The sequence below is a fragment of the Actinoplanes utahensis genome (assembly GCF_016862455.1).
Classification (GTDB): domain Bacteria; phylum Actinomycetota; class Actinomycetes; order Mycobacteriales; family Micromonosporaceae; genus Actinoplanes; species Actinoplanes utahensis.
The window spans coordinates 1-57671 of record NZ_BOMZ01000089.1; the positions used below are offsets into that span (position 1 = coordinate 1).

Annotated in this window: 32 protein-coding genes (1 of these 32 running past the window's edge); 10 read left to right on the top strand and 22 right to left on the bottom strand. The window is 71.0% G+C overall.

Features of this window, described 5'->3' with window-relative positions:
• Positions 1–182 precede the first annotated feature (182 nt).
• Positions 183–893 carry a hypothetical protein gene (locus Aut01nite_RS31390; protein ID WP_152628690.1) on the top strand — a complete coding sequence of 237 codons (711 nt, stop codon included), beginning with the start codon at positions 183–185 and terminating at the stop codon, positions 891–893.
• A 481-nt stretch (positions 894–1374) separates the two neighbouring features.
• Here the strand turns inward: Aut01nite_RS31390 and Aut01nite_RS31395 are convergent, their stop codons facing one another.
• The gene (locus Aut01nite_RS31395) at positions 1375–2157 is read right to left on the bottom strand and encodes an IS5/IS1182 family transposase (protein WP_043525026.1); all 783 of its coding nucleotides are present in this window, start codon (positions 2155–2157) and stop codon (positions 1375–1377) included.
• Positions 2158–3610: 1453 nt separating this feature from the next.
• On the opposite strand from Aut01nite_RS31395, the gene Aut01nite_RS31400 reads away from it, so the two are divergent.
• Positions 3611–3928: a hypothetical protein gene (locus Aut01nite_RS31400; protein ID WP_043525027.1), complete on the top strand. Its 318-nt coding sequence runs from the start codon at positions 3611–3613 to the stop codon at positions 3926–3928.
• A 126-nt stretch (positions 3929–4054) separates the two neighbouring features.
• On the opposite strand, the gene Aut01nite_RS31405 is transcribed toward Aut01nite_RS31400, so the two are convergent.
• The 4 genes from Aut01nite_RS31405 to Aut01nite_RS31420 form a co-directional block, all read right to left on the bottom strand.
• Positions 4055–4858, bottom strand: coding sequence for a HEAT repeat domain-containing protein (locus Aut01nite_RS31405; RefSeq protein ID WP_161790635.1), 804 nt, complete (start codon positions 4856–4858; stop codon positions 4055–4057).
• Between the two features lie 1108 nt (positions 4859–5966).
• The gene (locus Aut01nite_RS31410; protein ID WP_043525028.1) at positions 5967–6938 is read right to left on the bottom strand and encodes an NAD-dependent epimerase/dehydratase family protein; all 972 of its coding nucleotides are present in this window, start codon (positions 6936–6938) and stop codon (positions 5967–5969) included.
• Entirely contained in the window at positions 6939–8651 is a 1713-nt protein-coding gene (pelF, locus tag Aut01nite_RS31415; RefSeq protein WP_063958768.1) for a GT4 family glycosyltransferase PelF, read from the bottom strand.
• Positions 8652–8682: 31 nt separating this feature from the next.
• Positions 8683–10074 carry a hypothetical protein gene (locus tag Aut01nite_RS31420; RefSeq protein ID WP_043525029.1) on the bottom strand — a complete coding sequence of 464 codons (1392 nt, stop codon included), beginning with the start codon at positions 10072–10074 and terminating at the stop codon, positions 8683–8685.
• Positions 10075–10313: 239 nt separating this feature from the next.
• On the opposite strand from Aut01nite_RS31420, the gene Aut01nite_RS31425 reads away from it, so the two are divergent.
• The 3 genes from Aut01nite_RS31425 to Aut01nite_RS31435 all read left to right on the top strand — a co-directional run bounded on the left by Aut01nite_RS31425 (position 10314) and on the right by Aut01nite_RS31435 (position 13650).
• Positions 10314–11432 (top strand): putative glycoside hydrolase, encoded by a 1119-nt coding sequence (locus Aut01nite_RS31425; protein WP_052163702.1) that lies wholly within the window; start codon positions 10314–10316, stop codon positions 11430–11432.
• A gap of 72 nt (positions 11433–11504) precedes the next feature.
• Positions 11505–12905, top strand: coding sequence for a DUF4832 domain-containing protein (locus Aut01nite_RS31430; RefSeq protein ID WP_052163703.1), 1401 nt, complete (start codon positions 11505–11507; stop codon positions 12903–12905).
• A 166-nt stretch (positions 12906–13071) separates the two neighbouring features.
• Complete coding sequence (locus tag Aut01nite_RS31435; protein WP_043525030.1) at positions 13072–13650, top strand: hypothetical protein; 579 nt, start codon at positions 13072–13074, stop codon at positions 13648–13650.
• 155 nt (positions 13651–13805) lie between these two features.
• Here the strand turns inward: Aut01nite_RS31435 and Aut01nite_RS31440 are convergent, their stop codons facing one another.
• Entirely contained in the window at positions 13806–15653 is a 1848-nt protein-coding gene (locus Aut01nite_RS31440; RefSeq protein WP_236642693.1) for a substrate-binding domain-containing protein, read from the bottom strand.
• A 320-nt stretch (positions 15654–15973) separates the two neighbouring features.
• On the opposite strand from Aut01nite_RS31440, the gene Aut01nite_RS31445 reads away from it, so the two are divergent.
• Positions 15974–17239, top strand: a complete 1266-nt coding sequence (locus Aut01nite_RS31445; RefSeq protein WP_152628691.1) for a hypothetical protein — start codon at positions 15974–15976, stop codon at positions 17237–17239.
• Complete coding sequence (locus Aut01nite_RS31450) at positions 17236–21681, top strand: FtsK/SpoIIIE domain-containing protein (RefSeq protein WP_204037743.1); 4446 nt, start codon at positions 17236–17238, stop codon at positions 21679–21681. Before Aut01nite_RS31445 ends, Aut01nite_RS31450 begins: the two co-directional genes overlap by 4 nt.
• Positions 21682–21741: 60 nt before the next feature.
• Here Aut01nite_RS31450 and Aut01nite_RS31455 read toward each other — a convergent pair whose 3' ends face one another.
• The 3 genes from Aut01nite_RS31455 to Aut01nite_RS31465 are packed head-to-tail and all read right to left on the bottom strand — an operon-like array spanning position 21742 to position 23409.
• Positions 21742–22041, bottom strand: a complete 300-nt coding sequence (locus Aut01nite_RS31455; protein ID WP_043525034.1) for a WXG100 family type VII secretion target — start codon at positions 22039–22041, stop codon at positions 21742–21744.
• A gap of 30 nt (positions 22042–22071) precedes the next feature.
• The gene (locus Aut01nite_RS31460) at positions 22072–22377 is read right to left on the bottom strand and encodes a hypothetical protein (RefSeq protein WP_043525036.1); all 306 of its coding nucleotides are present in this window, start codon (positions 22375–22377) and stop codon (positions 22072–22074) included.
• A gap of 15 nt (positions 22378–22392) precedes the next feature.
• Complete coding sequence (locus Aut01nite_RS31465; RefSeq protein ID WP_043525037.1) at positions 22393–23409, bottom strand: hypothetical protein; 1017 nt, start codon at positions 23407–23409, stop codon at positions 22393–22395.
• Positions 23410–23539: 130 nt separating this feature from the next.
• On the opposite strand from Aut01nite_RS31465, the gene Aut01nite_RS31470 reads away from it, so the two are divergent.
• Positions 23540–35419, top strand: coding sequence for a hypothetical protein (locus Aut01nite_RS31470; RefSeq protein ID WP_152628692.1), 11880 nt, complete (start codon positions 23540–23542; stop codon positions 35417–35419).
• On the opposite strand, the gene Aut01nite_RS31475 is transcribed toward Aut01nite_RS31470, so the two are convergent.
• The 5 genes from Aut01nite_RS31475 to Aut01nite_RS31495 all read right to left on the bottom strand — a co-directional run bounded on the left by Aut01nite_RS31475 (position 35400) and on the right by Aut01nite_RS31495 (position 43659).
• Positions 35400–35939, bottom strand: coding sequence for a sigma-70 family RNA polymerase sigma factor (locus tag Aut01nite_RS31475; RefSeq protein WP_083998956.1), 540 nt, complete (start codon positions 35937–35939; stop codon positions 35400–35402). The two genes, Aut01nite_RS31470 and Aut01nite_RS31475, sit on opposite strands and share 20 nt — an antisense overlap.
• Before the next feature lie 140 nt (positions 35940–36079).
• Positions 36080–38656 (bottom strand): right-handed parallel beta-helix repeat-containing protein, encoded by a 2577-nt coding sequence (locus Aut01nite_RS31480; protein WP_052163704.1) that lies wholly within the window; start codon positions 38654–38656, stop codon positions 36080–36082.
• 250 nt (positions 38657–38906) lie between these two features.
• Positions 38907–41186, bottom strand: a complete 2280-nt coding sequence (locus Aut01nite_RS31485; protein WP_043525039.1) for a hypothetical protein — start codon at positions 41184–41186, stop codon at positions 38907–38909.
• 36 nt (positions 41187–41222) lie between these two features.
• Positions 41223–41618, bottom strand: coding sequence for a hypothetical protein (locus Aut01nite_RS31490; RefSeq protein ID WP_043525040.1), 396 nt, complete (start codon positions 41616–41618; stop codon positions 41223–41225).
• 31 nt (positions 41619–41649) lie between these two features.
• Positions 41650–43659 carry a DUF8224 domain-containing phage-derived protein gene (locus Aut01nite_RS31495; protein WP_043525122.1) on the bottom strand — a complete coding sequence of 670 codons (2010 nt, stop codon included), beginning with the start codon at positions 43657–43659 and terminating at the stop codon, positions 41650–41652.
• A gap of 144 nt (positions 43660–43803) precedes the next feature.
• On the opposite strand from Aut01nite_RS31495, the gene Aut01nite_RS31500 reads away from it, so the two are divergent.
• Positions 43804–44460, top strand: a complete 657-nt coding sequence (locus Aut01nite_RS31500; protein WP_043525041.1) for a TetR/AcrR family transcriptional regulator — start codon at positions 43804–43806, stop codon at positions 44458–44460.
• 209 nt (positions 44461–44669) lie between these two features.
• On the top strand, positions 44670–45941 hold the full coding sequence (locus Aut01nite_RS31505; protein ID WP_236642694.1) for a serine/threonine-protein kinase: 1272 nt from the start codon (positions 44670–44672) through the stop codon (positions 45939–45941).
• A 59-nt stretch (positions 45942–46000) separates the two neighbouring features.
• On the opposite strand, the gene Aut01nite_RS31510 is transcribed toward Aut01nite_RS31505, so the two are convergent.
• The 8 genes from Aut01nite_RS31510 to Aut01nite_RS31545 form a co-directional block, all read right to left on the bottom strand.
• Entirely contained in the window at positions 46001–47245 is a 1245-nt protein-coding gene (locus Aut01nite_RS31510; RefSeq protein WP_043525042.1) for a TIGR02679 family protein, read from the bottom strand.
• Positions 47242–51288, bottom strand: a complete 4047-nt coding sequence (locus tag Aut01nite_RS31515) for a TIGR02680 family protein (protein ID WP_043525043.1) — start codon at positions 51286–51288, stop codon at positions 47242–47244. The genes Aut01nite_RS31510 and Aut01nite_RS31515 overlap by 4 nt, the downstream gene beginning before the upstream one ends.
• A complete protein-coding gene (locus Aut01nite_RS31520; RefSeq protein WP_052163705.1) occupies positions 51288–52514 on the bottom strand; it encodes a TIGR02678 family protein in 1227 nt (408 codons plus the stop codon). The genes Aut01nite_RS31515 and Aut01nite_RS31520 overlap by 1 nt, the downstream gene beginning before the upstream one ends.
• Positions 52507–54009 (bottom strand): TIGR02677 family protein, encoded by a 1503-nt coding sequence (locus Aut01nite_RS31525; RefSeq protein WP_043525044.1) that lies wholly within the window; start codon positions 54007–54009, stop codon positions 52507–52509. The genes Aut01nite_RS31520 and Aut01nite_RS31525 overlap by 8 nt, the downstream gene beginning before the upstream one ends.
• Positions 54010–54597: 588 nt before the next feature.
• Complete coding sequence (locus Aut01nite_RS31530; RefSeq protein ID WP_043525045.1) at positions 54598–55302, bottom strand: DsbA family oxidoreductase; 705 nt, start codon at positions 55300–55302, stop codon at positions 54598–54600.
• A gap of 698 nt (positions 55303–56000) precedes the next feature.
• Positions 56001–56138, bottom strand: a complete 138-nt coding sequence (locus Aut01nite_RS31535) for a hypothetical protein (RefSeq protein WP_161790637.1) — start codon at positions 56136–56138, stop codon at positions 56001–56003.
• A 169-nt stretch (positions 56139–56307) separates the two neighbouring features.
• Positions 56308–57402 (bottom strand): glycosyltransferase, encoded by a 1095-nt coding sequence (locus tag Aut01nite_RS31540; RefSeq protein ID WP_236642695.1) that lies wholly within the window; start codon positions 57400–57402, stop codon positions 56308–56310.
• Positions 57399–57671, bottom strand: partial view of a glycosyltransferase gene (locus Aut01nite_RS31545; RefSeq protein ID WP_043525047.1) — the 3' portion only. The gene runs 867 nt beyond the window's last position; only the last 273 of its 1140 coding nucleotides appear in the window; its start codon lies off the right edge, out of view — the gene reads right to left on this strand; the stop codon is at positions 57399–57401. The genes Aut01nite_RS31540 and Aut01nite_RS31545 overlap by 4 nt, the downstream gene beginning before the upstream one ends.

Here is a 57671-nt window from a genome sequence, read left to right on the forward strand (position 1 = left end):
TCGCACCCCTGAAAACCAGCTAACCAACTCTCCATCAAACCCGGGGCTTGACACCTGCTCAAGATCCCCAGGCTAAGCCTGTTAGCGGTAGCACCGGCGGTGAAGGAGGTACCAGCGGCGGTACCCGAGGTGGCAACAACGGAGGCACTAGAGGCGGCAGTTCCGCTGTTGGCGACCACAACGTGGAGCAGCAGAGGGAGGCAAGGAAGAAGGTCTTCCTCGACACATACAATGAGGACAACCTCTACTGCAAATACCGTCCTGGCGATTGCATCACATACAGGAAAGCGGTCGAAGAACTAGGCTTCGACCCGGCAAAAGCAGAAATCATGATCATCTGCGACAGTGCCGGCTGGAGTCGCACTAGCTGCATGAACAGTTTTGACTACCAATGGGACTGTGGGGTGGCTGAATGTCCAGTGATCATGACTCACGCCGCAGAAATCTTCAGCTCCATCGCACTTCCTGAACTCGCCTTGTCAGGTCTAGGTCGCGGCGCGACAAACCTCTCCAAGCTAGGGGGTGGGCGAGGGCAGTTCGGGATGCATGGCGGTTTCTTTGCCGAGGAGGCGTCGAATGCAGCGGGAGGGCGGATTTTCACGTCTAGTGGTAACATAGCGCAGAAAGACTTCGACCATATTGTTGAGAATGCGGCTATGAGGGGCGATGATATCCACATTCTAAGTGGTAATCATGGCTATCCGGATGGTTTAAGGAAAGCTGATGCAAGTCTGTATGCTGACGACGTGGCGAGATATGGAACATTTCCAAATATGCATATTTACGACATGCCCTCAATGTCTGAGGCGCAAATTAAGGAAGTAATGCAAAAGCCCGGCGTGATTATCGGTGGTTTCTGTAATAGCCAGGCGTGCCTCGCGCCGTATAGGTGACTAGAACATGAAAGATAAAAGCGATCGTTCTGCTATGGTATTTCGCCCGTACAAAGGGATTATCTGGATTGGTGATCAGCCGGGGATCAGGCTCGAAATGGTCGCAAAATCTTTAGCTGACGCGGTGGCTCTCGTTATAGAGACGTACGGAGAAGGTCACATATACTCGATCTGGAATGAGGAAGACGCGGCGCGGCCTCGATAGTCGAATATCGTTCGTGGTCCAGGGCTTCCCTTTGGGCCTGTCAAACGGAGAGGGTGAGTCGGGTCGCTTGTCCATGCTACGGGCAAGAAGCCTGAGTGCGGGGAGTGGCGTGCCTATACCGGGATGAACTGTCCAACGGGCGAGAATGGCGATCTTATCGGCGTCGTCGAAGTGGAGTACACCGCGGATGCGACCAACGCGGTTCGCCAGTGGGCTTAACTGAGTTGCCGGCGGCGCGGAGAGCGCCTGCTCCTCGCCGGCTATAATGAGGCTTTTTCATCCTGCGTAGCGGTTGGTCTCGACGTGGTGCAGGACGAGGATGGCCTGCACGATCCCGGTCGCTTTCCGTGGGCAGCAACGCAGCTTGACCAGGATCCTCCAAGTCTTGAGCGTGGCGATCGCCCGCTCGCCGCGGGCACGGATCTTGGCGTGAGGCCGGTTGACCGCCTTCTGCCGGCGTGACAGCTTCGGCCGGAAGCGGCGCCGCTTGAACGGTGTCCGCACGCTGCCACGGGCTCCTTGGTAGCCCTTATCGGCGAAAGTCGTGACGTTTGCACTGGTCAGCGCGTTGATGATGCCATGGCTGCGGGCAGCGGTCAGGTCATGGACCGCACCGGGCAGCGCGGCCGAGGCCCATACCAGGCGTCCGGCCGCGTCGGTGATGACCTGCACGTTCACACCGTGCCGCTTGTGCTTACCGGAGTAGTACGGCTTCTGATCAGCGACCCGGTCGATCGGGATCAACGTGCCGTCCAGGATCGCGTAAGCCAGGAGTCGGATGCGCCGCATGGCAGTGTCCAGGTCGTCGGCCGCCGCGCTGAGCAGGGCGATCGCTTCCTGGACGTAGCGCCAGGCAGTGGCGGTGCCGATGTCGAAGCCGGCGGCGAGGCGGGTGTAGGTGTCGCCGTTGCGCAGGTGGGCCAGGGCGAGTAGGGCCTGGCGGCCTGGCGTCAGTCGCCTCCACCGGGATTTGCGCTGCTGGCGGTGTGCGCGGATGCGGCCGGCGAGGTGGTTCAGGGTCCGGCTGGACAACGAGATCGTGGACGGGTAAGACAGCATGGCGAGGCTCCCGGTCGGGGCATCGGGTTTTGGTCGATTTGCTGTCCTACCTGGAGCCTCGCCGTCATCGATCACCGACCCCCAGCGACCGGGACTGACCTGCGAGATCAGGTTGGAAAAGGCTCAATGTTCGTCCTGCTAGAGGCCGTCCTCAGCAATGGTGGGGAGCATCGCCACGATGGAATCGGGCTGTTTGGGGTGGGCGGGGCGGCGCTGCTCCCAAAATCGGCGATCGGGCAGGGAGCAGGCGGGGTTAAAATCAGCAGCGTCGAACAGCGCTGAACGGCGTTCAGAAGCGTCGGGTAACGGCGACTGAGCAGGCCAAATCTGCGTTTTTCTGGTCAGCGGCTTGATCGGACTACGTTCACACAGGAGTGGTCCTCGGGCGAGCGTTTCGGCAGGGCGGACTGCTGCAGCGTGGTACGACAGCCTGGCCGAGGTGGGGCCAGTGGGGGTGGCAGGAGAGCGTAATCAACGTTATCCAGACCGGACAGCAACAGCATGTGGGCGCCCCGGGTGGCAGCAGTCCCCCTTTTACCCCCCGAAAACCCCGGCTTGTAGTCCACAATTGGTGATAAGCGGTGATCGCCGATGCGCGGCGTTTGTGCAGTTCATTTCCAGTTTGCGACAACCGATGACAACCTCAGTCCGGTCGCGGTTTTTAACAAGGGGTCGCAGGTTCAAATCCTGTCAGACCGACTTAACAAAAGGCCAGCGTAGCTGGCCTTTTGTATTTGTCGACATTGATGCGCCCGCGATGGCGCGAGACGCTTTTTGCACGTACGCGCGTACGGTTTGCGCCGGGATTCCGGATGATCTTCTTGGCCTGCTCGCGCTTGGCAGTCTTCAAGTTCTCCGTTGGAATCGATCTCTCTTCCTGAAACCTTGGCTAGCAGGGCGTTCATGGTCTGGGTGGTCGGATCGCGACACGACGCGCTTCCGTGTCGGCGATGCCGAGCCTCGATCCGACGATCCCTCCCATGCGGATGATCACGACGCTTCGATGACGCGAACGCTCGTACGGTGAAATCTGTCTGGGCGGTCGGACCGTTCGGGGCCGGTGACCCGGCAGGCAGTGGTCCGTCGCCTGCGACCGGGTGGTACGCCGGTGCGCAACCGGTGACATCCCGCCCGAGGTGCCGCTGCCCGTGGCGGAGGTCGTCGCCAGGCACGCGCCCGCCGCCGCCCGGATGAACGAGTTCTGCTGGCGCTTGTTCGACGGTGATCTTTACGCCGAGCATCCCGGCCATGGGGATGCGGACTAGATTCCCTACTGCTGACGCGGATCGGGTGGAAGACGGGTCCCGCGGCCGCAGCTGGTCCGCTACGGCATCGCCTCAGGGGTCGGGTCGGTTGCGTCCGTGAGTCTTCCGGGTCCTGCGACCCCCATCGACAGCTGCTCCTATATGGACATTAGGATGATCGATATGTTCCAGACAACGGGGGAGGAATAGTGAAGAAGATCAAGGCTGCCGCGGCGGCTCTGGCCGTCGCCGGTGCGACCGCCGTGTCGCTCGTCACCGTTACCGGACCGGCGCAGGCTGCGGGCTGCGTGGGTGAGGTTGTCAGCTGGACGAAGGGCGTCGCGCACTCCAGCTGCAAGGCCGGCTCCGGCTACGTCCGTAGCAAGATCCAGTGCATGGACCCGAGCGGCATGGTCTACTACAAGTACGGCACTTACACCTACAGCCACTACATTGATGGCGGCTTCGACACCGCCAGCTGTAACGGCAACGGCTCGATCCTGAAGAAGTGGGCCCAGGTCCGGTAAGCAGTGCGCTGAATCGCTACGGCGCGCCGACACCGAGTTCTGGGCGCGCCGTAGCTTGCGTTCCACCGCGAGTGGACAGTCAACCGCCGTGCGGCCGACGGCGCGGTAGCGGCTCGCCGTAATTCATCAATGCGGTTCGGAGGCCGCCGGGGCGTCCAGGTAGTGGTCCCGCTCCGCCAGCAGATAGGGGCGCAGGCGGGGATCCTCGGTATCGGTCGCGAGAGCGTACAGCGCCTCGGAGACCAACCAGGGGTCGGACGACTCGGGCGGTGACTTCAGAAGGTCGAGCAGCGGCTGCGTCACCCGTTCGTCACCGCGGCGGGCCAACCCGTTCACCGCCTCGACGCGAGTCGCGAGGTCGTCGTCGTGTAGCCGGGTGGCCAGCGCGTCGCGCAACCGGGGAAAGTCCTCGTCGGCCTGGCGTGCGAGGCCGAACGTGGCCCAGTCGCGCACCTGTGGGTCCTTGTCGGCGGACAGCGTGATGAGGGTGTCGAGAGCTGCCGGTTCCGGGCGGTGAAGTAGAGCGAACGCGACGCCGTACCGAACCCCGGCATCGGAGTGGGCGCGCAGGCTGATCAGGGGTGCGAGGCTACGCTCGTCGCCGATGTGCCCGAAACCGATGGTGATCGAGTGGAGCACATCCGGATCGGGCTCGTCCCGCACCATGGTCAGGAGAAGCGCTAGAGCGCCGTCGCGGAACGGACCGGCGGCCGCAGCCCGGCCGGGTGCCGCCCCGAGTTGGCTGAGCACGTCGGCGGCCAATTTGCGGCGTGCGGGTTCGGGGTGCTCGGACAACCGGGCGGCGACCTCGAGAGCCTGCTGCCCGCCGTGGACGTGCAGGTGCCAGACGATCTCCGAGCGACGATCCTCGTCGCCGGCCCGAAGAGCCTCGTCGAAGGCTTCCCGCACGCTGGGTTCAGGCGTCGGCATGCCCGTCATCGTGTCCGGCTTGGACCGGAACGGGCAACCGGTCTCGCACCGGCAACCCGTGAAAGCAGTCCGTTCAAGGTGCGCCCGGGGATCCGGGGAAACCTCAACAGGTATCCACACCAGAAAAGTCGAGGGATCTCGGCACCCGTCAAGCCCAAGAAACGGCCTTCTTGGGCTTGACGTGAAACGCGCCTGAACGGCCGAGCCGAGGCTACTATTCGGGTCAGACGCAGGTTGCCCCGTACGACCTCAGAGTCGTACCTACGGCAACGGCCCAGCTGCTTACGGCTCGCTTTCCGGTGTAAGCCGTTGCTGCCGTCCTCTTGGCGGTGACCGGGAGTTCGTAGCGCACGCCGCCGTTCACCCAAGCGAACACCCAAGCTGTCGAGCTGGACGCCTGGCCAGTGATCTTGACCTGCTGAGAAGGCCCACAGGTCACTGCGCCACCGCTTCCGGTGGCCGCCAGGGCGGGAGCAGCGAATCCTCCAGCGCCGACCAATAGTCCGGCTGCCATCGAAAATGACAACATCTTTTTGCGCACGGAAACTCCTCGCTAACTGAGGCAGAATTGAAGCTTGAACCGCCTTGAATCACGAAAACGCTTTTGAAAGTTACATCTTTCGTTGGATCTGGGCAATGCGCTCGCGCCGTTGTGATGTTGCACACGCCACATTGGACTGTCGCATGCGAACTTCATGGATTGTTCATCACTGCGAAATAGGTAGTTGGGTGGACCTTGAGGAATGCACCGCACCGGGGAAAACGAACACCTGATTAGGCTTGTCCGAGAATCACCGCGTGACTGCTGTCCGGCGTCCCTGGCGAGACCTGGACCGGCACCTGACGAACCCCCGCGTCCCCGTGAAGGCCGTCACGGCGGCCGGTCGCCCGCGTTCGATTCTGATGCCGACAAGTCGGCGCCATCAGGCCGAACGCGGCTTCAACCGGCGCCAGCGCGGCGCGGATGGCCACCCGCTACGACAAGCTGTGGGCGCTCCCTTTCAAGCCACCCTCGACCTCGTCGAACTGCTCGACCGGCTCCACGCCGTACCCGACGGCTTTGATCCAAGAGGAAGAAACCAGCCGCGGTGTACGTTCGCGAAGTCGATCAGGCGGCCTGAACGCCCGCCTTCGGGGAGCTGTCGGTCGACCCGGTGGCGGGCTGCGTCCGCCACCACGCCACCGTTTCCCCCAGGGCGGCGTGTAGGTCCACCGGGGGCAGGCCGGGGAACAACGCCCGGAGCGCCGATCCGTCGCCGGAGGAGTGGCGGATATCGCCGGCCCGTGCCGGCAGGAATTCCCGGCGCAGCCGACGCTGGAGGATCCCCTCCAGAATGTCCGCCAATTCCAGCAGACTGGTACGCGTGCCGTGCGCTACATCGATGGGTGCTGGTGAGGTGACTCGGTCCTCCACCGCGTCGGCGAGGATGCTCGCGACCGTATCGACCGGGATGAAATCGCGAGTCTGTACTCCGTCCCCGTGGATCAGCAGCGGCTGCCCGAATACGGCGGCGGCTGCGAAGGCGGGGACGACTGCGGCGTAGGCGTCTCCCGGCCACTGACGCGGGCCGAAGACGTTGAAGAACCGCAGGGGAAGGGTGGGCAGACCGTAGCTCTCCTGCCAACTGGTGGCGTAGGTCTCGGTGGTGAGCTTGCTCGCGGCGTACGGGGTGAGCGGGCGTGGAGGGGAGAACGGCGCCCCGACCGTGCCCGAGGCGTTGCCGTACACCGCGGCGGAGGAGGCGACGACCACGTGAGCATTGGGTACCCGGGCCGCCTCCAGGACATTGAGCGTTCCGGTGACATTGACATCATGCGTCCGGACCGGCGACTTGATCGACTCCGGCACGGACGCGACGGCAGCCAGATGCACGATGGCATCGACATCCCGTGCGACCCGGTCGACGGTCGTGGTGTCGGTGACGCTGCCGGCCACCACCTCGACCCGGAGGTTCACCAGGTTGCGCCAGCGACCGGTGCTGAAGTCGTCCAGTACCCGGACGTCGATGCCGCGGCCGGTCAGCTTCGCGCAGAGATGCGATCCGATGAAACCGGCACCGCCAGTGACAAGGACCTTCACCTACACACTCCTCGCATCGTGGAAGGCCGTAAGGGGCGGGCCGGCGCTGTGTCGCCCTCGGGGGACGGACGACCTGGGTACTCTGGCGACCCCGGATGCCCGGACGGTGGCGCTCTGTGTCGCCCTGCCGGGAGACCACCGATCCGGCAGCCCCGGCAACGCGCGGTAGAGGCGGTAGTAGAGCGCCATGGCCTCGTGCAGTTGGAAGAAGTCCTCGACCCGGCCGCGTGCGTTACGCGCCAGTGATTCGTAGCTCTCGAGGTCTTCCATGAGGTCCTGGATGGCGGCGGCCATGCCGCCGACGATGTCGGCGGGGTCCACCAGCCTGCCGCAGGCGTCCCAGCTGCGGCCGGTGTGGTGCACCAGCCGGTCACCGATCAGCTGTCGCATGCCGCCGACCTCGGTGCCCACCGTCGGCACGGCGGCAGTCATCGCCTCCAGGACGACCATCGGCTGCCCCTCGTTGAAGCTGGGCAGCACGAGCAGGTCGAAGTCGCCGATCACCGCGGGGACGTTCACCGTGCCGCGGAAGACGAACCGGTCCTGCAGGCCGAACGCCTCGATCTTCCGTAGGCAGCGCTGCAGGTAGCCGGGCTCGACGTGGTCGGTCGGACCGAGGATGTCCAGGGTCCAGTTGGTGAATCCGCGCTCCTGCAGCAGACGCGCCGAGTCGATGAACTCCAACAGGCCCTTGATCGGTACGACACGGGCGATGTACGCGAACCGCCACGTTCGCCGGTCGTCCCGGATGATCCGTTCCAGCGCGTCCAGCCGCTGCCGGTACGCGTCGTCGAACTTCCGGACCACCATGCCGTTGGGCACGATCGAGATCATGTCGTCGCGCACCGGCGCGCCCAGATCGCGCGCCTCCTCGACGGCGTCCGGGTAGAGGTAGGTGATGTGGTGGGCACTGGGATAGCAGAACCGGCCCATCTCGATCCACCACGCCATCCAGGCGCGCTGGTGCGGGGTCACGTCGAGTCGTCGCCAGTCGTCCCCCCGTACACGCAATGCCATGTTGCGCTCCAGGAGGGTGTTGACGGTGTCCCGCACGTACAGGTTGTGCTCGGTGAGCAGGAACCGGGCACCGTGCTGACGGGATGCCGCGGCGCTGACCAGAGACGCGTATCCGGTGGTGTGCGCGTGGTAGACGGTGGCCTTGGGAATGTCGTCGGCCAGCAACGCGTACGACAGCGAGAAGAACTCGCGCATGAGCCAGAAGGTCTCGGAGAGGGACAGGCCCAGCGCGCCCCACCGTGACTGCAGCACGTGCAGGAACTCTCGGGACCCGAGCAGCGCCCAGACCGGGTACCGGCGGGTGCGGGGATTCATGCCCTCGTCATAGATCTGCCACATCGGCTCCATGTCACCCTCGGTGATGGCATGCAACGCGTCGAACAGTCGATCGGCGAGTGCCGTGCGTTCACGAGCGTTCATGCCGAGGGCCTTGGGGGTGAGCGCCATGAAGGTGCCGCGGTGCTCCTGCATGCTCAGGAAGACAGGGTGGACCCACCGCACGTTGTCGGGCATCCCGTACAGATCGGTGTTGGGCGCAGCCGAGTCCCAGGTGAGGTGGATGATGCCGTAGGTGATCTCCGGATTGCTCGTCACGATGTCGTGCACTACCGCCGACACCCCGCCTTTGAGGTAGGGATAGGTCGACTCCATGACGATGGCGACGTCGACGGCGGGAAGTTCTCCCGGGTAGGACACATGAGCCTCCGAGCAGATGCAGGGGTGGGGTTTACCAGGTCAGGGCTCGGCGCCAGAACAGGGTGTGTTCCGGGGCCTGCCAGGCGCGGTTGAACAGCAGTAGGGCGATCACGAACGTGACGGCGTCGGCGCACAGGATGCCGATGTACAGCGGAGCGGCCGGTAGCGGCGTCGCGAACAGAGCGACGCAGGCGAGCAGGTGGAGGCCGCCGAGTATCGCGACCGACCTGCTGTCGCCGGCGTAGTCGAGCTTGTAGCAGGCGATCGAGATCATCACGCACATCCAGGAGACGGCGGAGACGGCGCCGACGAGGCTGGTGTGTTCCGAGCCGGCGGACGACCACAGCAGCATGGAGGTGAGGAAGACCAGGATCCCGCCGACGACGGCGGTGTCCCGTTGCGACCGGAGCGCGACCTGGTGCACGCCACGCGAATAGGTGCGCAGGTTGTGCAGCGGCTCCTTTTCCAGGGCCGCGTGCAGGCGTCCCACGGATGCGTCGAAATCCGGGGCGCGGCAGACGAAGTAGAAGTTGTAGGCGACGACCGCGGGCAGCGAGGCGACGAAAAGGATGACGACCGGGATGTCTCCGTCGGAGCGGTAGAAGTAGAGCAGTTTGTCGCCCCACATGACGGCGCCCAGCAGCAGGCCTCGGCCGACATCCCCGAGATTGCTCCGGAAGCTGCTCCATTCGGGCGCGGTCAGCAGATGCCGGCGCAGCGGAACCAGTTGGGTGAGCAGCCCGGCCAGCGGGGGCAGCCACCACCAGGTCGGGACGACGGCCACACTGACGGCGTATGCCGACCAGCCCATCACCCAGCCGATCCGGTCACGAGTGATGTTCGCCAGAACCAGTGAGTGGGCGAACAGCACGTTGATCGCCATCAGCAGCCAGTACGCGCCGATCGCCGGAAGGCTCCACCGCAGGAGCAGCAGCAGCGGCACGCCGGAAAGAAGAACGAACGGCACGGCTTGCAGGGCGGCGGCGGGCAGGGCAGCGCAGAAGCCGCCGCGAAGAGCGGTAGTGCCCCCGCGGCCGTGGACCAGCGAGCCGATCGACCGGTAGAGCGGCATGCACACGCCCTGCAGCAGCCATGGAAGCGTGAGGGCCACCGCCAGCAGGAAGGTGCTCAACTCGACGCCGCCCAGCCGGCTCCCGGCCATTCGTGCCGTGGCCAGTGGATAAACCACGGTCAAGGTGACGACGGGCCACAGGTGCAGCAGCAGGTGCGCTCCGCGATCGCGGGCGAGCCGCAGTCCCGCCTTCGACAGCCGGCTGCGGCGTAGCACGAACACGGCCAGAGCCAGCACGGCCACGGTGATCGCGGCCGCGCGGCCCTGCTCGGCCACACCTCGTACCAGGTCACGGCCGCGGGCCATGGGCACGACGGCGATCGTGGCCACCAGCACGAAGGCGATCGCCATGCCGGCAGTGTGCCGCCAGTAGACGCCTAGTGATCTCATTAAGTCCTCCCCGGATGCATAAACGCACGGGGAAGGTGGCGGGCTGCGGTTTCACTTCCAGCTTTTTCCGGCTTAAGCCACGCGAGTGATTCATGGTGATACGCGTCTCACGCGAACAGTGGGTTTGTGCGTTCAGGACTTGCGTTCGGAAGAGCGGTTCGTAGAGTTTCCTTTTTCGCGCTAACTCAGGATGGTTGACGATGCGACGCCGGTACGGTGCGTGGATCCGGTATGGAGGCCCCGTTACACCTGATCAAGTCGCATTCGCGGCCGAACATTACGCATCGGCGATCCTGCAGCCCTGGGAGGTGGAGGTCGCCACCCGGCTCAAGGCTGCGCGGCCGGATATGCCCGTTTTGGCGTACAAGTGCCTGTCGTCCACGCGCAGCTACGAGCCAGGCCCGTTTTTCACGTCCGGGCTGAGCTGGCGGGAAGCGGAGAACCTCGGCGAGCACCTTTTCGCCCACCGTGCCGATGGCACTCGTATCGAGTGGGCGGGATATTCCGGACATTGGCAGATGGCTGTCTGGATGAAGGAATACCGCGAACGGTGGATCGCCAACGTAGCGGCCGAGTTCCGCGATTCCGTCTTCGATGGCGTAATGGCCGACAACGATGTTTTCGACGACTACTACGGTTTGGACCTTCCGTTCGGTGACGGCTGCGACCTGACCGGTCTGCGCGCCGCTCTCGACGAACTGGTCACCGGCGCGGGCCGCGCGCTCAACAGGATCGGAAAGATCCTGGTGCCGAACATCGCGGAGTCTCGCCGGGAGCCGGGCCGGTGGCAGCGCCATGCCGCCTTCGGCGGCGGATACGAGGAGGTGTGGCTGGCCTGGGGCCCGGACCAGCACCTCGACACCCCCGACGTGCTCGCGCAGACCGAATGTCTGCACGGACCTGGGCTCACCGTGGTGCGGACCGCCTCCGACGGCACGGACCGCCATCCCAACGTGCTGTTCGGCCTCGCCATGTTCTGGATCTTCGGTGGCGGCCGACCCGGGACGAGCTACACCGCCACGGGTCACGACCAGTACAACGGGGTACCGCACGTGCCGGCGCTGTGCTGGGATCTCGGCGAACCGACCGGCGCACCTCAGCGCAAGGGCGGCGTCCGCCACCGCGCCTTCACCGGTGGCTGGGCCGCCGCCCACATCGACCGGCCCGGGGGCCGGCCGGTCACGCTCCCCGTGCCGGCCGGGCTCGTCACCGACACCGGCGCCGCAGCGCCCGCCACGGTGCGACTCGCCCCGCGGCACGGCGTCCTCTATCGCCGGGCCCGGGGCGGTCCGGGCTGCCGGTCGGGTGCAGAACGGTAGAGGTCGGGTTCCCGATGCGTAGCGCGCCGCCGGGGACGCTCAGACTCTTCCCCGTGGGCCGACCGTACGGGCATGGCCGCCCACCGACGCATCGTCACCGCCCTCGCCACGCTCGTACTGATCACGACCGGAACGGTCCCGCCCGCCCGAGCCGAAGCGGCACTCGCCACGCAGGTCGTCACGCTGGCTGCCAGTGACGACATCGTCGGCAACCCGGAGCGGGGTTTCTACCGCTACAGCGAGACGCGCCTCAGCGGGGACCCGTCGACCTACCAGCGCCTCGACCCGGTCAAGCTCGCCAACGAACGCAAGGCGGAAGGCATCACCCTGATCTTCCGCTATTTCTACCTCGACGGTTACCGCGACCGTGACGACCTCGCCCCGGTCGACCTCGACCTACTGAGAGGCGACCTGTCAGCCGCCCGCGCGGCCGGCGTCAAACTCGTCATCCGGTTCGCCTACAGCAGTTCCTCCTCCGCCGACGCGCCGCCGGCCCGAGTCACCGGGCATATCCGCCAGCTGGCGCCGGTGCTCAACGAGAATGCCGGCGTCATCCAGGCGTTGCAGGCCGGCTTCATCGGCCGCTGGGGGGAGTGGTACTACACCGACAACTTCGTCAGCGACCCGGCCCGTCCCTGGCTGCTGAGCGACGCCGACTGGGCGGCCCGGGAACAGGTGCTGCGCACATTGCTGGAGTCCACCACCGCGTCGATCCGGATACAGGTGCGTTATCCGGCCGTCAAGCAACGCGTGGAGCACAGTCTCCGGCCTGCCCAGGCGGCCCGCATCGGTGTTCACAACGACTGCTTCCTCGCCGGCACGGACGACCACGGCACGTTCCCCCGCACCGGCGACCGCGACTGGCTCGCCACACAGAGCAGCTCAAGCCTCACCGGGGGCGAGACCTGCGAGCTGAACCGCCCGCGCACCGACTGGAGCAACGCGTCGACCGAGCTGAGCAGATACCACTTCACCTATCTGAACGCGGACTTCCACCAGAGTGTCCTGGACTCCTGGAGCGCCGGCCGCGCGGAAGCCGCCCGCCGCCTCGGATACCGCATCCACGTGTCTCGGACGACCACACCGATCAGCGCGATCGCTGGGCGGCGCGCCACCGTGCGGATCACCCTGACCAACACCGGGTACGCGGCTCCCACCGCGAACCGGCCGGTGCAGCTGATTCTGAGCGGTGCCGTGACGAAGGTGGTGAAGGTGACGACGGACACGCGTACTTGGGCGCCGGGACGAACAGTCACCCTGTCGGCGAGCTTCGTCCTGCCCACCCCCAAGGGCACGTACCGCCTTCACTTGAACATGCCCGATCCGGTCGCCGATCTGGCCACACAGGCACCACTGATCAACGGCGAGTCGACGAATGCCGCGTACGCGATCCGTCTCGCCAACGTCGGCGTGTGGCGCCCCCGCACCGGCTGGAACGACTTGAACACGGCCCTGTCCGTCGCCGCCCCGTGACATCCGGCACGCCGACGGCCGACGATCCGTGGTGACGGTCCTCAGGGCGGCCGACAGTGGTGGTGGGGGCAGAATCGTCTCCGGTGTGGGCGGGAGAAGGTGGCCCAGGCGGACGCCGAGCCCGGTAGCTACATGAACATAGATTCGATTTCTCGGGGTGTTTCGCATGCGGGAAGGCGACCTGGTGACGCGGCTGCAGGAGGAATTGCGGCTACGGGTCGGTGAGCATCTGGAGGCGGGGGAGACGCTCCGTGCGGCACTATGGGTGGCCCGGGAGTCCGGTCTGTCGACGATCGCCCGGATCAGCCGATGGCAGGGTGCGCCCGAAGGACTGCTCGGCTTCGGAGGCGCCGGCGCGACGATGAGATCCGCGCGTGTGCCCGAAGGGCGGGCTGGTGAGCTGCATCGGCATCTTCCGGACCCGGAAACCGCGGGGGCTCTGGCGCTGACCGATACCCGCCTGCTTCTGCTCGGTGCCGTCGCCGTGCCGTCGGATGCTCGCCCGGTGGCGTTGTCCGACCGTCTGCGGCTGGCCGGGCGCCGGGTGCTGGGCCGGGCCGAACCTGATCCGCTACCGCCGCTGACGTCACGCTGGGAGTGCCCGCGGACCGCCCTGGCCGCGGTCGGCGTCAGTGATCCCGAAGGGACGCTCACACTGGATTTCGTGGATGGATCGAGTCTCTCCGTGGCCGCGCCCGCGATGTTGGCGGTGCGGTTCGAGGAGGCCGCGCGCCGCTCCGGGTAGGGGCCGCTCCCGTAGATCCCATCAGCGCTTGAAGGCCGCAGGGCACGGACACCGAGGGTCTGATGCTCATCAGCCCTTCCTTCCGCCGCGCCCGTGAGGATGCGGGCGCAGCGTGCGGGGCTGATGCCGGGGCGGGCCGGATCTCCGGCTTCCGGTCAGCTCGGGGCGTGGGCGGCGAGGAACGCCTTGGCGATGGCCGAGGCGACGTCGGCCGGATCGTTCGCGGACAGTGCGGTTCCGCCGGTGGCCTTGGCCATCACTGTCAGGGCGGCCATGTCCGCGTCGGCGCCGTAACCGACCGCGATGATCGGGACGGGACGCTGCGGGTCGCGGGTGGTTTCGAGTTGCTGCCGGAACGCCTGACCGGACATGGCGAATCGTGAGCCCGCGTCCTTGCCGTCGGTGAGGACCACGACCAGCGTGATGGTCTCCGGTTTGGCCCGTGCGCGCATGGCGGCCGAGGCGTCCAGCACCGTCCGGTAGAGCGGGGTGCCGGCGTTGGCGGCGGCCCGGTATCCGTTGATGCCGGCGGCCAGCAGGTCCCGGCGGGTGCGGCCGCCGACGCGTTCGGTGAGCGGGCCGAGAGCGACCGTCTCGACGTGGGCGGGGCTGGCCGGGGACGGGGTGGAGAAGAGCCACATGCCGACGCTGGTGTCGTTGCCGAAGAGACGGCTCGCGTTGAGCCCGGTCTCGCGGAGCAGGGCGGCCTTGGTGGTCTTGCGGCCGGTCTTGTCGGTGACCGGTTCGTTCATCGAGCCGGAGGCGTCGACCAGAACGAGTACCTGGAAGTTCATCGTCCGGTACTGCGACCAGTGCACCGCCTCGGTGAGCATCTCGTCCGGCCGTTCCGGCAGGGCCGGCATGCCGGGCTGGGCCTGGGTGCGGAAACCGGCGGCGGTCAGCGCCTCACCGCTGATCGCCTGCCGCAGGCGTGCGGCGAGGTCGCGGTCGGTCACGGCGGGGGAGATCGCGTACGGGTAGTCCGCCTCGATCGGCCCGTCCGCCGGCGCCGCGCCGACCAGCGGGACGGTGTGTTCGCCGTCCTGGTACGCCTGGAGCTGCTGTTCGGTGACCGGGAAGACTCCGACGTCGGCGCCGGTGGCGGCCCGTTGAAGCAGGGTCGCCGGGTCGGCGGCGGCGTCGGCGAGCCGGCTGCGCAGGGTGAGGGCGCGCAGTTTGGCGATGCCGGTGTCCGGGGTGGTGCGGTTCATCGCCGTGTTGATGGCGTGCACCGACAGGAGGCCGACCGTGGTGCGCAGCGGGTCCGGCGCGCTGATGGTGATCCGTTGTTGCACCGCGCCGTCGGCCACCGCGGCCCACGAGGTCTTGCCGTCCCGGGCGTAGGCCTCGGCGGCCTTCTCGGGTCCGGCCAGCACGATCGGGGAGCGGGCGAGCGGGTCGCCCTCGGTGGTGTAGGTGGCGCCGTCGGCGGCGGCGATCCGCAGCCAGGCGCTGCTCGACGGAATCCACACGTCGGGCCGCTGTGCCGTCTCGGCGGTGACCGCCGGTTCCTCGGCGGTGACCGTGATCGGCCCGCATTCGCCGCCGTCGGGATCGAGAGTGCGGGCCGCTTGCCGCACCACCGGGGCGATCTCCGGTGCGGCGGCGACCCGCAGTCGTACGTCCGGGCAGGCGGCGGCGGGCTGGGCGGCGGGTGCGGCGGTGTCCGTGTCGCGTCCCCACCAGAGCGCGGTGCCGGCCGTCACCAGCAGCAGGACGGCGGCCACAGCGGCCGTGCGGGGACGGATACGCGGCCGGGCGCCGCGGGGCAGGCGCAGGCGCCGGCGGTTCGGGGTGGCGAGGACGGGCAGGCCGCCGGTGCGGAACGGGTCGTCGTGGTTGTCGGTGGCCCGTACCCGTCGGAGCCGGGCCCGCCGTTGCCGGCGCAGCAGGAGCAGGCCCAGCACGAGCATCGACAGGGCCAGTGCGCCGGCCAGTGACCAGAGCAGCGTGGTGCGCAGGACGTCGCCGGCGGTGGCCGCCGCGACCGGGTGGAGCGTCACGAGCGGGATCCTCCGATGGTCCGCCATGGCCGTGATCGGCCGGTTCTGTGCGAAGTGGACCGTAGGCGTGCGTGATCGACAAGATCACCCGTCCTGGGTGACGGGTCGGTGAACATCGTCGTGGTACGCCGGAGGGCTTTGGTCACCGAGATTTCATGACCGTCCGCAAAGGTCGGTTCTAGCCCTCGGGTGTCGGCCTGACCTGCGGATATGCCGTGAGAGGTACCACGATGGCCGTCGCTAACATCCCCATGATCGACGGGTGCGCGCGCCCGGAGCGGTCAGTTCCACATCGGGGAGTGCCGTCGGAGGGGATCAGTGTGAGCATGCCGACCTGGGCGGAGATCGGCCGTTATCTCGACGACCATCGCCAGCCGTTGCTGATCGGCCTGGCCGTCGCCGAACTGGTGATCCTGCTGGTGGTCGCGTTGCGCTGGTTCGACCGCCGGTACGGGTTGCGGCACCTGCTGCGGCGTGCCCGTCGTTTCCTGCAAGCGGTGGTACGGGATCTGGCCGCGCCCGCCGTCGACCTGATCCGTCTGCGCCGTGCCGTCCGCCTGATCGCCGACCGGTTCACCGCCGGGGATCCGGTCGCGGACGCCGGCACGGTTCTGGTGTCGGCCGGACGGGCCGTCCGAGACAGAGCGGACTGCTGGCCGTATCAGGTGATGCTGAGTGAGGGCCGTTTCGGCGTGGGTCTGGCCGGACCCGGCGACCTGCCCGAGCCCGGGCCGGCCGGTTCCCCGTGGCGCGCCATCGGCGCGCGCCGCTGGCAGGCCACCGGGCCGCTGCCGCCGCTCCCGGAGGCCCCGGAGGTCCCGGACGTCCCGGGCCCGCCGATCATCGGCGAGCACGGGCAGACCGGGCCGCTGCCGGTGCTGGTGGGTGTCGCCGGGGACGAGCTGGTGCTGCTGGATCTGGCCCGCAGCCCGGGGGTCGTCTCGGTGCACGGGGCCACCGGCCCGGCCGCCCGGCTCGCCGCCGCGATCACGGCGCAGCTACGGACGGCGGTCGGTACGCGTGTCGGCGACCTGAGGGTGGCCGACGACGGCCCGGCTCTCGACGAGGCGTTACGAGAGCTGCGGAACCGCCCGGTCACCGTGGGTACGCGTACGGTGCTGGTGTGCCGGGCCCCGGAGCCGTCCGGCGCGGCCCGGATCGCGGAACTCACCGCCCGCGACAGCGGCCTGCTGGTACTGGTGTCCGGCTACCTCCCCGGCTCCCGGTGGCGGCTGCGGGTCACCAGTGCCGGCCGGGTCGTCGCGCCGGAACTGGGGGTCGACGCCTACGCCGCCCCGGTCGGCCCGGGCCTGGAGCGGGCCGGATCCGCCGACAGCCCGCCGTCCGGTGATCCGCCGCGCGGCGCTCGCCTGCCGTCCCGCCTGATGATCGGCCCGGGCGACGGCCGGCCCGACGCCGGTACCGGTGCCACCCCGCCGGCGCCGGTACCGAACTGGGCGGACGAGCAACCCGTCCCCCCTCCGCCCCGCCCCGCCGCCGACGACCTGATCGAACCCGAGATCGGCACGGCCATCCCGGTGGCCGTGGGACTCGACGCCGTCACCGCCCGCCCCGGAGAGAAATGATGCGTACGCTGCTCACCCTCGTCTCACCGGAGGAGACCCGGGACGTCGCGCTCGACGTCCAGGTGGACACCCCCGTGCACGCGCTCGCCGAGCAGGTCGACGGTGACGCCGGCCTGTACCTCGACGGTGGGCGCCTGGAACCCGGCCGGACCGTCAGCGAGGCCGGCCTCTTCTCCGGGGTGCGGGTGGGCGTCGGCGCCCCGGCCCCGGACGGACCGGTACGGGAGCTGCCCGGCGACGCCCGCGTGCACTGGCTGGAGGTGCACGCGGTCGGCGGCCCGGCCGCGGGGCGGATCTGGCCGGTGGGGCTCGGCACCCACGACATCGGCGCCGCCCCGGGCTGCGCCATCGACCCCGGCGGTCCCGGCCTGCCCCGGCACGGCGCCCGGCTGACCGTGGACGAGCAGGGGCACGCCTGGGTCACCACCGCGGACGACAGCGGGGTACGGCTGGCCGTCCCGCGACCGCCGGACGCCGCCGATGTGGCCGTGCCGCCGCAGGACCGCCGCGACGGCGCCCACCGCTGGTCACCCGGCACGGACCTGGCGGTGGCCGGCACGCTGCTGCGGCTGGTCGAACGAGAGGCCCCGGACGCGGCCGTGACCGCGGCCACCGACGTACCGGTGCTCGACTTCAACCGGCCGCCGCGGATCGTGCCGCCGCTGCTCTTCTCCAAGCAGCGGTTCCCGGCTCCTCCGGTGAAACCGGGCCGCCGCCCGATCCCGGTGCTGCTCACGCTCGCGCCGATGGTGATGGGCCTGACGTTCGTCCTGGTCTTCGACTCGCTGTTCTATCTGGTCATCATGGCGTTCAGCCCGATCCTGGCGCTGGCGAGCTGGTACACCGACCGGCGCAGCGGCCGCCGTAAGTACCGCACCGACCTGGCCGAGTATCAGGTGAAACGGGCCGCCCAGGTGCGTGCCCTCGCCGCCGCCGTCGGTGACGAGCGGCTTGCGCGCTGCGCGGCGTCGCCCGACCCCGCGACGGTCTTCCGCACCGTGGTGGGGCCCGGCCGCCGGCTCTGGGAACGGCGCCGCCGCGACCCCGACCACCTGGTCCTGCGGGTCGGCACGACCGATCAGCCGTCGCTGATCGAGGTGGAGGACCCGGCGCGCCCGGACGGGGAGCGGAACCTGCGCTGGACCGTACCGGACGTGCCGATCACCGTGGACCTGGTGGAACGCGGCGTGATCGGCCTCGCCGGGGATCCGGGGACCAGCTATGCCGTGGCGCGCTGGCTGGTCGCTCAGGCCGCCGCGCTGCACAGCCCCCGGGACCTGCGGGTGCACCTGCTCACCGAACCGGGCGGGGAGGACCGGTGGAGCTGGATCCGGTGGCTGCCGCACAGCCGCCCCGCTGACGGCGGCGCTCCCGCGGGGCGACCGTACAGCCTGGTCGGCAACGACCCGGAGACGGTGGCGAACCGGGTCGCCGAGCTGGTGTCGCTGATCACCGCCCGGGTCAAGGCCCGCGGTTCCCAGCTCGGCCAGGTGATGTTCACCGAACCCGACGTGCTGCTGATCGTCGACGGCGCCCGGCGGCTGCGGGAGGTGCCGGGCATGGTGCAGGTGCTGACCGACGGCCCGGCGGTACGCGTCTTCGCCGTCTGCCTCGACGCGGAGGAACGGCTGCTGCCGGAGGAGTGCACCGCCGTGGTACGGGCCGACGCCGACGGCCTCACCGTCCGGCAGACCGGTGTGCCCGAAGCCGGCGCGGTACGCCCCGACGCGGTCACCCCCGCATGGTGCGAGCGGGTGGCCCGGGCGATGGCGCCGCTGCGGGACGTGACTCCCGACGAGTCCGCCGGCCTGCCGGACCGGGCCGGCCTGCTGACCCTGCTCGGCGCCGATCCGCCGAGCCCGCAGGACCTGGTCGCCCGCTGGGCCGCCCAGCCGGCCTCCACCACCTTCGTGATCGGCGCCGGCTTCGACGGGCCGGTGGCGCTCGACCTGGTCCGCGACGGCCCGCACGCGCTGGTCGCCGGCACCACCGGCGCCGGGAAGTCGGAGCTGCTGCAGAGCATGGTGGCGTCGCTGGCGGCGGTGAACCGGCCGGACGAGCTGACCTTCGTGCTCGTCGACTACAAGGGTGGCAGCGCGTTCCACGGATGCGTACGCCTGCCGCACACCCTCGGCATGGTCACCGACCTGGACAGCGCCCTGGTGACGCGCGCCCTGGAGTCGCTGAGCGCCGAACTGCGCCGCCGGGAGGAGATCCTGGCCCGGGTCGCCGCCAAGGACCTGCCCCGTTACCGGGCGATGCGGCAACGGGACCCGGAGCTGCCCGCCGTGCCGCGGCTGGTCCTGGTGATCGACGAGTTCGCCACCCTCGCCCGGGAGGTGCCCGACTTCATCCCCGGCCTGGTCAGCATCGCCCAGCGGGGCCGGTCGCTCGGCATCCACCTGATCCTCGCCACCCAGCGCCCGGCCGGTGTGGTGACCGGCGACATCCGCGCCAACACCAACCTGCGCATCGCGCTGCGGGTCACCGACCCGATGGAGAGCAGCGACGTCATCGACGTGCCGGACGCCGCGCTGATCCCCGCCACGGTTCCCGGGCGTGCGCTGGTGCGTCTCGCGCACCGGTCCACGGTCCCGTTTCAGACCGCGTACGCCGGCGCGGTCCACCACGACGGCTCCGGTGACGAGGACGCGGCCCGCCCGGTCCTGCCCGTCTCCCGTATCGAACTGCCCTGGTCGCGCCTCGGCCGGGCGCTGCCACCACCCGCCGAGGCCCCGGAGGACGCGCCGGACAGCGACGAGCCGGCCCCCACCGACCTGGACGTGCTGGTCGACGCGATCGGTGCGGCCGCCCGGGACGCGGGCTGCGAACCACAGCCCAGTCCCTGGCTGCCTCCGTTGCCGGCGACGGTGCTGCTCGACGACCTGGCGGCGCCGCAACGCCCGGCGGGCGGGCTGCGGCCGGTGCCCTGGGCGCTGGCCGATCTGCCCGAACAGCAGGCGCAGCGGGTCCTGACCTGCGACCTGACCAGGCTGGGGCACCTGTACGTGCTCGGCGCCTCCCGTTCCGGGCGCTCGCAGCTGCTGCGTACCCTCGCCTCGGCCCTGGCCCGCGGGAACTCCTGCGCCGACGTGCACCTGTACGCGATCGACGCGGCCGGCGGCGCGATGGCGGCGCTCACCGAGTTCCCGCACTGCGGCGCGGTGGTGCCGCGCGCCGACATGGAACGGCTGGAGCGGCTGCTGACCAGGCTCAGCGGTGAGGCGGCACGCCGCCACGAGGCGCTCGGCCGGCACTCCTGCGCGGGTCTCGACGAGTTGCGGGCGGTGCTGCCCGAAGCGGAACGCCCGGCACACCTGGTGGTGCTGGTCGACGGCTGGGACTCGTTGTCCGCGGTCCTCACCGAGCACGACGGCGGCCGCCTGTACGAGCTGGTCCTCGGTCTGCTCCGGGAGGGCCCGGCGGCCGGCGTGCACCTGGTCATGTCGTCGGAGCGAGGGTTGATCTCCGGCCGTGCCGCGGGCCTCAACGATCACCGGATCATGCTGCGGATGACCGACCGCACCGACTACGCCTCGATGGGCGTCAACCCGCGCCGGGTGCCCGAGGTGGTGCCGCCGGGGCGCGGCTGGAGTTCGGTGGACCGGGCCGAGTTGCAGGTGGCCCTGCTCGCCGCGGATCCGTCGGGGCAGGCTCAGGCCGAGGCGATGCGCCGGATCGCGGCGCGGAGCGGGGCCCGCGACAGCGCGGTGCCCGCACAGCGCCGGCCGTTCCCGGTCGCGGTGCTGCCCTCGACGGTCACCTTCGCCGACGCGTTCGCCCAGGTGCCGCAGGAGCAGCGGGGTCCGCTGCGAGGTCTGCTGGGCCTCGGCGGCGACGCGGCGGCGCCGGTGCCGGTCGATTTCGCCGGCCGGCAGAGCGCCTTCCTGATCGCCGGGCCGCCCGGTTCCGGTCGCAGCAACACGCTCGCCACGCTGGCCGTCTCCCTGCTGGCCGGAGGTACCGCGCTGGTCGTGCTGACCCCACGGGAGTCACCGCTGCGCAGGCTGTCCGTACACGGCCGGGCCGAGGTGATCGAGGGACCGCAACCGGACCCGGCGGTGGTGACCGCCGCGGTGGCGGCGGCCGGCGGGCCGGTGGTGGTGCTCGTCGACGACGTCGACCTGCTCGGCTTCGCGAATCCGGTGGACCAGGTGTTGCGCGAGGTGGTGGCGACCGGACGGGACCGGGGCATCGGTCTGGCGTACGCCGGCACGGCCGAGACGCTCACCCAGGCGCTCGGTGGCTGGATGGCCGAGGCCCGCCGATCCCGGCAGGGCGTCCTGCTCGCGCCGCAGTCCACGCTGGAGGGTGACCTGGTCGGGGTACGCGTGCCGCCGGCGCTGCTGCGTTCCGGGAGCCGTCCCGGCCGTGGCTACGTGCCGGACCCGGCGAGCGGGGCGCTGAGCTCGGTGGCGATCCCGCACACCGTGCTGCGCTGACGCCACGACGGCGCCCCCGGCTCCACCGAGCCGGGGGCGCCGTCGTGTGCGCCGGTCGTCTCAGCTCGACGGCTTGGCCAGCCCCGCGTCCAGTTCGGCGAGGTTCTTCGTGATCATGTTGAAGCTCTGCGCGAACGTGTCGAGCTGGGCGATCGCCTTGGTCAGCGACGCGTTGAACTCGGTGTACTGGGCGCTCATCACCGGGCTGGACTGCTGCAGCCACAACCCGCCCTGGCTGGTCAGCAGTTCGGTGACGTTGGCCTGCAACGTGGACAGCTCGCCGGAGATCTCGCTGCCTTCCGAGGTCAGGCGGGCCGCCACGCTCTTGACGGCCTCGTAATCGACGTTTACCTCTGCCATGGTGTCTCCCTGTGTGCGGTGGCCGGCCGGTCAGCTGCCCGAGCTGGACTGGGTGATCGCGTCGTCCATCGCCCGCAGCTGCGCGACGATGTTCTGGAACTGCTGGGCGAAACTGGTGATGTTCTGCACCGCGGCGGTGACCGAGGTGTTGAACTCCTTGTACTGGGCGCTCAGGGTGGGGCTCGACTTCTGCAGCCAGAGCCCGCCGTCGCTGGTGAGCAGCTGGGCCACGGCGTTCTGCAGCGAGGTGAGCCGCGGCACGGTGCTGGACACCACCTGGTTGAGGTTGGTGGAGACCGCGTTCACCTTCTCGAAGTCGACGGTGATGTTGGGCATGTGTGCTCCAGTGGGTCAGACGGGATAGTTGTAGTAGTAGTCGTCGTCCTCGGCCGGCGGATCCTCGTGCGATTGAAGGGTCCACTGGCCCGTCTTCGGGTTGCCGGTGTAGACGTCGGTGCCGTCCGGGCCGACCACGGTCTTCGTCCCGGTGCCGTCGCCGGTGACCACGATGTCGGTCGTGGTGGTCTCGCCCTCGGTGTCGACCGTGACGTTGTGCGAGCCGCCGTCCGGTGTCGGCGTCACCGTGCTGGTGGTGGTGCCCTCGTCGGTCTTCGACGTCACGACGTAGGAGCCGTCCGGATCGGTCTTCTTCTCGATCGTCTCGGTGCTGCCGTCCGAGTGCGTGATCGTGGACGTGTAGTCGACGACGTCGGGCACACCGTCGCCGTCGGTGTCGACGTACGTGTAATCGGTCGTCTCGGTGTAGGTCAGCCCGTCACCGGACTGCACGGTCGTCGTCTCCGAGACGATGTTGCCGTCCTCGTCCAGCTTCGCCGTGGTGTGGTTGCTGCCCACCGTGCCGGTGCCGTCGATCTCGGTCGGGACGGCGCCCGGCTCGGGCGGCGGCGGGCCGCTCCACAGGGGGATGGTCGCCGTCTTCAGGTCGCCGTTCTCGTCGTAGTACTGGAACGTGACGTTCTTGTCCTTGATGTCGAGGTAGTGCTCGTACGCCTTGGTGTCCGCCTGCCACTGGCCGATGTGGGCCTGCAACCGGGCGGTGTTCACCTTGCCGCCGAAGTCCGCGTCCACGTCGAAGAACGCCTTGGCGATTCCGTCGAAGTTGTCGGCGAGCTTGTCCAGCAGCTCCATCGAGTCCTTGAACGGGCTGTGGCAGGCGTAGAAGAACGCGCTGAGGGCCGCGTACACCGATGCGTTGCCCACCTGGGCGGAGCTGACGACCGCGCCGTTCGACGTCACCACCGCACGCCGGGAACCCGTCTCGACGTCCGTTCTGATCTTCGCCTTCAGTTCGCGCATGCTGCCCGCGAGTTGATGCAGCAGCGCGTAGTCGAGCACCAGGTCGGCCACCGGCGCACGCTCCTCTCGTCTCCCCGAAGGTTCGACGCGCGGGGCCCCGCGGAAGGTTCACCGTGAACCACCGCGCACCGCCGCCGCGTCAGACAGAGGGGACATCGGTACGGGTCGTGCGGAGGCAGTGGTGGCAGAACGCCCGGGGGACTGGTCGGCGCTGAAGATGTCCGGCGATCCCACGCCCGGCGATCCCGACGTGCTGCTCGCGGTCGCCGACTACATGGACGCGATGGCCCGCAACGCGGAGACCGCCGACACCGGGCTGGGCCAGGTGGTCGCCAAGAGCGGCGAGGGCGCGTTCGTCGGCAAGACCGCCGACTGGCTGCGGGAACAGGTCAGCACCGAGATGCGCGGCTTCGTCGCCGGCGTCAAGCAGGCCTTCTCGGCGGCCGGCCCGGCGATCCGCTCGTACGTCTCCGCGTTGCGGGAGGCCCAGGCCCGCGCCGATCGGGCGCGCAACGAGGCAGCCGGGGCCGCCGGCGACGAGGCCCGGCTCGCCACGCTGAAAGCGGACGCGGAAGCGGCCGGCGCCGACCTCAAGCGCGCCGCCTCCACCGCGCAGCAGGCGATCCGCGACGCCGCCGGATTCATCACCTCACCGAAGACACCGAAGTCGGCGTGCGACATCTTCTGGGAGGTCTTCGGCTGGATCACCCTCGTCATCACGATCGTCGCGATCTTCATCGGCGGCCCGCTCGGCCTGATCGCCTTCGGCATGAACGCCGCCCTGGCGGTGAAGGCGATGGTGGACTTCGCCAGCGGCAAGACCAACGCCCTCGGCCTGGTCCTCGGCCTGCTCGGACTGCTCGGCCCCAGCACCAGGCCGCTGATCGCCCTGGGTGACCTGGTGAAGCTGACCAGCACCGCGTGGCGCAACCTCAAGGCGTTCACCGGCGCCGGCGTGCAGACCCTCGGCAAAGGCATCGGCGACTTCTGGCGCATGGTGTCCACCTTCAGTCTCACCACGGTGCTGCGCGGCGTCGGCGACATCGCCGTCACGCTCGGCAACACCGTCAAGGTGGGGGCGCTCGCCATCCCCAAGGTGGTCAGCTCCCTGGACGGCCTGGCCGTGCGCGGGTTCGTCACCCTGACCAACTTCACGCTCAAGACGGTGCCGAACGCGGTGGTCCGGGGAGCGACCGCGCTCCCGGGTTTCGCCGCCGGCCTCGGGCGGTCCCTGAAGAACGGTGCGATCACCACCGGCAACTTCCTGAAGCAGGAGTTCGGCGGCTGGAAGTGGCTGCGTATCTTCCTGCCGCTCGCCGGGCACGAGATCGGCCGGTTCGGGGTGGCCGGTGCCTTCAAACTCGGCGTACTGGGCCGAGGGCTGGCAATGAAGCCGTACGCCGGCTTGGCCGCGCTCAGCGGCGGCGTACGGCTCGCCGAGGGCATCACCACCGTCAGCATCGTCAAACCCGGCGGTACGCCGCCGGGCGGCGGCATCCACTTCAGCCCGGGCGGCCTGCACCTGCCGGACCTGACCGAGAACTCGTTCGGCGGGGTGCGGGCGCCCGGCGGCAACGGCGTCTCGGCCGTCGGCCCCGACTTCGCCGGGCTGCGCGGGCCACTCGCGACGCCCGATCTCGCGGGACTGAAGGGCCCGGTCGGCCTCGGCTCGCGCGGTCCGCTCGTCACCCCGGAACTGCCGGGCATGCCTCGCCTCCCCGGGCTGCGTCCCGGCGGCGGCGCCGCTTTCGATATGCCGGGCGCGGTCGACCTGGGTCTGATCAACAAGATCGACACGTCGACGCTCCGAGCTCTCGACACCAGCGTCGCCCAGGTGAAGCCGCACGTCCCGGGCGGTATCGGCGCGGTCACGCCACCCAGCCTGCGGATCGGCGACCTGGGCGCCGGCCTCAACCGGTTCACCGGCGGAGTGGACGGGCTGGCCGGCTTCGCGAGCCCCGAGATCCGGGCCCTCAACACCGGCGACATCAGTGCGGTCCGGATCTCCGACACCGGAGTCTCGTTCAACCTCGGTGCGGCGGAGAAGGGGATCATCCCCGCCAACCTGCCCGGCGGCGCGACGCCCACCGTGCAGGTGGGCCTCGCCGGCCGGGCCGACCTCGGCGGCCTGCGTGCCGTCCAGCATGGCGCCACCCCCCACCTGCCGTCCGGCACGACGTTCGGCCGCCTGGACGTCACGTCGCCGGAGATCTCCCTCAACCGGGCCATGGGCCTGCTGGCGGACACGCCGCCGGCCGGCCGGCTCGACGCCGGCGTCCCCTCGCCGGCCGGCCTGCCGCACCAGCCGCCCCGCCCCGACCAGGCCGGTGCGCAACTCACCCACCTGCAAGCGCTCGATCAGCTCAAACGCGCCCACGACACGCTGGCGAACGCCTCCGGGGACGCGCTGTCGATCGCCCGTGCGCAGAAGGACGTACGGGTGGCCGAGTCTCTGGTCCGCCGGACCGCGGACGGCATCCGCATCGAGCAGCCGGCGATGCCCGGCCCCGCCGCCGTCGCCAGGGTCGACGTCACCCCGCCGAAACCGGCCGAACCGGTCGGGGAGGAGCTGCGACTGCTGCAGGACCGCCTCGTCACGCTGCGCGGCACCGACGAGCCGTCACCGGATCTGGCCGGCCTGGAGCTGCAGTTGCGTCTCGAACGGCTGCGCTCGGCCCCGGAACCCGGCCCGGCGCCCGGCCTCGCGGACCTGCCGCCGGTGCCGACGCACGCGATCGACGACGGCGTCGGCGCGCTGGAGGCGCGGCTGGCCGCACTGCGCGGCACCGACGAACCGTCACCGGAGATGATCGGCCTGGATCTGGAACACCGGCTGCACCTGCTGCGCGGAGGCGACGGGCCCACCGAACTGGACCCGGCCGCCTTCCCGGACGTTCCGGCGTTGTCACCGGCGGAGGGCATCGCCCGCGTCACGGCGATCCAGCGTCTCGAACGCCTGGAGAACGACCTGGGCCTGGCCCGCGCGGAACAGCCGCCGGCAATCGGTGGGCCGGGCCGCGCCGGTGAACCGGTCCGGGCCGACGACGCGGTGCTGCAGGCCCGGCTGGACGCGCTCGGCCGCACCGACGGGGTGCTGAACCTTCCCGACGTGCCGCGGACCCCACCGGTTGTCCCCTCCGGCGGCGCCGAGCTCACCGTACGCCTGGATCAGCTCGTCGCCGACGCGCGCCGGGTGGATCTACCGCGCCACGAGTGGCGGTCGATCAGCACGGACGTGCGTACCGCCGTCGAACAGGGGCGGCACGGCGACGCGGCGCGACACCTGACCACGCTGCACGACCGGATCGACCGGCACATCGTGCACCAGCGGCTGGACGACTTCCGCACACACATCGACGCCGGGCACCACCGGGCCGCCCAGCTCGGCATGGACAAGGTCACGTGGCTCGAACACGCGGTCGGTATCGAACGGGCGGCCGCCGCCGGGCGCACCGGCGAACTGCACGCGCTGCTCGACGCGTACGAGAACGCGTTGTCCGAGAGTCTCACCCTGCAGAGACTCGGCGACCTGCCGGACCCGCCGTCCGGCGGCGCAGCCGACGAGGGCGTGGACCGGGCCGGGGCAGCCGGCGACGATCCGGGCGATGTGCGGGCTCGCCTCGACGCGCTGCCCGACGGACCGGCCCGGGGCCCCGGAACGGACTCCCCGGATCTGCGGGCCCGGCTCGACGACCTGCGCGGCGGCGCGGCCCCCGATCCGGAACTGGAGACCCTGGAGTTGCAGGCCCGGCTCCAGAACCTGCGCGGCGGTGGCGACTTCGCTCCGGGCGACCTCCCGAACCTGCCGGACGTGCCCACCCACAGTCCGGCGGACGACGCCCTGGCGAAGCGGCTCGCCGCGCTGAGGGACGGCGTTCCCGGCATGAGCGCGGCCGAGCACGCCCGCTGGAACGCGGAATTCGCCCATGCCGCCGACGAGGCCGCCGACCTCGACGTGCTGACCCGCTATCACGACCGGGTCGGCACGCTGCGCCGGGACGCCGGCCTGGCCGAGATCCGCGACGGGTCCGGCCCGCTTCCCGCCGCGGAACAGCGAGCCTGGCAGGACCTGCTGGCCCGGGTCGGTGACGATCCCACCGGCCTGGACGTCGTGCACACCGGCTACTCCGCCCGGATCGCCGAGTTCCGGGCGGAGACCGGCGCCCGGATCGACGCCGCGCTGTCCGCGCCGGACCACACACGGTCCCTCGGCTCGCGGGTGGACGAGGCTCTCTCGGGGCTGTCGCCGGAACTGCGCGCCCGTAACGCCGCCGAGCACACCACTCTCTCCGATCGGCTCGCCGCGCTGCGTGGTGGTGACGAGCCGACGGTGGTCGATCCCGGCCCGGCGGCGCCGCGCGGTGGTGACGGGCCGGCCGGCCCGCGAGGTACGGGCGGCGACGTGGGCGCGCTGGTCTTCCCGGACGTGCCGGCCACCGTCGTGAAGGCGCCGGAGCCACCGGCCGCCGCGAAAGGCGACGCGGCATCGCCGCAGCCGCCGGCCGCGCCGAAGGGTGACGCCGGTTCGCCGCAGCCGCCGGCCGCGCCGAAGAGTGACGCCGGTTCGCCGCAGCCGCCGGCCGCGCCGAAGGGTGACGCCGCATCGCCGGAGCCGCCCCGGACCCGACCGGGTGACGAGGTGGCCCAGCTCACCGCCCCGCAGCGGCCGCCCGTCGCGGAGACGACCACGATGCCGCCGCGGGACCTGCTCGGTGGCGGCCGAGCGCCGGAACCCCGCGTGGTCGAGGTGGACGCGGAACGGTGGACGCCGCTGGACGACGCCTTCCGCTTCGAGCGTGCCGGTGAGGCCGATCCGCCGAAGGTGACCCGTCCACCGGCCGGCGGTGAGCGTGTGGCGGTCCGCTACCAGCTCACCGCGGGTGACCAGGAGATGCTCTTCACGCTGCGGGTTCATCTCGGCGGCGACGCGGCCGGGTTCGCCGACGTGCGGGCCGGCACCCTGACCGGCGTCGACCGGTTTCTCAACGCGCCCGGCTACCGGCTGCCCGGGACGGACGTGCCGATCCGGGTGTCGGTCGAGTTCGTCGACGACCCGGCGCGCGCGCACGCGCACGTCACCGTGGCCGGGCCCGGGTCTGCGACGAACCAGGCCACCTGGGCCGCGGGCCGCCCGCCGGCGGCCTACGCCCACGAGGTGGTGCACTACCTCGGTGTCAAGGACGTCCAGCCGCCGCCTGGGGCGCTGCTGCACGGGCCGGCACAGCCCGGTCACGTCCACGGCGACCTGATGGGCGGCCACGACGGCGACGGCGAGTACGTGCTCACGCCCGGCGCGCTGGCCCAGATCGCCGACGTGCTCGCCCCGCACTTCTCCGGCTCGCCCGTGCCCGACCCGGTCACGCTCGTCGAGCCGGGCCACCGCGCCGGTGACTTCTGGGCCACCGGCATCGACATCCCGCCGAAGGTCACCGAGACGATCGCGCCGCCGGAGCGGATCCCGCTGCAGATGATCGATCCGCCGGAACAGATGCCGTTGACCTCGGTGAACCCGCCGGAGCTGGTCCCGGCGAACTCCCTGCCCGGCCTGTACCACGACCACCCTCACTACCTGTACGAGGTCGACACCATCGCCGGCGTGGACGTCCTGATCCGGCAGCTGGACGAGAGTGTGAACGCCGTCGTCCGGGCGCGGATGGACGGCTCCTGGCGGGGCGACGTCCCGATCCTGGCGGAGCGGGCGGTGCGGGCGCCGGAGATCGGGCAGGCGTTGCGGGACGATCCGCAGTCGTTCTTCACGACCGGCGGGCGCAGTTTCGATGTGCGCGACGGGGCGTACGGCTGGCATCGGGTGACGGTGGAGCCGGTCGCTGACGTGGCCGCCGCCCGGGTGGTGGATCAGTCGGCGGACCGGGCGAAGTTCGACACCCGCGCGGATCAGGCGGGTGGCTCGAAGCAGGTGGTGACCTCGGGCGGGAACGGGTCGCTGGGGGCCGGCGTGATGTTCCCGCAACGTCTGGGCTACGGCGCCGGGGGCAGCGCCGAGGTGGCGCTGGCACGGCCGCAGGAGTCGGTCGAGACGACGGTGCGGCTGACCGATTCGCACAACGTGCGCAGCGGCTCCGGTTCGCAGTTGGTGGAAGCGCCGGTCCGGTTCCAGGTGACGGCCACGGACGTACGCGGACCGGTCACCGGCCCCGCGACGACAGCCCCACCGGTGACCGCCGCGGTGGCCTTCCGCTCCGTCGACGATCTCGCCACCGCGACACCCCGTACCGCCACCAGGATCGACGTCGCCGCCGAGCGGACCGCGATGCTGGTGGAGCACTTCACCCCGGTCCGCATCCTCACCGCCGGGCTCGACCTGCACGACGGCGACACCCCCACCACCGGCTGGAACCGGGTGGCCGAGGAGATCCTGACCCGGCTCGCCCCGACCAAGGCGGTCGTCCCGGGCACCATCGGCGCCGGTGAGGCACGTGGCCTGTTCGCCGAATCGTCGATCCTCGCCAATCTGATGCCGGCTCTGGACGGCCCGGTGCACCCGCCGCTGATCACCAGCAAGCACGGCTCGCACGCCCTCTCCCTGGAACTGCGTGCCGTGCTGCCGGACCTGCTGGTGCGCGCGGACATCGGCAGGTCGTCGTTCCGCTGGCAGCCGGGTCTCACCACCGGGACGAAGACGACGCAGATCAGCCGGGTCGGTGGTGCGATCTCGGTGGTGCCGATCCGGTGGGGTTTCGCCGCCGCCTTCACCCAGTTCCGCCTCTTCGGAGGCTTCTTCCGCTCGACGGCCGCCACTGCCGGGCAGAGCGGCATGACCCGAGCCGGCACCGAGTTCAAGGACGTCGCGAACGTCGCGGTGGAGGCGCACTTCCGGCTCACGGTCACATCGGCGCTGCGGGAGACGTACGGGTCCCGGATGCCGTTCACCGACGGCGCGGTCCCGCCGATGACCGTCGACCTGGTCGTGCTCGGGCGGCTTCCGCAGGAGAAGATCACCGAGCTGATCACCGGGCAGCGTACCTTCCTCCCGTCACCGCTGACGTGGCATGTGCCGCCGTACGCGCTCACCGGTGGCCGGTCGGTCACCTACGGTCTGACCGGTTTCGCCGAACTGCACGCGGACGTGACCGCCCTGGTCCGCCGGTTCGAGGGTGGCTTCCTGCCGAAGTTCGGCAGTCCCGAGGCGACCCGGATGGGCGACGCGCAGGCGCCGAACGAACGCCAGGTCAACCAGTCCGAACTGGATCGGGTGCTGTCCCCGGCCGGGCTCCGCCAGGGGATGCCGGCGCTGCTCACCTCCGGGCTCGTCGCCGACCTGGTCCGTACCTCGGCCTTCCAGACCCGGCATCTCGTGGTGCACGTGACCGGCCGCTATGCCGGTGATTTCACCCATGCCGGCGTCGAGAAGGGCACCGGGGTCCGCCACTCGCGAGTGGACGGGACGCAGCAGAAGATCGTGGCCGGCGGGCAGTGGCGGGCCGGCGCGGCCGTCGAGGGCGGCGGTGTCTTCCGGCTGGTCGGCAAGGTGGCGACGGCGCTGGTGCCCTCCGGGGCGCTGGAGTTGCGCGGCCGCTTCGGCCGGCAGAGCGGCGCCCAGCTCACCGGCCAGCAGGTGCGGCTCAACGGCGGCAGCCCGGACTCGCAGGCGTTCGGCAACCAGTTGGAGATCAGGGTCTCGGTGTACGCGTACACCGAGCGCCTCGGCCGGGACCCGGGATCGCGGGTCAAGGTGGGCCGGGTGATCCGGCAACGGTTCCCGCGCCCCGCCGACGGGCAGCCCGCCCCCGAGACGAAGCAGGTCGCGCACATCGGCGACGCCACCATCACCCGGTACCGGCTGACCCGGCAGCGACCGGTCACGGTCCTGTTCGACAACGCGTCGGTGACCGCGGCGCCGATCGAGCGGCCCCCCGTGCTCACCCCGCGTGACACCGGCGGCGACCCGATGAACGTGCGGCGAGCGACCCGGTTCGACCTCGGCACGCTGCGGGACTGGGTGGACGGCGCCCCGCGCAGTGACGTGTCCGACTGGCTCTCCGTCGAGGCGATGCCGGGCAGCCCGTTCGTGCTGAAGCTGGCCCGCGACGTCGTCGAGGCCACCCAGCTGTACGCCGACCGGGCGTCCCGGACCCGGCTCGGCGGCCTGCGCGGCACCGGCGCGCTGCTGGAGGGCATGCCGCTGTGGGCCGGCCTGCTGCGCCGGTTCACCGAATCGGAGCAGGCCGGCGCGCTGCGCACGATGATCGAAGGCCGATGGCACGTCGACAAGGTCGCTGCGGAGAACGACGGCGCGGCGGTGGACCTGGTGGTCTCGGCCGCGCTCACCAACCCGGAGATCATGCCGGCCCACGGGCTGATCACGACCGAGTCGGCGACGGCCGGTGGTGTCGAGGTGGACACGGCCCGGACCAGGGAGTGGCAGACCGCATTGCGCGGCAACGTCTCGGCGAATCTGCGCAAACCCGGCGACAGCAAGAGCACGAGCGGTGGCGGCGGACTGATCAACGCCGGTTACGAACGGTTGCTGTACTCCCGGGAGAACCGGGACAGCGGCAGCCTGTCCGGGGCGATCGAGCGCAACCTCAACAACCGTAAGGGCCGGACCCGGTCGTACCTGGTCAAGTTCGACATGCGGGTCTCGGTCGGCGCCGAGGTGACCACCGACCCGGCGCGGTACGCGATCATCCCGCAGGCCGTGCGTACCGGCGACTGGCTGCACCACCACAAGTCGGTGCGCCGGGACGGCGTCATCACCAACGCCGTCTACCTGCGGCTGCCGGCCGACGCCGTGGCGAAGCTCGGGCTGCTGCCCCGTCTCGGCGGCGACACGGCCGGAATCGGGGCGCCCTGGACACCCGGCCCCGCCGCGGAACTGCGCCTGCTTCCCGGCCACGGCCCCGGGCTCGGGTTGTACGCGTTCCGGGACACCCCCGCGCTCACCGGCACGATGATCGAGGCGATGACCGCGGCCCTCACCCGGCTGAACCCGGCCCAGCGCGCCACCCTGGAGAAGGTCCTCGGCTCGCTGACCGGCGCCGGCCTCGACGACCCGATGCTGAACCGGCGCCGCCTGCTGCATCTGCTGACTCCGGCGGGTATCGCCCAGCACTGGCCCGCCATGGTCGACGGCGGGGCGTCCGTGCTGCACGTGACGCCGGGCCGGATGACCCAGCACGCACGGGACGTACGGCTGGTGGCGACGGTGACCGGGCCGCCGCGACTGGAGGGTTTCGTCGCCGGGCACGACGACCTGGACATCAAGACGACACATGTGCGGGACGCCGGCGCGACGGTGCAGCGCGCGCACGGCGGGACGATGATGGCGGGGGCGGCGGGCACCGGCGTGTCCAACCACCACGGCGAGAACCTCGCGGCCGGGCTCGGCGACATGATCGGCCGCTCCTCGCAGGTGACCAACGCGCAGGGCAGCGGCCAGGCGAGCGTCGACACGCAGATCAGCTCCGGCCGGGGCGTCAAGGCCCGGCTGAGGTTCCCGGTCACCTTCTCCCTGGTCGTCTTCGACCAGGGCAAGCGGGTCGACTCCGAACTGCTCACCGTGCACGATCATGTGGTGCAGGACCGCTGGGCCGACGACCTGCGCCCGCCGCGGACCCGGCCGGGCACGGCGCCGGCCACGTACCGGATCGCCGCGCCGGCCGAGAGCGGGCCGGGCTGGCGCACCCTCGACGGCCTGCCGCTGCCGCCGCGCTTCAGCGCGGAGGACCTCACCCCGATCACCACCTTGCGGGGTACGGTCGGGCGGCTGCTCGGTGACGCGGCGAAACGGCTGGCCACCCCCGGGTACGCCGGCGCGCACCAGATCCACCAGAGCCTCACCCCGGAGCTGCTGCTGCCCGCCGTACCCCGGATGCTGACGCCGGACGGCCTGGAGCTTCCCGCCGTGACCAGCGCGCAGATCTTCGGCCAGCAGGCCAAGGTCACCATCCGGCTGGTCCCCGAGGCGGCCTCGCTCAGCGGTGTCAGCTCCGGGGTGTTCCGGGAACACGCGCCGCAGCAGACGTCGGGTTACAGCACGGGCACGAACACGATGGTGCAGACCTTGCGGGCGCCGCGGATCCCGCTGCTCGGGCGAGGGTACGCCGACGACCCCTACCAGGCGCTGGAAGCGGGCGGGCCGGGCATCGCGGCCGGTGACCTGCAGGCGGCCACGGACAGCGGCAACACCGCCACCGGTGAACTGGGCAACGTGAAACCGGAGAGCCGGTCCGGGCTGATCGACTACCTGAGCCGGGTGGAGGTCACCGTCAGCCTGCCCCGGACGGCCGGCTTCACCCGGACGGTCAGCGCGGACAGCCCGGTCGTCACGGTGTCGCTACGGATGGGGCTGCACGACGTGCGCACCGCTCTCGACATCGACCGGCAGGACGACGGGTTGCGGGCGTCGTTCGAGGCGATCGTGACGAACGAGGCCGACCTGGCCGCGGCAGCCGACGCGTTCGTGAAGGCCGCCGACGACCTCGACGGTGCCCGCTACGACGCCCACGCCCAGCCGGCCGGCAGCGAGGCCCGTGCGGCGATCGAGGCGCGGATCCCCGGGCTGCTCGAAGCATGGCAGCAGGCCGGTGGCCGGTGGTGGGCACTGGAGCAACGCCACCACGACCTGCTCGACCGCTTCCGCCACGAGCACCTCGGCGTGGCCGCCTCGGTCGCCGACCCGGGCAGCCTCGCCCGGCACCTCCGCGACCTCGGAACCGTGGAAGAGGTCCGCCCCGAGGGCGTGCCGTCGCCACCGTCGCCCGCCGAGTCGCTGGCGGATGTGGAGGTGGGGCCGGAGGGCGTGCCGTCGCCGCCGTCGCCGGCCGGGTCGCTGGCGGATGTGGAGGTGGGGCCGGAGGGCGTGCCGCTGCCGCCGTCGCCGGCCGGGTCGGTGTGGGACGTGGAGGTGGGGCCGGAGGGCGTGCCGCTGCCGCCGTCGCCGGCCGAGTCGCTGGCGGATGTCGAGGTGGGGCCGGAGGGCGTGCCGTCGCCGCCGTCGATCACCCGTCTCGATGTGCCGGGTGACGGCTACTGTCAGCTCTACGCGGTGATCGCGACCGATCCGCTGCTGGTGCGCGACCGCCTCGCCGCGGCCGGGCTCGGCTCACCCGCACTGCACGCCTGGCTCGGCGACCCCGCGGCCGTGCGCGCCCAGGCGACTCTCTGGACCACCAGGACGGTACGCGACCAGCGTGGCCTGGTGCCCCGGTCCACCGAACTGGGACAGGCAGCCGATCTGCTGCGCACCCTGGTCGCCGCGCACCTGGACGGGCTCGGTCCGGACGGCGTACCCGCGCGGGTGCTGGCGCCGTTGCGTGACAGCATGGTCGGCAGAGTGCGGCAGGACGCCGACGGGCTGGACCGGCAGGGCCTTCTGGACCGGCTGCACGCCGACGGGGTCCGGACCGTCCGCTACGGCCAGGTGCTCCCGGTGTCGTTGCTGCGGGACCGGTACCTCGACGTGCGTACCCGGGAGCTCGCCGGCGGCGGTGATCCCGCCGTCGCCCGTGCCCACGCCGCATCGGAGGTGCCGCTACGGCCGGGCTCGGACGCGCAGAATCTGGCCGACGACGCCCTCGGCATGCAGGACATGCTCGACTATCTGGCCGTACGCGGGGAGAGCCCGGACCTGGGCGGCCTGAGCGACGAGACGCTACGTGACCTGTTCGTGGAGCACTACCGTGACCCGTCACGGCCGTTGCGTGAGGTGGAGTTCGAGGCTCTGCGGACCGCGGTCGGGCGCTGGGAGAGGTACTGGGGCGACGAGCGGGGGGAGACGTTCCTGCCGTTGCTGGCGTCCACCCTGGGCGTGCGGTTCCAGATCGAGCAGGGTGATTTCGCGATCACGGGATTCGGTCCGGAGGACGCCCCGCTCCTGACGGTGCACCGCTCCGGCAACCACTATCAGGCCACGGTTCCGGCCCCGCCGGCGGCCGTGCCGGACCCGGTGATCCGGGCCCGGTACGTGGCGCTGCTGACCGAACGGTACGTCGCGGCCGGCATGGACCCGGTGGTCGCGGCGGTCCTGGCCGAGGGTACGAAGGCCGGTCCCGGCACCATGACGGCGGAGCTGGGCGGCCTCAGTACGCCGGCCCCGTGACCCCCTGCTCGCCGAGGATCCGCTGGAGTTCTCGGGTGGCGTAGTGCGCCCGGGACTTCACCGTGCCCGGTGGCACGCCGAGCGTTCCCGCGACCTCGGTGTGTGTCCGGTCCTGGTAGTGCACCCGGAGCAGCGCCTCCCGGTGCAACGGTGACAGGGTTCGCAGCGCGCCGAACAGCACCGCCCGGTCCAGCACCGCCTCGTACGCGTACTCGCCGGGCTCCCAGACCGTCGCGGTGACGTCCTCGTCGACCTCGGTGGGCCGGGCGGCGTGCCGGCGGGCCCAGTCGATGGCGACGTTGCGGGCGACGCGGGAGAGCCACGCCTCGGGGGAGCGGGCGCCCGCCACCACCGTCAGGTTCCGCCAGGCCCGCAGCAGCGTCTCCTGGACGATGTCGTCGGCCCGGTCCGGGTCGCCGGGCAACAGGCGGCGCACGTAGCGGCGCAGTCCCGGAGTGCTCTGCGGCACCAGGACCTGTTCGAACCAGCTTGCGAGATCCTCGCCGGCCGTGGTCGTCATCGCGGACACGCACCTTTCTCGGCCTCAGCCGACTGTGCACTGAGGACGGTCCAGGTGACGTTATTCGTACGCCGATATGTTGATCTAGGAGGAAAAAGGTATTTTCATGCCGTGTTCACGGATTCGGCATGTGCCGGCCCTCAGCGGGCGGCGCCGATCACCGGCACGTCGGAAGCCGTCAACCTGAGCAGATCCTCGGTGGACGGCTCGGCCAGATCGGCGACGCGCTGCGCCTGGTGCTCGGTCATCCGCTGGAAGACCTGCCGCGCGGCCCTGCCGTTGCCGAAACCGTGCGCGCGGTCGAGCGTGGCGAAATAGGCGTGCAGCGCCTCCCGTGCGTCGTCGGACAGCCGGTACTCGTGCTGCCCGCACTGCGACTCGACGATCGCGGTCAGCTCGGCCGGCTCGTAGTCCTCGAACGTCAGGGTGCGGGAGAAACGGGACGCCAGGCCGGGGTTGGAGGCCACGAACCGGCTCATCTCCTCGGGGTACCCGGCCACGATCACCACCACGTCGTCGCGATGGTCCTCCATGAGCTTCACCAGGGTGGCGATCGCCTCCTGGCCGAAGTCGTTGGTGTGCCCGGGCGGCACGAGCGAGTACGCCTCGTCGATGAACAGCACGCCGCCGAGCGCCTTACGGAACACCGCCTGGGTGCGCGGGCCGGTGTGCCCCACGTACTCGCCCACCATGGAGGTCCGGTCCGCCTCGACCAGGTGGCCGCGTTCCAGCATCCCGAGCGCGGTCAGCAGGCGCCCGTAGAGCCGGGCCACGGTGGTCTTGCCGGTGCCGGGGTTGCCGGCGAAGACCAGGTGACGGCTCAGCGGCGGCGCGGCGAGCCCGGCATCCTGACGGCGCCGCACCGTCTGCATCAGTTTGATCTGCGCGCCCACGTCCTGCTTCACCCGATCCAGGCCGACCAGCGCGTTCAGCTCCGCCAACAGGTCCGGCAGGTCGGACTGCTCGGCCGTCCGCTCGCCGGTCCGCGGCGCGGGCACCGGCCCACCGGCGCCACCCGAGAGGGCGGGCGACGGCGCGGCGGCGACCGTCTCCGGCCGGAGCAGGGAGCGAGGTACGCCGGTGAGCCGGATCTCCTCGAAGACCGGTTCGGCGGAGGCGTCCACGTCGACGTCGACCTCGGTGTCCCTGATCCGGCACCGGACGATCTTCGGGTCGGCCGCGGCCCCGACGTGGACGGCGGGGAAGGCGCTGCCGGTGAAGACGCAGTCGGTGAACGTGCCACCGCCACTCTCCGCCACGAACAGGCTGTTCTTGGCTCCGCCGGTGCAGGAGCTGTCGCGCACCACCGGGGCGGCGCCGGTCCAGACCACGATCCCGGACCCGCCCGCCTCGTGCACGGAACAACCGTCCACGGTGCCGCCGCTGTCCTTCTCGAAGACGATGCCCGCGGTGCCGGGACGCTCGATGCGGCAGCCGGTCAGCGCCGCCACCGACCCGCCGCCGACCTGCACGCCGGCCCGGTCGGTTCCGGCGACGACACAGTCGGTGATCCGCGCCGTCCGGTCCGAGCCGACCGCCACACCGGTGCGGTTGCCGTCGAACACCGCACCGTTCACCGTGGCCTCCGCGTGCTCCTCCACGCTGAGGCCGGCGAGACCGCAGTCCCGGACCCGGGCGCCGATCACCTCGACGACGCTCGAGCCCGCCGCGTGCAGGCCGTGCTCCGCCGAGGGGCCCAGCCAGGCGCCGTCGACGCGGAGCCGTCCGGAGCCGCCGACGTGCACCGCGCTGTAGGCCGAAGGCCCCACCACCGTCTCCGAGAGGGTCGCCGTGGCCCGGTCGGTGACCAGGACGCCGTTGCCGCCGGAACCACGTACCGTCCCACCGTCGACCGTCACGGTGGCCTCGCCCTTGCCGACCACCCCGCTCGCGCCGGCCCGGTCGACGTCACACCCGGTCAGGACGACGTCGGCGTTCTCGGCGGCGACGACGGCCGCCCCGGCCACATCGGTCAGCCGGCAGCCGATGAGCTCCACCCGGGCGGTGCCGGTGACGAGCACACCGTCGGCGCCGCTGTGGTCCATCGCGGAGTCGCGTACGGTCATCGACGCCGACTCCTCGGCCAGTATCCCGTGCCGGCCCGGCGTGGTGATCGAACCACCGGCCATCTCGACCCGGGCCCGGCCACGCGCCCGCAGACCGGAACCGGACACCGGGCCGATCCAGGTGCCGTCCAGCACCAGCCGCGCGGAACCCCCCGCCACCGCCCCGATCCCGTCGATGCCGGTGATCACGCAGTTCTCCAGCCGGGTGCTGCTGTCGCCGAGGGCGTACAGGCCGGCCAGCCGGGCGCCGGTGAGGCGGCAGTCCCGCAACACCGGGGCGGCGGTTCCGGTGACCTCGACCCGGCCGTCGCGGAGCTCGCAGCCGGACACTTCGGCGGCGCCACCGGCCACCACCAGCACCGGCTCCGCAGGATCCGTACCGGTGAACACCAGGTCGACGAGGGCGGCGGCTGCCTCGACGCGGACCGGAGCGGGGCCGCTGAGCCAGACGGTTCCGCGGCCACGCTCGGCGACCAGGCGCACGTCCCGGTCGATCGTCAGGTCCTCGTGGTAGCGGCCGGGCGCGATCATCACGGTGTCGCCGGGAGCCGCGGACCGTACGCTCGCCATGATGGTCTGCGCGGCACCCCGCTCGCCGGGGGCGACCCGCAGATGATCGGTGGCCGTGCCGCCCCGTCGCCCGATCCGCATCCGCACACTCCTTGCGGGACCCCGCGGGTCCCGGTCGATCCCGTCCGGCGCAGCGCCGGTGACGTCATAGGTCGGCCGGAGCCGGCACCGCCCGGAACGAATCGGCCGTTCGGCGTGCTCCGGGCCGGAGGACGCTAACACCGGGACAGGGCCGCCGAGATGTCCGGAGAACGGACACCCCATGAAGATCAAGAGAGCGGATCACCGCGGCCGTCCCGGCGACCGGTGAACGTCCTGGCCGCGGAGAGGGTCAGCCGGCCCGGCCGAGGCGGGTGAACGACAACGCGAAGACGGTCGAGGCGATCCAGCCGAGAATCGTGCAGAGATTCAGCAACCATTCCAGCAGTACGCCGTTCCGTTCGGCCACCGGGTACCACGCCGACCGCTGGTGCAGGTCGATCAGCGGAACCACCGTGTCCACCGCGTAGAAGAACGGGCTCAGGCAGCGGACCTTGCCGTTCCCGCACGCACCCGGCGGATGGTGCTCGTCCGGCAACGGCTGGGCGCCGGCCGGTGTGAACACCAGGGCGTTCTGATCCGTCGACCTCATCTGCGCCTGCACCCCGGGCAGGCTCAGCCCCACGGTCACCGCCGCGATGAGCGCCACCAGCAGGTACAGGGCGCGCTGGGGCCGGAACCCGTACCGGACGGTGACGTCCTGCACCACGTCGTAGAAGCGCCGCCGGCCGGTGCGCAACCGCCGGGCCCGCCGCCGTTGCTCCACCAGCACGGTCTCCGCGCCGTCGACGTCACCGGCCGCGCGCAGCACCGCCGCCAGATGCTCCCACGCCCGTGGGTCGTACCGTGTCATCCGGGCCAGCCAGGCGGTCCGCGCCTCCGGATCCCACACCGCCTCGCCGTGCCACGCGAACGCCTCGAACCGTTCGTAGGCGAAACCGCCGATGTAGGAGTCGGCGGGCCAGTCCTGCGCCGGACGGTCGGCGAGGTAGGAGGAACTGGCCCCGGTGAAGTCGACCGCGCCGGCGGTGACCTGCCAGCCCAGGTTCACCCCGCCGCGGATGACCGCCGAGTCGGCGTCGACAGCGGTCCCGCGGGTGCTCGGCTCCCCGGTGTCCTTCCAGGTCAGGGTGGCGCCGTCGGCACGCAGCCGGCCACCGATGACGGCCCTGGTCAGGACGATTCGGCCGACCGACCGGAAGGCGCCGCACAGCCGTACGTTGCCGGTCACCTGGGCCATGTGCAGGCTCACCGTCGGGCCGCCCGGATTGCTGACGAACGCGTTCTCGGCGTTGAACACACCGCTGACGGAGGCGCCGCGGAAGGCGAGCGAACCGCCGACAGCGGCCATGCCGCGCAACTGGACGTCGCCGGCGACGGTGACGTTCACCGCGGACACGCACCGCCGGCGGCGCGGCTTGGCGAAGGTCGCGTTCTCCAGGCGGAGCGGGCCGTTGATGTGGGCGCTGCCGAGCCGGATCGTGCCCTCGAACGAGACGTCACTCGCGTCGAGGATGCCGCCCAGCACGGCCTGGTTCAGATCGAGGGCGGTGTCCGCCGGGTTCCACAGCGCGCCGCTGAGCTTCATCCCGCCGTCGAGCTGGGCACCGGGCAGCAGGATTCCGCCGTGGATCACGGTGTCGCCCTCGACCCGGAGGGTTCCGTGCACGGTCAGTCGCGGCGCCAGCAGGAACGTCCGCTCGGTGTCGGATTCGACGTTGTAGAAATGCACACCGCTGCCGGCCGGCGGGGCGGTGAGGTCCGCGTTGCGGATCAGCAGCGCGCCCCGGATCGTCGCGTGGCTCATCTCGATCCGGCCGCCGATCCGGCAACGACGGCCGGTGTTCGGCGAGTTCAGCAGGAACATGCTGCCACCTATGGTGGCCTCGGCCAGGTCCAGCGCCCGCCCGTCCGCCGGCGCGAACCGGGCGCCCATCACATCGAACAATCCGCCGAGACGTATCGCCATCATCCGCAACTCGCCGGTGGCGTGAAAGCCCTCCACCAGGCGGATGTTCCCGGCCACCCGCATCCGGTCCGCGTGCACGGCCCGGCCGGTGGGCGGCAGGATCCGCGTGCCGTCGGCGACGAGGCTGCCGCCGATGTCGGCGTCGGTCAGCCAGAGGCACGCCGGCCGGCTGCTGCCGTCCTTCGTCGCGACGTCACCGTCGATCACCATGCCGGACAGGATCAGGTTCCGGTCGATCCGGACCCCGGAGGCGACAAGGCCGGGGAGTACGGCGGGCCGGCTCGCCGCCGGGTCTCCGGTGATCGCCAGTTCGTGTATCCGGGCGCCCTGGACGTCGACCGGATCGGTGAAGCCGCACGACTCGAAACGCACCGGAACCGGCACGGTGCACGTACGCAGGTCGAGCGGGCCGGTGATCCGCGCGTTGCCCACCCGCAACCCGAACGGATCGGCCTCGCCGGAAGCCAGAAGAGCCGCCCGCACATCGGCGGCGGCGATCTCGGCGCCCGCGCAGTCCAGGCCGCGTCGGGCCCGCGACGCGGCGAGCAGTTGCGGCACGAAGTCCTCGTCCGGTCGCAGTGGCAGCCATCCGGACGAGTCCATGCGTACACAGTAGAGAACCGCGTTTCGCGGCTCACTTCACAGGTTGTCGATGCGCGCCAGCAGCTCTTCCTCGGTCAGGTTCTCCAGGACCGCGTCCTGCTTGCGGCCCAGAACCGCCAGCAGCTTCTCCTTCTCCAGCTTCTTGGCCGCCGCCGCCTTCGCCGCCTGGTCCTCCGCGATGCGGATGGCGATGACGTGCTTGACGACCTCCAGCTTGGCCTCGCACGTGGCCTTGGCCGGATCGGCCTCGGTGGCCACGAACGACTCGGTGTCGACGGCCTTGAGCTCGGCGTGGACGGCCTTGGCCACGTCATCGAGGCTGAAACCGGACTTGGCGGTCAGCGGAAGCTCCCACAGCTGTTCCGTGGTCAGCAGGCCCTTGGCCGACGGGTAGCGGAACTTCTCCCGCGTGGCCTTCTCGAAAACGGTCACGGTGGCCTCTCTCGGATGTCTCGGCGGGGAATCAGAACTGGATGCTGAGAAGGCGGCGCCGGCCGCCGGCCATGGTCACCTTGGCGACCACGGAGTTGCGGACCGTGGAGCTGAAGCCGAGGCCGGACAGCTGGTCCTCCGACGGCTCGCATTTGGTGCGGTCGCCGAGAACCTCGAACACCTTGCGGTGCGGTTGCAGGTCGCGGCGGAGGAACTCGTTGTAGATGCCCCGGGTCGGCTGGTCGTTCACGCACCCTTTCAGCATGAAGAAGTAGTGGCGGTTGCCGACCTCGCTGTCGTCGAAGTGGTTCGGCGAGTACATGATGGTGGACACCGGCACGAACTGTTCGGTGGTGATGCCCCACAGGTCCTTGCCGACGCTGCCCGGCCGCATGCCCTCACCCGGCCGGAAAGCGGTGATCACCCCGCCGGTGACCGTCATGCGGCCCACCTCGACGGTCTCCTTCTGGCCGACCGCCCGCTCGTGGCGGTAATGCTCGATCCTGCCGTTGCTCTCGGTCTCGATCACGAAGCCGACGCCGGAGCTCTCCCGCTTGCGGAACTGGTTCACCTCGATCCGGTACTCGCCGTCGGGGAGGTGGTCGGTCCAGGTGACGTTCTCCACCGGCTCGCGCGACTCCCCACCGCCCGCGTTCATGTCGACGTCCAGCTTGTGGCGCTTGTCCTGGTACCAGATGTGGGTGCCGTCGGGTTCGTACACGTGCAGGTCGAGATCGTCGTGGTTGAACCAGGACAGGCTCACCCGCAGCTTGCCGGTGACGTTGCCGCCGGCCCGCTTGACCCTCTCCCTGATCGAGTCGGTGACGTTGCCGCGGTAGGACCAGGCGAAGTCGTTGTCCCAGGTGAACAGTCGCGGGGCGTCCGGGTGCCGGCCGGTGGTGAGACTGACGAGGTTCGGTTCGTGGCTGCCGGCGACCCACAGGTCGATGCTCGTGGCGGCGGGCAGGACGTCCTTCATGAAGGCGACCACGGGCGTCTCCTCCGGCTTCGCGTCCCGAAGGCGCGCGCCGGCGGACCCGGTGGTGGCCGCCTGCATGAGCAGGCCCTCGATGCCGTCCTTCATCCGCGACCGAGTGTCGTTGTCGACCCACAGCACGTTGGTGACCGACACGTCGGACAGCCGGGCGAACCGTCGCTGCAACGACTCCTCGAGGCCCAGCTCGCCGATGGTCTTCATGGCGGCCTTGACCATGGCCGGGGTGATCAGCGCCGTGGGGCGCTGGTAGTTCTGCGGCGCCACCTTCACCTCGAACGACCGGACCGCCTGCTCCAGGTCGACGCCCGCGGAGAGATCCTGGACGAGGGTGCCGATCACCGTGTTGCGGAACCGGGCCGCCGGGTTCATGGCGTTGGCGAAGACGAAGGCCCGGCCGTCGGCCGCCTGCGCCCACCGGTTCCGCAGCGACCGGAACTCGGTCACCGCCCGGCGGTGCTCCGTGCCGCGGTAGAGGGCGTCGTCGTCGATGAGGTCGACGACGGTGTCCAGAGCGGGCAGGGTCAGCTCGGCCAGGCCACGCTGGAACACCTGCACCGCGGCGTCGAAGGCGCCCCGTGCCGCGCCGACGTCCCCGGTGCGGTGCCGCTTCTCCACCCGGCCGTGCAGGTGGTGCCACACCTCGACCCGGCCGTCCCGCAGCGCCCGGGTCGTCCGCGTTCCGTACTGCGCCTCGGTGGACCGGAAGATGCCGGCCAGCGGCAGCGTGCCGACGAATTCGTCCATCGCGGCGGCGACGACGGAGAACACCGGGTCGGATGCGGACACCCCGGACCAGACGGTACGAACCCGTCCGTCGTGGATCTCGACGACGTTACCGAAGTTCTTCACGAACCCGCGGCACGTCGAGCAGTCGTACTCCGACCGCTCCCGAAACCGGAGGTTGGTGCCGGCGGGAAAGGATTCCAGAAAGGTGAGCCAGAGCGAGTCCCGGTCGAGACCGTCGCCGACGACGTACAACTCGCCCTCGGACATCGCGGACAGACGTGTGGTCACGTCCGCCGCGAACTGCTGAAAACCGCCCACCGTGTCATCCCCCTTGGTCACCGAGGATCGTAGGGAACGCGCGCCGGTGGAGAAACGTATTTACGGCCGTCGGCGACCGCCCTCCGCGGAGGGCGGGGACGTGCGAACTAACGAAAACGAGCGTTCGCCTTTATTCTTCGTCACATGCCCCGCGTCTCCGAGCAGTACCGGGCCGGTCGCCGTGCCGAGATCGTCGCCGCCGCGGCCCGGCTGTTCGCCGCCAACGGCTTCCACGCCACGTCGATGGCCGACATCATCAGCGAGTGCGGTCTGTCCGCCGGAGCCGTCTACCGGTACTTCCGCGGCAAGGACGAGCTGATCGGGGCGGTGGCGGAGACAGCGCTGGGCACCGCCGACGAGGTGTTCCAGACGATGCTCGCCGACGGCGCCACCCCGTCACCCCAGGACGCGCTGGCCACGATCATCACGACGATCACCGAACAGATCGTCCGCGACCCGGCCACCGGCGTCGACCTGACCCGGGTCGGGGTGCAGGTGTGGGCCGAGGCGCTGCGGAACCCGGTCCTCGCCGCCCGCGCCGATGAGGTCTACCTGCGGTTGCGGGGACACTTCGCCGAGGTGGCCCGCCGCTGGCAGGCCGCCGGGAACCTGCCCGCCGAGGCGGTGCCGGAGCGGGTCGGCGCCGCGATGCTCAGCATCGTGCAGGGTTTCATGCTGCAGTCCCTGCTGATCGGCGACACCGATCCCGGCGACTACCTCGCCGGCGTGCGGTGGCTGCTGCTCACCGGCCCGGCCGGCGAACAGCGCCGCGGCGATCCGGTACGCCGGCCGGCTTCCTGACGAACGTCCTCGGTGGGGAACCGGCGGAACAGGGCGGCATCGGCGCAGCCTGATCCCTGAGCGGAGCAGTAACTCCGGCTGGTCCGACGCGATCCGGCGGTGAGGACGTCGTCGCAGGGTGAACCGCAGCGCGGGTGCCCCCGTCGCCGGTGACCGGGTGGGTTGGTGGAGGATCAGGGCTCGGCGGAGTGCGTGACCGGGGAGTGACAGTGAAGCTCATCGACGATCGTTATGAGCTGGAGAGCCTGCCCCTGGCCCGGGGCGGTATGGGGGACGTCTGGCTCGGCCGGGACGTCCGGCTGGACCGAGAGATCGCCGTCAAGTTCCTCCGGTTTCCGAACGGTGTGCCGGACGACGCGCTGATCAGGCGGTTCGATCGGGAGTCGAGGATCACCGCGCGGCTGGAGCACCCCGGTGTGCCCGCGGTCTACGACGTCGGCGTGCACGAGGACCGGCCGTACATGGTCATGCAACGCGTGCACGGCATCAGTGTCGCCGACCTGGTCGCCGAGCAGGGGCCGCTGCCGGTCGGTTGGGCGGCGGCCATCGCGGCGCAGGTGTGTGCCGTGCTGGTGGCCGCACACGCGGCGGCGCTCGTGCACCGGGATCTCAAGCCCGGCAATCTCATGCTGGAGCCGGACGGCGCGGTGAAGGTCTTGGACTTCGGCCTCGCCGTCGCGCCGACACTCACCGACTACTCCACGATCACCCATACCCATCAGTCGCTCGGCACCCCCGCCTACATGGCGCCGGAGCAGGCGGAAGCCGGTACCAGCGAGGCCGCGACCGACCTGTACGCGCTGGGCTGCACCCTGCACGAGATGCTCACCGGGGAGTGGGTGTTCTGGGCGCCCACCTCGTTCTCGTTGATGATGAAGCAGGTCAAGGACACCCCGCCGCCGTTGCGGTCGCTGCGGCCGGACGCCCCGGCGGAGCTGGAGCGCCTGATCCTCGACCTGTTGGAGAAGCGGCCGCGGGATCGGCCGGCCGGGGCCGAAGTGGTCCACCGTCGTCTGCTGCCGTTCGTCACCGGACTGGGGCCGCTTCCCGGTGCATTGCATCCGGCCGGCACTCTCAGCCCGGCCCGCCTCTACGCGGGCGTTCTCGCCGAGATCCCCGACCACCCGGCCGCGCCGCCCCACGACGTGACCGACCCGGACATGCTCCTTCTCAGCCGGCACCTGGCGACCGCCATCATGTCCCCGGAGTGGCGCCGAGTGCTGCGGCAGGGTGACCCGTCGGTCTCGGAACTGCTGCACGACCTCGCGGTACGGGATCTGCCGGTGCCGATCGTGGAGTTCGAGCTGCCCGGCACACCCCATCGGGCGGCGCTGGCGTGGCCGGAACGCAAGGTCGCCGTGCTGCCGCCCGAGACGCCCTGGACCGCCGACCGTGCGGAGGCCTTCATCACCGCGGGCTGGGACGCCCGTCCGTCGAACACCTGGACCGCCGAAGGGCTGGCCCGGCGGGTCGCCGGCTGACCGGCGGCGGAGGTGACGGCCGGCGCCATACCGGACCGGCACATCCGGCGATATGGGCTTCAGAGATCGGCGAGGAGGGTTTCGATCAGCGCCTCCTCATGAATGGCGACGTTCTGTTCCGCCATCGCCACGACGAGGGCCGGATCCCATGGACTCTGCACGGGACTGCCGGTCAGGGGTTGGCGCGGTGTGCCGCGGCGCGTGGCCTGGGCGACGGCCTCCCGATAGTGGACCGCGGTGAACTGCCAGGGTGCGGCGGGATAGCGGCGCATGATGCGGGCGGCGATGGCGATGCCCGGCCAGTCGAAGTCGCCGTGGTAGGCGAGGGTGACGTGGCCGGCGGCGGTGATCGCGTCGAGCAGGGCCAGCGTCACGGTGGTCGGGTTGCCCATGGTGCACACGATCGGCGCTCGGACGCCGTTGTCCAGTGCCGCTTCCAGGACTCGCGGGTTCTCGCACACGTACACGGTCTGCGGCGGCATCGACCACGGCGCCAGGCGGCGGATCTCCCGCAGTGTGAGGTGACTTTCGGCGCCGATGTCGGCGCGCTCCTGCAACCACGCGATGCCGTGCGGACGGAGTCCGCACGCCAGAACCGTGGTGGCGATGGTGTCGCCGGCGACGCCGGCGGCATCCCACAGGGCGCGGCGTTCGGCGGCGCCGGTCGGTAGCGTCGGGGAGCCGGTGAGGGCGAGGGCGAGGCCGCGCAGGACCAGGCGGGCGAGGGTGGTGTCGTCGTCGAGACCGTGGGCGCTTCCGGTGACGGCCTGGGCGAGTTCGCCGCGGGACCAGGTGCGGGCTTGTTCGCCGACGGTCCGGGCGAGGGTGGCGACGGCCTGCTCGATGACGCGGTGCACGTCGTCGGCGGGCAGCCGGGCCGGCAGGCCCTGACGCCACAGCTGGTCCATCCACTCGTGGGCCCATGCGTGCCCGGACAGTCCGGCGGTGGTGAGGGCCGCGGTGGCGTGGTCGCGCAGTGCGGCTCGTTGCGACCGGGACGCGGAGGCGAGGGCCCGGCGATCCGGGACCGGGCCGACCACCGCCTCGACCACGTCCAGCAGACCGGTTCCGGCGGCGGTCGTCCGTAACCGCTCGTCGAGCTGTGACAGGTCGACGGTGTGGGTCGCGGTCACGATGCGGTCGAGCAGGTGGCCGAGAGCCTCGCGCTGAGGTGGGTCGAGGCTGGTCAGGGTGAGGCGACCGCGGGCGGTGCGCCCGTTGCGGGCCAGCCTGCTGTGGGCGGCCGCCCACAGCGGCCGCAGGACGGGCGAGCTGAGATAGGCGAGTGTGGCCGGGGGGATCATGAGGGGAGAACCGTACGGCGCTGGCCGTCCCAACGGAAGTGCAGGGTGGCGACGCCCGGTCGGGTGGGGTCGCGCAGGCATTCGTAGATGCCGAGTGACGGCACCTCGGGGAAACAGCCCCAGAGCCGCTCGCTGGTCAGCACCGCGTCCAGATCCAGGTCGACGAGCAGACCCAGCAGCCGCCCGTGGGTCGGCTCGTCCACTTTGGCGAAGGCGTCGTCGAGCAGGATCAGCCGGGGTGCGGCCGGATGCAGCTCGCCCACCGAGGTGAAATGAGCGGCGGCCGCCGCGAACAGCACCAGGTAGGAGACGACGCGCTGTTCGCCCTGGGACATCGCGGTACGGGCGGACAGGGTCCGTTCCCGGTCGGGACGGGCCTGGTCGGTGACCTTGACGGTGAACGTGAACCAGTTCCGGTAGTCGAGGGCGGCGCGCAGATGTACGGCGTACCCGGCGGAGGGGTCGGAACGGCGGGCGTCCTCGACCCGGCGGGCCAGCGCCTCCCGGAGCCGGTCGTTGTCGTCGCGGGTCCGCAGTTCCAGCGGGGTACGCAGCAGCGCCACGGCGCGGCGGGTGTCGGGGTCGGCGTCGTCACGCAGCGCCCACACCAGCCGGGCGCCGAGGCCGTGTGAGGTCCGCACCTCCCCGAGGGTGCGGTTCATGGCGGCGACGAGGGCTTCGGCGGACCGGATCTGCCGGGACAGGGCGTCGCCGAGTTCCCCGAGCAGGAACCGTTCGAAGGCGTGGCGTTCCCGGTCGGCGACCGCGGAGCGTTTCTGGTCGAGCTCGGCTCCGAGCCGGGCCGTGGCGGCGGCTACCGGATGCCGGCCGATGTCGTCGCTGATCTCGACGACCTTGACGCCGTCGCGGTCCTCCCAGATCAGGTCGAAGCCGCCGGGAAGCCGACTGCGCACATCGGTGTAGCGCTGGTGCAGCGCGTTCTCGCCGAGATCCGATGCGGGCCGGCCGAGGGCGTCCCGCAGCCGGCCGGCGAGGTCGTCGAGGTGCCGGATCCGTTCGGGCGGGGTGCCGGTGGGGGCTTCGGCGGGCAGGTCGGCGGGCAGTTCGAGGGCGGGCCGGACACCCGGGAGGGTCAGAACCCGGGGGAGCGCGGTGCCCGCATCCAGGGCCGCTTGTTCGAATTCGGTGAGCCGCAGCCGCGCCTGGTCGCGGGCCTCGCCGGCGCGTACCCGCTCGTCACGGCGTTCCTCGTAGTCGCGGCGAGCGGCGGGCAGTCGTTGCTCGGCGGTACGGGCCCGTTCTTCGGCGGCGGTCTCCTGTCGCAGGATCTCGGCCGGTTCGACGCCCAGGGAGCGTTCGAGGACGGCCAGCTCCTGCTCGGCGGTGAGATGTTCGGTCGCCGCGATCTGCGCCTCGTCGGCGGTGTGGGCGGCCTGCCCGACAGCGGCGCCGTGCCGGGCGATCAGATCCGCATAGGGGCGCAGGCCGGCGGTGAAGCGTTCGATGTCGCGGGCCTGCCGGGGCACATCCGCCGCCAGTTGCCGCAGCCGCTGGTCGATGAGGGCCAGCTGGGCACGGTCGGCGGGCAGCAGGTGGGAGGCGGCCGCGGACGCGGCGTGGGCACGCCGGTCGTCGGCGATCACGCGCAGCTCCCGCGCCCGGCGCCGGGCCCCGGCGAACTGCCGGGCCAGCCGCTCGAGGTGGCTTTTGGCCTCGTCGTAGCGGATCCAGCCGGTGCGCAGCGCGACGCCGTCCGGCAGCGCACGGAGGGTGGCTGCCAGATCGCGGCGTTCGGTCTCCACGTCGGCGATCTGTTCGCCGAGAGCGGTGAGCAGGCCGGTCAGCTCCTCGATGCGAACGTTCAGTTCGGCGAGCCGCCGTCGGCGCAGGGCCGCCCGGTTGGTGGCGCCGACATATTCGGCCTCCGGTTTGGTCCACGTACCGTGCGCGACACCGAGACGCCATCCGCCGTCGGCGGCGATCCAGCTCGTCGCGTCGCTGTCCGCCCCCCAGCCGATCGAAGCCAGCAGTGCGGTGACTGCCTGGGCGCCCGGCACGGCCACCAGGGCGTCGCGCAGGCTGGGGCCGGGCACCGGGGGACCCGGCCGCAGTACGACCTCGCCGTTTCCCGGGTGCAGCACGGTGCCGTCGCCGGTGCACAGGGCGTCGAGGAGCCCGCTCGACTCCAGCGCGGCCTCCACGCCCGCCCGGTCCGCCGGATCGAGTGACCCGGCGAAGTCGATCAGCCGGTACAGCGGGGTTCCTGCCGGAGACGGCGTGCCGGTCTCCCGGAACCGGGATCGAGGTGGTTCCGGATCGATCCGGGAACTCCATCGACGGTGCTCCGCCCGTACCGCCGAAAGGTCTTCCTCCGCCTTGCGCTGAGCGGTCCGCAAGCTGTCCCGCCGTGTTTCCGCGGCATCACGCAGCGGCTCCGCCGCGGCCTCGGCCGCGGCACGCACCGCCTCCGGCGTCTCGGCCGGCAGCGGATCATCGGCGAGCAGGGCCTCCTTCACCGAGGTCAGGTCCGTGCCGTCCCACACCGGCAGAGCAGACCATCGGTGTACGTCGGACGCATACTCTTGGCCCGCCGCGGCGAGTGCGTCCTTGAGCTGGTCGAACCGGTTCCGGGCCTCGCCCTGCTGGCCGTCGAGGAGGTCTCGTTCGTCCTCCGCCCGGGTCGCTGCGCGGGTGGCCTTCTCCGCCTCGGCGAGCCGCCCGTCGACGTCGGCGACCGCGGTGCGCCGGCCCCGGACCGCCTCCTCCGCGGCGGTCAGGCGGTCCCGCTGACGTCCGAACTCGTGTCCGGCCAGCTCATGGTCGACGACCTTCAAGGACGGAGCATCGCGGTGACGCAACTCCGGCATCGAACCCAGATGACCGACGTCGAGGCCGGACTCGGTGGCGAGTTCCCGCAGCCCGTGGTGCCCGTCGCGGATCTGGGTGACGGCGGATGCCAGCCGTCCGGTCTCGTCCCGCAGGCGGTCGGCCAGCGCGGCGAGAGTCTGCCGGTCCGCGGCGGCCGCGGTCTGCGCGGACCGGGCGGCAGCCAGCAGCGCCTGCACCGCGAGTCGGCGCTGGGCGAGCTCCTGCACCGCCCGGTAGCCGGCGCTCTCCCGCAGCGCCCGTAGCTCAGCCGACGCCTCGCGGTACGCCCGGTCCCAGTGGCCCACCGCGGCGAGGGCCTCCTCCTCCGCGGTGCGGGCCCGGTCGACCTCGCGTTCGGCCTGCCCGGCCTGCCGCCGCTGAGCGCGCAGCCGGGTGAGGGCCTCGTCGACCGCGTGCACCCGCCGCCGCAACTCGCCCCGCAGATACCCGCGGTAGGTGGTCATCAGGTCGGACAGCGCGCTGTGGGTGGCCTCCAGGCGGCCCAGGTCGGCGCGTACGGTCTCCAGGTCGTCGAGGTTGTGGGCGACCGAGTCGAGCACGTCGTCGTCGACCGGGGGCAGCGCCTCACCGAGTTCGGCGGTGAGCTGGCCGGCCTCGATCCGGTCACCGATGGTGGGCCGCCGCAGCCGGTAGAGCAGATGGACGAGATTGCGGTAGCGGCCCGGATCGGCGATGCCGAACACCTCGCGGCCGACCCGGGCCCGGTAGTCGCGGGCGGAGTTGATCAGCGCGCCCTCGCCCAGCGTCTCGCGGAGACGGTCGATCGGCACCGGCTGGCGGCCCTCGACCAGCGTCACCTCGGCGCCGATCCGGGCGGCGGTGACGAAGTAGGTCAGCCGGGCCTCCGCCGTCGACGACGACCAGCGGACGACCGCTCCGAGCGTCACGAAGCGCTCCACCTCCCGCTCGTCGACGCGCCGCAGCTCCAGCCAGACGAAGCCCTGCCGGTTGACGCCCGAGGCTCCTTCGCTCATCAGCCAGCGGAAGGTGGTGCGCCCGCCGCCGGTCGCGTCCAGGCGTTTGGTGTCGCCGTCGAGCAGGAACGGCAGAAGGAGCTCCAGAGCCTTCGACTTGCCGGCGCCGTTCTTGCCGCGCAGCAGCAGCCGGCCGTCCTCGAAGTCGAAGACCTGGTCGTCGTACTGCCAGACGTTGCAGATACCGGCCCGGTGCAGGCGGTAACGGTACGGGTTCATCAGCGGACCACCTCCGCCGGCGCGTACCGGGCCGCCGCGGCCAACAGGAGCAGTGTGCCGTCCGGTGTGTCGCCGCGAACGCCACGTGCGTCGACGGCGCGGTCGGCGACGGACGCCGGCACCTGATCCTCCGGTTCGGCGTCGGCCACCGTCGGCCCCGACCACGCCATCAGGCCCATGGTCACCAGCAGCGCGACGACCGCCTCCCGCAGCAGGACCGGATCCGCCACGTACTGACCGGCCCACCGGCGGGCGTGACGTTCGGTGAGATCGGTGAGGATCTCGTCCAGCAGGCCGTCCGGCACCGGTACGCCCACCACCAGACGGCCCGGTTCCGGTCGCAACCGCCCGGCCAGGACCCCGATGGTGAGCAGTGCGGCCTGCGCCACCGTGCCGCCACCGGGGAACGTCACATCGGTGAGGGCCTCGTCCGGATCCAGCATCGCCGCGCCCTCCGCCCGCAACTCCGCCTGCAATCCCGCATAGTCCAGGAACGAGCGCTCGTCACGCCGTTGCTCGCGGCGCAGCCAGACCCGGTCGGCGGCGGTCAGATCGTCCACGTAGACGACGGGCTGCTCACACAACCGTCGCCGTACCCGGTGCCGGGAACCTCCCGGTCCGGCGTCGGCCGCCTGCACGACGAACTCCTCCGGCGACCGCGCCCGGCCGGGCGCGGTCGCCAGCAGATGCGCCGCGATGTCCCGGTCGACCGTGAGCAGAGCCTCGGCCTGCTCATCGTCGGCGTATCCGGACACCGAGCCCTGTTCCTCGCGCAGCACCGACCAGGCCACCATCTGCCGCAGCGCCGCACCGAGAGCCCGCCGTTCGGCCGGGCGACGAGCGTCGTCGACATCGATGCCGGCCTCCACGGCGGCTGCCCGGACGTCCGCGACCAACTGGGACAGCAGCACCTGCTCCGGGCAGGTGATCAGGACCGCTGTGGTCAGGGCGAGGTAGGCGTACATCCGTGGGGTGAACGGGCCGGATGTCCGCAGCAGCGGCCGGCCGAGCCCCGGACCGAGACCCGGCTTGAACAGGCGGGCGAAGCCGGCCTCCACCACCAGGCGGTAGCCGAGGAAGGCGCCGAACCACGCCCGCAGCCACTCGGCATGCCGGCGGACCAGCGCGAACTCGTCACTTGCCGGAAGCAGCAGCGGCGTGGCGAGAAGGGCCCGGATCGCCCGGCGGCGTTCGGTCTCCAGGGCGATGTCATGATCGTCAGCCATCCGCCGGTTCCCGCCGGGTGATCGAGATGTCGATGTCCCGGACGGTGAGGTCACCGGTCGCCGAGTGGATCGTCGTCTCCTGGCGTGGCTTGCTGATCAGCTCACAGCGCACACCGAGGTCGAGGTTCGAGGTGACCGCGCTGCCCTGGGCCGGATCGCCGGCGCCGAGCGCCTGCGCCATCAACTCCAGCAGCAGCCGGATCGCCGGCTCCGACAGTCGTACCGTGCCGAGGCTCGCGGCAGCGGACAGCAACTCGGCCGCAGCGGCCGCACGCGCCAGCTGCTCGGCAGCCGCCTGCTCGATCAGCGCCCGCTGCTGGGCGGAACGGTCGGCGACGCCGGACACCCGGCCCCGCGCCGCCCGGGCGCCACGCTCCCGCAACGACACCGGGACCTCGACGGCGGGCTCCGGCCACCAGCTCGTCGTCGCCGGGACCACCATCTGCGCGTCGGCGGCGATCCCGAGGTGCCGGGCCGGGTACAGGCCGTACGCCGAGGTGAACAGGTCGGCGGCGAGATCCTCGTCCGCCGCGTCCAGCCATGCCGCCAGCCGCAGCAGCTCGCGCCGCCGCGAGGTGCCCTGACCACCGGAGCGGATCATCCGTTTCGCGTTCGCGAGCAGCGACTGCAGGGCCCGCAGGGTGGCGTCTCGCAGCTGGGTCACCTCGCTGCGCCGGCCGTCGAGGTCACTGAACCAGGCCCGTAGGCCGGCCCAGTCCGTGAGGTCGTGGCCCCGGCTGTGCGCCACCGTGACACCGAGGTCCGCGGCGGCCCCGGCGAGCCCGCCCTCGCGCAACATCGTCACCAGATCCGGCAGGTACGGCCACAACCGTTCCAGGTGCCGTTCGATACGCGGGGCCAGCAGCACGATCTCCTCGGTGATCGACTCCACATAGTCCAGCAGGAGCTCTTTGAAACCGGTGTACTCGGCGCTGTCCAGATCGTAGCGGGCGAGGACCTGACCGAGGAACGCGTAGAAGTCGCGCACCGAATCCCGGAACACCCAGAACTGGGCGAACACCGTGGCGACCGTCTCCCGGGCGGCTCCGCCGTCGATGCCTCCCGGCCGTTCCACACGGTCCGCCAGCTCGGCGAGACCCTGGCTGATCAGGCCGAGCAGTTCCCGGCTGACCTCCCGGGCGGCTTCCGCGCTGGACAGCACCTCGTCGGCCTGCCGTTGCACCCGTTCGCCCAGCGCCGACAGCTGGTACCTCGAGCGGGCGCGCTGGTACTCCTCGATGCTCCGCACCCGGACGGTGTGCGAGCTCGGCAGCAGGTTACCCCAGGTGACGAGCCTGTTCAGGCGGCTCACCGCCACATCGAGCGCGATGTCGTGGCCCTGGGCGGCGAGCTCCTCCACCACCTGCTGCGCGGACAGGTCGGTCATCAGGGACGCGGCGAACAGCCGCATGATCGCGAGGTAGGAGGACCGCTCGGGAACGATCAGGTAGGTGAACGCCTCGAGCCTGTCGAGGTCCTCGTCCGGCTCACCCACGAGCCGAGGATATGCGACGGCGAGTGACGACGAAACGACCGGATGGTGCGACCGGCGGTGGCCGGAGACACCGTCCGGGTACGACCGTCGTCGCGTCGCTGCGAGCGTCAGCCCGACACTTCCCGGCTGTGGAGCGGGTCGCCGGCCCGGACGACGGGTGGCCGAGGGCGATCCGCCGCAGTTGGTGAGAACCCGGCGGTGGCGCGCCCCGGCCCCGAATCCGGCCGGCCAGATAGTAGACCGTGGCGGCGACGCCGTACCCGGACGGGTAACCGAGGTCGACGCCGCCCAGCAGCGCCGCGACCGGGCCGGTGAACAGTTCGGTGCCGGTGCACGCCAGTGCCGCGGCCACCCCGGCACCGTCTCGGCCAGTCCCTGCAGCCACGGCGCGCCGGTGCCGGTGAGCAGGACGGTGACATAGGCGCCGGCGGAGAGCGCCAGGGCGCAGCTCACGATCAGGCTGCCGGTGCCCCAGAGGATCACGGCAATCATTGATCGGCGTGTCGTCGCGCGGCCGGCACAACGGAGGACCCGGTGGAGCGGGATGCTCCACCGGGTCCGGTGACGGCGGCTCCTTTCCGATGAGGCTCAGCCGATCGCCGCTCGTTTCAGCAGATCCTCGAAAGCCGACGGGTCGTCGGAGGCGATCACCGGGAAACCGACGCCGTAGTCGCCCACCCAGCTCACCTCGATGCCCGGGTTGGGGTGGTCGGAGCCGTCCGGCAGGAACAGGTGCGGGCTGCAGTTCACCCGATCGGTCGCCGAGATCACGGCCTGCCGCGACAGCTCCTTACGGGCCCGGCCGTCGTCGAGCGCCTCGGCCAGCGCGGCCACGTCCACCGCACCGGTCTCGGTGGCCACGTCCAGGATGACCTTGCGGTTGCTGATCGACCGGGACTGCGCCCAGAACGCCCGGCGCAGCCCGAGGTCGAGCTGCTCGGAGGCGTCCAGGCTCTGCTGCTTGGCGGCCTGGATCGCCTCCAGCGCGGGCAGCGTGGTCGACGGGTACAGCCAGTCCTTGTCCTGCCAGAGCTGCCAGCCGGCGGCCGGCTCCAGGCTCGCCATCCGGCCGACCTCGCTGTCGGTGCCGGGCCGCGGGCTGGGAGCCTCGTTCAGCAGCTCCAGCGGGAACGCCCGGTGGTCGAACCGCACCCGGCCGGTCAGCCCGAGGCGCTCCCGGGTGGCGTGCAGGCGGTGGACGGCGATGTGCGCGAACGAGCACCAGATATCGGAGAAGATCACGATCACCCCGGGTGGCGGGGTGAGGTCCACGGTGGTCGGCGATGCGTTCATGTGTTCACTCCAGGATCGGTCGGTGGCCGGTCAGGCGGCCGGTGCTTCGTGTTCGGTGGCGACCGCCTCGGCCGGCAGGTCGGAGTCGGGTAGCCAGGGCGGCAGGGAGGGGATGGCGGACATGGCGTCCAGCAGCCATGCGGTGCGGTCGGTGGCGACCGGGCGTGCGAGCTGAGCAGGCGCGAACCGGGCGCCTGCAGGAAGGCGGCCCGGTCCACCGGCATTCCGGTGTCCACCAGCAGCCGCTGGTGATGTAGAGCGGGCTGGCCAGGCCGCCGAGCAGGTGCCACCAGGTCGTGTCGGGCAGCGCGCCGAGCGCGCCCAGGCACCGGCGATGGCTCCGGCCGTTGCCAGCAGGACGGTGGACACGGCGAGTTGCAGCATCGAGGCGCCGTACGGCGTGGACACCGCCTTGTTGAGCTGGAGGTCACCGAGGCCTGGACCGCCAGGAGGCAGCCGATGGCCAGGGCCGAGAGCGGGAGCAGGTGATGCATGAGACCACCTCGGGAGCAATAAGTGGACGGCCGTCTCAGTTAGCATAGACCTGATGTCGTGGGATTTGGGACGGCGGCTCACTTATTCGGCGAAGGCGGGCGATGGCCGTCTCGGGCGAGGGCGTGGCCGGGCTGCGGAGCCGGCGATCAGGCCTGGCCGCGGAGTGGATCGGGACGCCCTCGGCCGGCCGGGGGTTCTGTTGCCTAGGGTGAGATCAGTGCGGCGCGCAACGGCGGCCGTCCGGCGGGGCGCGGCTCGAGGCGCAGCCGGCAGTCGCCCAGACGGCCGGTCATGGTCTGCCGGGCGCGCGAGCTCAGGTCGCATCGATCGACGAGCGTCACTGTAGCAAGATGTCCGAGTAAAGTGGACACTCGTATCATTTCGGGGAACTCCCTGAATCCCATCGGTCAGGAAGAATCACGCAGCGAAGTGCTCGCCCGGTCAGGGACGACCGTGATGGCCACTCAAGGTAGCCATCACGGTGCCGGTCGTGGCCTATGGCATGGTGCTCTACGGCCGCGGTGAGGCAGCCGCCCGCGGCGCCGCTCGGTGACCGAGAGCCGCCCGTGGAGGGGTGTGGTGCTGGAGGGTGGAGATGAGGGCGAGGGTGGATTCGGCGCCCTGGTTGAGGTTGGGGCCGTGCAGGGTCAGCCCGTCGTAACCGCCGCCGGTCGCCGGGTCCCACATCAGCTGGCCGACGTCGTTGTCACCGAGGAACCAGGCGATGGACTGGTGTACCCCCGCGTGCCAGATCTGGCCCCCGGTGACGGCGGCGGCGGTGGCGCAGGCGTCCGCCAGCGCGGCCACCTCGATCGGTTGCTGGTCGTGGTGCAGCCGGGGGCCGCCGCGCTGCCAGCCCGCCGACGGCAGCACCGACAGATGGCCGTCGCTGAGCTGGATCGTCAGCAGCCACGTCAGCATCCGCAGGCCGGCGGCCAGGGCCCCGGGATCGTCGAGGAGGTCGCCGGCGGCGATGAGGGCTTCGGCGAGGGCGGCGTTGGCGTACGTGAGCCTCTCCTGCGGCCACGGCCAGCGCGGGTCGGGATCGGGTGTCCCGATGGCGATCACGGCGTCGGCCAGCAGCTCGGCGGCCGTCCCGTCGCCGGGATCGGCGCGGAGGAGTTCGGCGGCTCCGAGCGCGGCGAAGGCCATCGCCCGCGGGTCGGCGGACCGGCGGGCGGCTCCCCGGGTGAAGGCGAGGAGGGCTTCGCGGCGGAGGTACGCGGCCGGCGAGCGCGCGGCGGCGGTCCCGAGGCCCCAGAGGGCCCGGCCCCACCAGTCGCCGAGCCCGGGCTGATCGCTCCAGGTCCGGTCGAAGTCCAGCCGGTTGTGGAAGGCGCCGTCGGCGCCCTGTGCGTGGGTGAGGAACGCCAGGTACCGCTCGGCGAGCCGGAGGACCTCGGCGGACGGGGCGGGTTCGCGGCTGGTCACGACGAGGCCCCGGGCCACGTCGTCGGTGCAGTAGCCGTGTTCGCGGCGGACCGTGGCGTGCCGGGCGTGTTCGAAGAGGCCGGTGTCGTCGGTGAGCCGCGTCAGGTGGGTGAAGGGCGCGGCGGGCACGGCCTTTCCGGACCGCGCCGTCGTGGTGGTCGCGCTGACGGTCATGTGCCGGTCACCGCGACCGGGCGGGTCCTGGAGCCGAGGAGGGTCACGGCGAGCTGCTGGTAGCGCTCGGCGACCGCGGGCCACCGCAGGGCCGGCTCGGCGTGGCCGCTGCGCTCCCGCAGCCCGGCCGCGATGGCGGGCTTGGTGAGGATCTTGCGGACCGCGGTCGCCAGGGCCGCCGGGTCGCGGTGCGGCACGAGGAGGCCGGGCCCGTCGGTGAGCAGTTCCACCGCGTGCGGGAAGGCGGTCGCGACGACCGGGATCCGCGC

Coding starts and splice junctions, on each gene's coding strand:
- Aut01nite_RS31420 (WP_043525029.1), bottom strand. CDS start 10,074: ATGGCGATCGCCTTCGTGCTGGTGGCCACGATCGCCGTCGTGCCCATG.
- Aut01nite_RS31520 (WP_052163705.1), bottom strand. CDS start 52,514: ATGGCTGACGATCATGACATCGCCCTGGAGACCGAACGCCGCCGGGCG.
- Aut01nite_RS31405 (WP_161790635.1), bottom strand. CDS start 4,858: ATGCCGACGCCTGAACCCAGCGTGCGGGAAGCCTTCGACGAGGCTCTT.
- Aut01nite_RS31450 (WP_204037743.1), top strand. CDS start 17,236: ATGATGCGTACGCTGCTCACCCTCGTCTCACCGGAGGAGACCCGGGAC.
- Aut01nite_RS31485 (WP_043525039.1), bottom strand. CDS start 41,186: ATGGACTCGTCCGGATGGCTGCCACTGCGACCGGACGAGGACTTCGTG.
- Aut01nite_RS31510 (WP_043525042.1), bottom strand. CDS start 47,245: ATGATCCCCCCGGCCACACTCGCCTATCTCAGCTCGCCCGTCCTGCGG.
- Aut01nite_RS31530 (WP_043525045.1), bottom strand. CDS start 55,302: ATGAACGCATCGCCGACCACCGTGGACCTCACCCCGCCACCCGGGGTG.
- Aut01nite_RS31475 (WP_083998956.1), bottom strand. CDS start 35,939: ATGACGACCACGGCCGGCGAGGATCTCGCAAGCTGGTTCGAACAGGTC.
- Aut01nite_RS31435 (WP_043525030.1), top strand. CDS start 13,072: ATGCGGGAAGGCGACCTGGTGACGCGGCTGCAGGAGGAATTGCGGCTA.
- Aut01nite_RS31395 (WP_043525026.1), bottom strand. CDS start 2,157: ATGCTGTCTTACCCGTCCACGATCTCGTTGTCCAGCCGGACCCTGAAC.
- Aut01nite_RS31430 (WP_052163703.1), top strand. CDS start 11,505: ATGGCCGCCCACCGACGCATCGTCACCGCCCTCGCCACGCTCGTACTG.
- Aut01nite_RS31540 (WP_236642695.1), bottom strand. CDS start 57,402: ATGACCGTCAGCGCGACCACCACGACGGCGCGGTCCGGAAAGGCCGTG.
- Aut01nite_RS31500 (WP_043525041.1), top strand. CDS start 43,804: ATGCCCCGCGTCTCCGAGCAGTACCGGGCCGGTCGCCGTGCCGAGATC.
- Aut01nite_RS31425 (WP_052163702.1), top strand. CDS start 10,314: ATGCGACGCCGGTACGGTGCGTGGATCCGGTATGGAGGCCCCGTTACA.
- Aut01nite_RS31480 (WP_052163704.1), bottom strand. CDS start 38,656: ATGCGGATCGGGCGACGGGGCGGCACGGCCACCGATCATCTGCGGGTC.
- Aut01nite_RS31460 (WP_043525036.1), bottom strand. CDS start 22,377: ATGCCCAACATCACCGTCGACTTCGAGAAGGTGAACGCGGTCTCCACC.
- Aut01nite_RS31455 (WP_043525034.1), bottom strand. CDS start 22,041: ATGGCAGAGGTAAACGTCGATTACGAGGCCGTCAAGAGCGTGGCGGCC.
- Aut01nite_RS31515 (WP_043525043.1), bottom strand. CDS start 51,288: ATGAACCCGTACCGTTACCGCCTGCACCGGGCCGGTATCTGCAACGTC.